Annotated in this window: 36 protein-coding genes and 1 tRNA gene; 19 read left to right on the top strand and 18 right to left on the bottom strand. The window is 59.5% G+C overall.

All coding sequences use genetic code 11. The features are described from left to right. Positions 1–156 precede the first annotated feature (156 nt). Positions 157–1,662: a PAS domain S-box protein gene (locus AAF555_07990; GenBank protein MEM6911511.1), complete on the bottom strand. Its 1,506-nt coding sequence runs from the start codon at positions 1,660–1,662 to the stop codon at positions 157–159. Between the two features lie 66 nt (positions 1,663–1,728). After that, positions 1,729–3,576: a response regulator gene (locus AAF555_07985; protein MEM6911510.1), complete on the bottom strand. Its 1,848-nt coding sequence runs from the start codon at positions 3,574–3,576 to the stop codon at positions 1,729–1,731. 111 nt (positions 3,577–3,687) lie between these two features. Between AAF555_07985 and AAF555_07980 the strand changes: the two genes are divergently transcribed. From AAF555_07980 to AAF555_07950, 7 genes are all read left to right on the top strand, one after another. Continuing rightward, positions 3,688–4,716, top strand: coding sequence for a dTDP-glucose 4,6-dehydratase (locus tag AAF555_07980; GenBank protein MEM6911509.1), 1,029 nt, complete (start codon positions 3,688–3,690; stop codon positions 4,714–4,716). Positions 4,717–4,768: 52 nt separating this feature from the next. Then, positions 4,769–5,926, top strand: coding sequence for an aminotransferase class V-fold PLP-dependent enzyme (locus AAF555_07975; protein ID MEM6911508.1), 1,158 nt, complete (start codon positions 4,769–4,771; stop codon positions 5,924–5,926). A gap of 78 nt (positions 5,927–6,004) precedes the next feature. Next, positions 6,005–6,454 carry an acetyl-CoA carboxylase biotin carboxyl carrier protein gene (gene accB / locus AAF555_07970; GenBank protein ID MEM6911507.1) on the top strand — a complete coding sequence of 150 codons (450 nt, stop codon included), beginning with the start codon at positions 6,005–6,007 and terminating at the stop codon, positions 6,452–6,454. A gap of 20 nt (positions 6,455–6,474) precedes the next feature. Further along, complete coding sequence (gene accC / locus AAF555_07965; GenBank protein MEM6911506.1) at positions 6,475–7,857, top strand: acetyl-CoA carboxylase biotin carboxylase subunit; 1,383 nt, start codon at positions 6,475–6,477, stop codon at positions 7,855–7,857. After that, positions 7,854–8,474, top strand: a complete 621-nt coding sequence (thiE, locus tag AAF555_07960) for a thiamine phosphate synthase (GenBank protein MEM6911505.1) — start codon at positions 7,854–7,856, stop codon at positions 8,472–8,474. The genes accC and thiE overlap by 4 nt, the downstream gene beginning before the upstream one ends. A gap of 32 nt (positions 8,475–8,506) precedes the next feature. Further along, positions 8,507–9,421 (top strand): PfkB family carbohydrate kinase, encoded by a 915-nt coding sequence (locus AAF555_07955; GenBank protein ID MEM6911504.1) that lies wholly within the window; start codon positions 8,507–8,509, stop codon positions 9,419–9,421. A gap of 79 nt (positions 9,422–9,500) precedes the next feature. Beyond that, the gene (locus AAF555_07950; GenBank protein ID MEM6911503.1) at positions 9,501–11,510 is read left to right on the top strand and encodes a helicase C-terminal domain-containing protein; all 2,010 of its coding nucleotides are present in this window, start codon (positions 9,501–9,503) and stop codon (positions 11,508–11,510) included. Positions 11,511–11,733: 223 nt separating this feature from the next. Here the strand turns inward: AAF555_07950 and AAF555_07945 are convergent, their stop codons facing one another. Continuing rightward, positions 11,734–12,378 carry a type I 3-dehydroquinate dehydratase gene (locus tag AAF555_07945; protein MEM6911502.1) on the bottom strand — a complete coding sequence of 215 codons (645 nt, stop codon included), beginning with the start codon at positions 12,376–12,378 and terminating at the stop codon, positions 11,734–11,736. 113 nt (positions 12,379–12,491) lie between these two features. On the opposite strand from AAF555_07945, the gene AAF555_07940 reads away from it, so the two are divergent. The 12 genes from AAF555_07940 to AAF555_07885 all read left to right on the top strand — a co-directional run bounded on the left by AAF555_07940 (position 12,492) and on the right by AAF555_07885 (position 26,585). Continuing rightward, on the top strand, positions 12,492–13,898 hold the full coding sequence (locus AAF555_07940) for a sugar transferase (GenBank protein MEM6911501.1): 1,407 nt from the start codon (positions 12,492–12,494) through the stop codon (positions 13,896–13,898). A 79-nt stretch (positions 13,899–13,977) separates the two neighbouring features. Continuing rightward, positions 13,978–14,667 carry an Amuc_1102 family pilus-like protein gene (locus AAF555_07935; protein ID MEM6911500.1) on the top strand — a complete coding sequence of 230 codons (690 nt, stop codon included), beginning with the start codon at positions 13,978–13,980 and terminating at the stop codon, positions 14,665–14,667. 58 nt (positions 14,668–14,725) lie between these two features. Continuing rightward, positions 14,726–16,492, top strand: coding sequence for a pilus assembly protein PilM (gene pilM / locus AAF555_07930; protein ID MEM6911499.1), 1,767 nt, complete (start codon positions 14,726–14,728; stop codon positions 16,490–16,492). 33 nt (positions 16,493–16,525) lie between these two features. Further along, positions 16,526–17,401, top strand: coding sequence for a hypothetical protein (locus AAF555_07925; protein ID MEM6911498.1), 876 nt, complete (start codon positions 16,526–16,528; stop codon positions 17,399–17,401). A 12-nt stretch (positions 17,402–17,413) separates the two neighbouring features. Continuing rightward, positions 17,414–18,430, top strand: a complete 1,017-nt coding sequence (locus tag AAF555_07920) for an Amuc_1099 family pilus-like system protein (protein MEM6911497.1) — start codon at positions 17,414–17,416, stop codon at positions 18,428–18,430. A gap of 167 nt (positions 18,431–18,597) precedes the next feature. Next, positions 18,598–21,303: an Amuc_1098 family type IV pilus outer membrane protein gene (locus tag AAF555_07915; GenBank protein ID MEM6911496.1), complete on the top strand. Its 2,706-nt coding sequence runs from the start codon at positions 18,598–18,600 to the stop codon at positions 21,301–21,303. A gap of 74 nt (positions 21,304–21,377) precedes the next feature. Further along, positions 21,378–21,989, top strand: coding sequence for a dephospho-CoA kinase (gene coaE, locus AAF555_07910; protein MEM6911495.1), 612 nt, complete (start codon positions 21,378–21,380; stop codon positions 21,987–21,989). Next, positions 21,986–23,350 (top strand): transcription termination factor Rho, encoded by a 1,365-nt coding sequence (gene rho / locus AAF555_07905; GenBank protein ID MEM6911494.1) that lies wholly within the window; start codon positions 21,986–21,988, stop codon positions 23,348–23,350. The genes coaE and rho overlap by 4 nt, the downstream gene beginning before the upstream one ends. Before the next feature lie 11 nt (positions 23,351–23,361). Further along, positions 23,362–24,468, top strand: a complete 1,107-nt coding sequence (locus tag AAF555_07900; GenBank protein ID MEM6911493.1) for a ribonuclease D — start codon at positions 23,362–23,364, stop codon at positions 24,466–24,468. Between the two features lie 164 nt (positions 24,469–24,632). Next, complete coding sequence (locus AAF555_07895; protein MEM6911492.1) at positions 24,633–24,878, top strand: type II toxin-antitoxin system prevent-host-death family antitoxin; 246 nt, start codon at positions 24,633–24,635, stop codon at positions 24,876–24,878. Further along, positions 24,875–25,294 (top strand): type II toxin-antitoxin system VapC family toxin, encoded by a 420-nt coding sequence (locus AAF555_07890; protein ID MEM6911491.1) that lies wholly within the window; start codon positions 24,875–24,877, stop codon positions 25,292–25,294. Before AAF555_07895 ends, AAF555_07890 begins: the two co-directional genes overlap by 4 nt. A gap of 4 nt (positions 25,295–25,298) precedes the next feature. Further along, positions 25,299–26,585, top strand: coding sequence for a site-specific integrase (locus AAF555_07885; protein MEM6911490.1), 1,287 nt, complete (start codon positions 25,299–25,301; stop codon positions 26,583–26,585). On the opposite strand, the gene AAF555_07880 is transcribed toward AAF555_07885, so the two are convergent. From AAF555_07880 to AAF555_07810, 15 genes are all read right to left on the bottom strand, one after another. Beyond that, positions 26,551–26,626 (bottom strand) — tRNA-Thr (locus AAF555_07880). The two genes, AAF555_07885 and AAF555_07880, sit on opposite strands and share 35 nt — an antisense overlap. A gap of 485 nt (positions 26,627–27,111) precedes the next feature. Then, complete coding sequence (gene trxB / locus AAF555_07875; GenBank protein MEM6911489.1) at positions 27,112–28,041, bottom strand: thioredoxin-disulfide reductase; 930 nt, start codon at positions 28,039–28,041, stop codon at positions 27,112–27,114. Between the two features lie 97 nt (positions 28,042–28,138). Then, positions 28,139–28,756: a protein-tyrosine-phosphatase gene (locus AAF555_07870; protein ID MEM6911488.1), complete on the bottom strand. Its 618-nt coding sequence runs from the start codon at positions 28,754–28,756 to the stop codon at positions 28,139–28,141. Between the two features lie 18 nt (positions 28,757–28,774). Continuing rightward, positions 28,775–29,725: a metal ABC transporter permease gene (locus AAF555_07865; protein ID MEM6911487.1), complete on the bottom strand. Its 951-nt coding sequence runs from the start codon at positions 29,723–29,725 to the stop codon at positions 28,775–28,777. Positions 29,726–29,755: 30 nt separating this feature from the next. Next, positions 29,756–31,144 (bottom strand): iron chelate uptake ABC transporter family permease subunit, encoded by a 1,389-nt coding sequence (locus AAF555_07860; protein MEM6911486.1) that lies wholly within the window; start codon positions 31,142–31,144, stop codon positions 29,756–29,758. Continuing rightward, entirely contained in the window at positions 31,131–31,937 is an 807-nt protein-coding gene (locus AAF555_07855) for a metal ABC transporter ATP-binding protein (GenBank protein ID MEM6911485.1), read from the bottom strand. Before AAF555_07855 ends, AAF555_07860 begins: the two co-directional genes overlap by 14 nt. Before the next feature lie 139 nt (positions 31,938–32,076). After that, positions 32,077–34,332, bottom strand: a complete 2,256-nt coding sequence (locus tag AAF555_07850) for a hypothetical protein (GenBank protein ID MEM6911484.1) — start codon at positions 34,330–34,332, stop codon at positions 32,077–32,079. Positions 34,333–34,394: 62 nt separating this feature from the next. Further along, positions 34,395–35,588, bottom strand: a complete 1,194-nt coding sequence (locus AAF555_07845) for a type II secretion system F family protein (protein MEM6911483.1) — start codon at positions 35,586–35,588, stop codon at positions 34,395–34,397. A gap of 20 nt (positions 35,589–35,608) precedes the next feature. Continuing rightward, positions 35,609–37,246 carry a GspE/PulE family protein gene (locus tag AAF555_07840; protein MEM6911482.1) on the bottom strand — a complete coding sequence of 546 codons (1,638 nt, stop codon included), beginning with the start codon at positions 37,244–37,246 and terminating at the stop codon, positions 35,609–35,611. 24 nt (positions 37,247–37,270) lie between these two features. Next, positions 37,271–38,491: a PilT/PilU family type 4a pilus ATPase gene (locus AAF555_07835; protein MEM6911481.1), complete on the bottom strand. Its 1,221-nt coding sequence runs from the start codon at positions 38,489–38,491 to the stop codon at positions 37,271–37,273. Beyond that, positions 38,488–39,069 (bottom strand): hypothetical protein, encoded by a 582-nt coding sequence (locus tag AAF555_07830; GenBank protein MEM6911480.1) that lies wholly within the window; start codon positions 39,067–39,069, stop codon positions 38,488–38,490. Before AAF555_07830 ends, AAF555_07835 begins: the two co-directional genes overlap by 4 nt. A gap of 27 nt (positions 39,070–39,096) precedes the next feature. Continuing rightward, on the bottom strand, positions 39,097–40,491 hold the full coding sequence (locus AAF555_07825) for a hypothetical protein (protein ID MEM6911479.1): 1,395 nt from the start codon (positions 40,489–40,491) through the stop codon (positions 39,097–39,099). A gap of 32 nt (positions 40,492–40,523) precedes the next feature. Continuing rightward, positions 40,524–41,549, bottom strand: a complete 1,026-nt coding sequence (locus tag AAF555_07820; protein MEM6911478.1) for a prepilin-type N-terminal cleavage/methylation domain-containing protein — start codon at positions 41,547–41,549, stop codon at positions 40,524–40,526. Beyond that, positions 41,546–42,214 carry a prepilin-type N-terminal cleavage/methylation domain-containing protein gene (locus tag AAF555_07815; protein ID MEM6911477.1) on the bottom strand — a complete coding sequence of 223 codons (669 nt, stop codon included), beginning with the start codon at positions 42,212–42,214 and terminating at the stop codon, positions 41,546–41,548. Before AAF555_07815 ends, AAF555_07820 begins: the two co-directional genes overlap by 4 nt. 143 nt (positions 42,215–42,357) lie before the next feature. Next, positions 42,358–43,317 (bottom strand): type II secretion system protein, encoded by a 960-nt coding sequence (locus AAF555_07810; GenBank protein ID MEM6911476.1) that lies wholly within the window; start codon positions 43,315–43,317, stop codon positions 42,358–42,360. Positions 43,318–43,566 lie beyond the last annotated feature (249 nt).

Genomic DNA, 43,566 nt, shown 5'->3' with positions numbered 1-43,566 from the left:
CGCCGAAGCTGTTGGAATGGTGTGCCTGCGTCTTTCGAGCCACCCACGCTTTGCTGCTCGGTTACGGTGCCTGCACCGCGCCCTCGTCGCGCCTTGGTCTGGCCCGAAATCCACTCGGCCATTCTACCAGACAATTCTGCAGCTTGGTATAAGCCATCAAACCGATCTGAAAGAAGGCGACTTCGGAAGGGTGAACCAGAAAGTGGAGCCTTGGCCGGGCTCGGATCGGACTCCAATCTTGCCTCCTAGGCTGCGAGCAATTTTTTCACAGAGCGCCAATCCGATGCCGGTGCCCGGGTAGGCGTCCCGACTGTGAAGCCGTTGAAAAATCTGGAAGATCTTGTCCTGCTGGGCTGGGGGGATTCCGATGCCGTTGTCCTTGACCCGGAATTCGTAGCTTTCTGGAAGCTCGGTGCAGCTTATTTCAACCAACGGATCCTGAGCGCCTACGAATTTGAGCGCATTAGAAAGGAGGTTTTGGAGGAGTTGGGTCAGGCGGGATTCATTCGAGATGATGGTTTCTGGGAGATCTTTGACCACGATTTTGGCCTTTTTCTCGGTGAGGGCGGCTTGCATGCTACGCAGGAGATGTTCCACGATGTCAGCGGTGCGCAGCGAGGTGGGCTCGGCTTCGGAACCTACCACCCGAGAGTAAGCCAGGAGATCGTTGATGAGCTGCCTCATGCGGAGGGTCGCATCGATGCTGAATTGGATGTATTCCCGGCCCTCTTCATCCAAGAGGTCTCGGTAGTCTTCGGCAAGGAGGGCAACGTAGTTGGTCACCGTCCGGAGTGGCTCCTGCAGGTCGTGAGAGGCGATGTAGGCGAATTGCTCCAGCTCGGCGTTTGAGCGCTCGAGTTCCTCCTTGTCCTGCCGCAAGCGTTCGGCCGCTACGCGCCTCTCGTGGATGCTTTCGACGACGCCGACGTAGCGAAGTGGGGTCCCGCTGTCATCAAGGAGGGGGATGGCGCGGGACCTGATCCAGATGGGTCGGCCGGTGGAGTCGAGCAAGCGGTAGTCCTGTTGGCAAGGCTCGCTGTGCTGGACGTGGTCGGCAAAGCTGGCCCCGGCTCGGGCCGCGTCAGCCGGGTGCAGGTGGTCGAACCATTTCTGACCTCGGTCGAGCGCAGAGCGGGGATGGCCAAAGATGGTTTCATGATCCCAGGAGATTTGGTCGGTGGCGGGGTCGAAGTCGAAGACGAATTGCCCGGTGGTCTCGAGGATGGTGGTGAGTTTTTTCAGGAGCGCGTTCTGCTCGCTCTGGAGTGTCTTCAGGGGGGTGATGTCGACGGTTTGCCCGAGGAGCTGTTCGGGGGTGCCTTGGTCATCGCGCAGCACGGAGCCGTGCAATCTGACCCAGACCACCTGTCCTTCTTTGTGGAGGTAGCGTTTTTCGAAGTGGTATTCTTGGATGTCGCCTGCGACCAAGTCCCTCAAGTGCTTGAGGTTGACGTCGATGTCCTCGGGGTGAGTGATCTCACGAAAGGACCGCCCGAGAAGCTCCTCTTTTCGGTAGCCCACCATCCGGCAGAGGGCGGGGTTGAGGTAGCGAAAGCGGCCTTCGAGATCGGTCAACGACATCCCGACGGGTGACTTTTCCAGGACCACTTGGAGAGTGCTGGTATCGGCCTCCAGGGAGTGGGAAGGGTCTTTTTCAGCCATGGGTTCCTTTGGAGAAGGACGAAAAGCGGGGCCCTGGAGCCGGCCCGTTCGAGCAGCGAGCAGCCTTCAATAAACCGCTGGGTGCAGGAGGGATTCGACGAGGTTGACGAATTCCCTCATTTCAAAGGGTTTCAGGATGAAATTGAATTCCTCGGGGACCTGATGGTCTGTCCGCAGGAGACGCTCTTCGTAGGCGCTCATGACGATGACCGGTGAGCCTGGGTGGCCTTCGACCAAGGCTTTGGCGAGCGCCAGCCCATTCATGTCCGGCATGACGTAGTCGGTCACCAAGAGGTCGGGCGGGGTGGCCAGGCCCTTCAGGACGGAGAGGGCCTCGGCTCCGTTGCCCGCCGAATGGATGAGGTAGCCTCTCATTTCCAACATTTTGCAAACCAGCTTGCGGACGAGGGGGTCGTCCTCGCAGACCAGGATGGAGGCCTTTTCCCCATCCGGCAGAGGGCACATCCGCGGTTCGGGAGTTTGCTTTCCAAGAAAGGGGCTTTGGATCCGGGGAAGCCAGACCCGGAAGGTCGCGCCCCGGCCTTCCTGGCTTTCGACTTCGATGAAGCCTTGGTGATCGCGCACGATGTTGTAGACCGCCGAGAGCCCCAAGCCGTGGCCGCCGGTTTTGATTTTGGTCGTGAAAAAGGCTTCAAAGACCCGAGAGCGAACTTCCTCTGCCATGCCGATCCCGGTGTCGCGATAGCTCATGCAGGTCCAGTCAGAGCGAGCGGGCACGAAGTCGGGGGCAGAGTCGGGGGGATCGAGCTGGGTGGTGAGGGTCACCGTGAGTTCCCCTTCTTGGGGCATGGCGTCGCGGGCATTGATGCAGAGATTGGCGAAGATTTGGTTGAGCGCTCCGCGGTCGATCTCGACGGAGACCGGCTCCTCGGGCCGCTCAATGCGAAAGAGGACCGAGGCTCCCAAGAGCTTGGAGTAGAGTTTGTGGTTTTGATCGAGAAACTGACAGAGGTCCACCGGCTCCTTGCGGAAGGATTGCTTAGGATTGAAGGTCATCAATTGCCGCACGAGGTTCTTCCCTCGTTCGCAGGTCTGGATGAAGTTGGAGGTGGTTTCTCTCAGGACCTCCTGGTTTTGAGGGTCCATGCGGAGAATCTCGGAACCGAGTTGGATGACCGCGAGGAGGTTGTTGAACTCGTGCGCGACGCCGGCGGAGAGCTGCCCGACGGCCTCCATTTTTTGCTTCTCGTTGATGCGGCGTTGGAGAGTTTCGCGCTCGGTGTTGTCCCGCAAGGTGACCAGCTGATGGGTTTCCTGCTGCCATTCGACCTGATCGAGGCAGTATTCGAGATGCATTTCCCGGCCGCTTTCGGAGCTGAGGTGCTGCAATCGCTTGAATTGCCGAGGGTTCTCGTCCTCAAACGGCCAGTCCCGGGTGTCTTGGGGAAGGCCGATTTTTTCGAGAAGCTGGTCGGCCGCTCGATTCGAGAAGACCAGTTGACCCTCATGATTGATGAGAAGAAGCCCTTCTCCCACGCTTTCGAGAATGGTCCCGAGGTGCCGCTTCTCGTTTTCAATGCTTTGCTTGAGTTCGTGCCGATTGACGGCGTAACGGACTGATTTTTCGAGCGAGCGAGGGGTGTAACTCCCCTTCATGATGAAGTCTTGCACCCCGCCCAAGAGGCTTTCCTGCGCCAGCTCATCGTCTGAAATCCCGGTCAGAATGATGATGGGGCTGGCAGGGAACAGCTCGAGCCCCTGGGTGACGGTCTCCTTGCCACGACTGCCGGGCAAATTGATGTCGAGAAAGACCAAGCCTGGCTGGGGCGCGGTCGGGTCCTGGTTCAAGGAGTCGGCCAACTGGATCTCCATGGCGATCCCAGTGGCCTTGAGCATCCGCTCCAAATATCTTGCATCCGCAAGATTGTCTTCAATGATCAAGACTGGGAGCATGGTGGAAGCCCCACGGGGGGACCTTCATCCTAGCAAGGCAGAGAAACTTTCGCAATAGCTGGTTGCAGAAAAGAGTGTGGAGAAAGGCAGTCGATTCATGCGGGCCAAAGAATGAGAATCTTGCTGACAGGGGGGGCTGGGTTCATCGGGAGCCATTTGCTGCAAAGGCTTTTGCGAGAGCGCGTGGCAGAGCAGGTGGTGACCCTCGATTCGCTGACTTATGCGGGAAATCGCTCACGGATCGCCTTCGCTCAGGGGGATCCGAGCCATCGATTTGTGCACGGCGATCTCACCGACGAAGCGCTCTTGGAGGAGCTTTTTGCCACCTACGATTTTGACCTCGTGCTGCATTTGGCCGCGGAGACCCACGTCGACCGCTCCTTGGAAGACCCGCGCCCTTTTTTGCGAAGCAATGTCTTGGGAGTGAGCGCGCTCCTGGAGTCAGCCCGCCGAGCGTGGCAGGGAGCGAGTCCGGCGCGCAGGTTTCTCCATGTCTCGACCGATGAGGTGTATGGAGAAGTTCCCGCGGGTCGCCCTCCAGTCGCAGAAGGCGCTCCCTACGCGCCCCGAAATCCCTACGCCGCCAGCAAAGCGGCCGGGGATCACCTGGTCCGGGCCGCCATGGAGAGCCACGGTTTCCCCGCGATCCTTACGCACGCGACCAACAATTACGGCTCGGGGCAACATGCCGAGAAGTTTCTCCCTCGTCTGATGCGGAAAGCGGCTCGGGGAGAAAATCTGCCGGTTTACGGGGAGGGGCGGGAGAGGCGTTGCTGGTTGGCGGTCGAGGATCACTGCGAGGCTTTGCTGACGATTGCCCAGGGGGGGCGGGTGGGGAGCGCCTATCACATCGCGGGAGACGACGAATGGAGCAACCGCGAGTTGGCATCAGAGGTCTTGCGGATGATGCGAGCCTTGGTTCCAGAGGCGGAGGGGGCCGAGTTGGAATTTGTGGAAAATCGGCCGGGGCATGATGCCCGCTATGCTTTGGATGATTCTCGGCTTCGCAAGGAGCTGGGCTGGAGACCGAAAGTGAAATTCGAGGATGGCTTGCGCCGGATGGCGCGGGCGGTCTTGAGGGGGCGGGCCGACTGGATTCGGGAGGACGAGAAGCGCCGGGGAGGGCCTCCGGCTAAGTAGGGTTGAGGAAGCCTTCATTGCGCCCTCCGAAGACCCGGCGGAGAGTTGGGGAATGTTGGATGCCATTCTCTCGGAGGAAGGACGCCGCTTGGAGGAATTTCCGGTGGCTCGAAAGAAGATTTTCATGGCCCACGCCGCCGTGACCATTCTGCCGCAGCGGGTGGCACGGGCCATGGCGGAGTATGCCATCGATTCGGCGGAGGATCACCAGGAGTTCGAGGGCTTCCTGCAGACGATGCAGGAGACCCGGCGGGCGGCGGCCCAGCTGATCGGCGCACAAAAAGAGGAAATCGCTCTTTTGGGGCCGACCTCCCTGGGACTGAACATTTTTTCTCAGGGGCTGGATTGGGAAGAGGGCGATGAGGTGGTCTGCTACTTCGATGACTACCCCGCGAACGTGTATCCCTGGATGGCCTTGGGGGAGCGAGGGGTGAAGGTTCGTTTTCTGGAGCCGGAAAATCCTGGGGAGATCACGCCGGAGTTGGTGGCGGCTTCCTTGACCGAGAAAACGAAATTGGTGGCGCTGGCTTCCTGCCATTTCTCGACTGGGACGCTCATCGACGTCGATGCCATCGGCCAGCTACTGCATGCGCGGGGGGTGCTTTTCTCGCTCGATGCCATTCAAACGGTGGGCGCCTTTCCCTCGAGTGTGGAGCACGTGGATTTTCTGAGCGCGGACGCTCACAAATGGATGCTGGGTCCGATGGCCATGGGAATCGTTTATGTGGCCAAGGAACACTTCGAAAAGCTGCGACCCCTCATGCTGGGGGCTTGGAATGTGAAGAGCCCGGATTTCATTGCGCAGGATCGGATCGAGTTGGTGGAGACGGCCCAGCGCTACGAGAGCGGGGTGCTGAATGCTTCGGGAATTGTGGGCATGAAGGCTGCGATCGACCTCCTAATGGAGGTGGGCATCGAGGTGATTGCCGAGCGACTGCTGCGGCTCAAGCGCTCGCTCTTGCACCACTTGGAACCGCTTGGGTTCGAGCCCTTGGGATTCCGCGATGGCGCGAGTGCGAGTGGGATCACCAGCCTCGTCCATCCCAGCGTCGATCTGCCGGCGCTTTTTCAGAAATTGGCGGCCAAGAACGTGGTGGTGTCCCAGCGGCACTTGCGGGGCGGGAAAGCCTTTTTGCGCTTCAGCCCCCATTTTTACAACACGGAGGAGGAGATCGCTCGGGCGGTGGAAGTGGTCCGCAAGTCGATCTGAACAAAGCTCTTGACGCTCGTGCCGGGGCCTCCCACTCTCCCGATGCGCGCAAGCGCGCCAACCCAATCGCGCAAAACCTTGGACCAAAAAGAACTCAAGAAGATCCTGGAGCTGATGAAGGAGTATGAGTTGACGCTCTTTCATCTCGAACAAGAGGGCGTCAATTTGAAGTTGGAAAAAGGAGGCGCGGCTCCCGTCATGATGGCCCCGCCCGCGCCGATCGCCCCCGTCGCGGCGGTGGCCGCAGCCGGCCCCGCGGCCCCTGCGGGAGAGGCAGCCCCGAGCGAACCAAGCGGCAACGACATCCCCTCTCCCATGGTGGGCACTTTCTATCGCTCGCCTTCTCCCGACGCCAAGTCTTTCGTGAAGGTCGGCGACTCCATCAGCGAGGGGCAGGTCATCTGCATCATCGAGGCCATGAAAGTCATGAATGAGATCAAGGCAGAAACCTCGGGAACCATCACCGACATCTTGGTGGAAGATGCCACGCCAGTGCAATACGGCCAGCCGCTCTTCCGCATTTCCTGACTCCTGTGCCGCGGTCGAAAATGTTCAAAAAGGTTCTCGTCGCCAATCGAGGAGAGATCGCTCTCCGCGTGATCCGGGCCTGCAAGGAATTAGGGGTCAAATCGGTGGCCGTCTATTCCGAGGCAGACGTCGATTCCATGCATGTGCAGCTGGCTGACGAAGCCATCTGCATCGGCCCCGGGCCCAGCAAGGACAGCTACTTGAAGCCCAACCGGATCATTGCCGCGGCCGAGATCGCGGACGCGGATGCCATCCACCCGGGGTATGGGTTCCTTTCGGAAAACCCGCAGTTCGCTGCCATCTGCGAGAGCTGCAAAATCAAGTTCATCGGCCCGAGTGCGGAAGTCATTACCCGCATGGGCGACAAAAACCAGGCGCGTGCCACCGCTCGTCAATTCGGCGTGCCCATCACCCCGGGCAGCGATGGCGTTCTCGGCGAGGAGGACGAGGCCTTGGCCATCGCCAAGAAAATCGGTTTCCCGATCATGATCAAGGCTTCGGCGGGCGGCGGAGGACGCGGGATGCGTCCCTGCTTCAAGGAGAGCGAGTTCATCGATCTCTTCCGGGCGGCCAGCCGAGAGGCCGCTGCTTGTTTTGGCAATGGGGACTGCTACCTCGAGAAGCTGGTGGTCAATCCCCACCACATCGAGTTCCAATTGATCGCCGATACGCATGGCAATGTCATTCAGTTAGGCGAACGCGATTGCTCTCTCCAGCGGCGGAACCAGAAAATCATCGAGGAGTGCCCCTCGCCCTTCCTCAAGCCCGAGACGCGCGAGGCCATGGCGGAGGCCACGGTCACTCTGGCCCGCAATATTGGCTATGAGAACGCGGGCACCATCGAGTATCTCGTTGATGACAAGGGCAATTTCTACTTCATGGAGATGAACACCCGCATCCAAGTGGAGCATCCCATCACCGAAGAGGTTTTCGGCTGCGATCTCATCAAGGAACAAATCCGAATCGCCGCGGGTGAGCGGGCGTCCGAGCACGTTCTCAATTCCCAACCTCGGCACCACAGCATCGAGTGCCGAATCAATGCGGAAGACCCCTACAACAATTTCGCGCCCAGCCCGGGCCACATCGGGCTCTGGTATGCGCCGGGGGGACGGGGTGTCCGGGTCGACACCCACGTTTACTCCGGCTACAACGTGCCGCCCTACTACGATTCGATGATTGCCAAGCTCATCGTGACGGGAGCGACGCGCGAGATCGCCACCTCCCGCATGTTGCGAGCGCTGGATGAATTCTACATTCACGGCATCAAGACCACCATCCCCTTTCAGGCGGCCATCCTGAAAACGTCCGATTTCGAGAAGGGGAAATACCACATCAAGTGGGTGGAGAGCTTTCTCGAAAAACACCTCAAGGAGGTGGAGAAGGAGAAGGCCAAGTCGGCATGACCGAGGCCCGCTTTTACGGCATTCTCGATCTGGGCTACGTCGAACTCTCCCAAGCCAGCCAGACCGCGCGGAGGCTTTTGGCGGCTGGCGTGGACGTGCTCCAGCTGCGAGCCAAGGCCCACCAGGCGAGCGATCTCCTGGTTCTCGCGGGTGAGCTGGGGACGGCTTGCCGCGAAGCGGGGGTGCCGTTCATCGTGAATGATTTTCCGGAGCTGGCTGCTGAGGTGGGGGCGAGCGGGGTCCATCTGGGGCAGGAGGATGGGTCTCTCGCTGAGGTCCGAGAGCGGTTCCCCGCACTCGCGATTCTCGGACGCTCCACCCACAGTTTGGAGCAGGCCTGCGCCGCCGAGAGGGAAGGAGCGGACTACATTGGCTTTGGCCCCTTGCATGCCACGCCCACCAAACCGGGCCGCGCTCCCATCGGCTTGGGAGACTTGGCAACCGTTCACCAACGGGTGCGCCTTCCCATCTTCGCGATCGGCGGGATCAAGCTGGACAATCTCTCCCAGGTAGCCGCGGCGGGAGCGAAACGAGTCGTGATTGTCTCCGAGCTCTTGCAAAGTGGCGACCCTGCCGCTTACATCGCCCAGGCCAGGGCCCGTCTCGGCCGGTCCTAAGTCCTCAACCAACCGTCATCCCACTCTGCACCATGTCTTTGCTCGTCGCCGGAACCATCGCCATCGATAACATCAAAACTCCGGTCGCGGATGAGAAGGGCTTGCTGGGCGGGTCCGCAGCCTACGCCGCCTTGAGCGCCTCCTTCTTCCACCAGCCGGTCCACTTGGTGGGGATCGTCGGGCAGGATTTTCCGGAAGCGCATCTAGAGATGCTGCAGGGGAAAGGCGTCGACCTCGGCGGCTTGGAGCGATCCTCCGGCGAGTCCTTTTTCTGGGCCGGCGAATACTTCGATAATATGAACCAGCGCAAGACCTTGGAGGTCTCGGTCAATGTCCTGGAAAGCTGGCAGCCGAAAATCCCGCCCGCTCTCCAAGCCAGCAGCCATGTGGTGCTGGCCAACATGAGTCCGGAGAATCAGATGCAAGTGCTCGACCAGTTGACCGGCGAACCCTTTGTGGTGGCCGACACCATGGACCTCTGGATGGAGATCGCCAAGGATCGCCTGCTGGATGTGCTCCAGCGGATTGATTTGCTGGTGCTCAATGACAGCGAGGCCCGCCTGCTGGCCGGCACCAACAATCTCATCGTGGCCGGCGCGCGCTTGCAAGGGATGGGTCCCGCGAAGGTCATCATCAAGTTAGGAGAACATGGCTGCTTTCTTTTCGGCGAGGGTGAGCACGAGTTCTTCTCTTGTGCCGCTTACCCGCTGAAGGGCGTGGAAGACCCGACCGGCGCGGGCGACACGTTCCTGGGTGGCCTCATCGGGCATTTGGCGGCTCAGGGCAGCCATCAGCCCAGCTTCACCGAATTGAAGCAGGCCTGCGTTCACGGGACGATCATGGCGTCCTTCACGTGCGAGGAGTTTTCGACTCGCAAGTTGGAAGAGATCGCCCTCGGCCAGGTGCAAGCTCGCCTGAATCGCTTCCGGGAATACACCGCTTTCTGAGCGGGCGGAGGAGGGGCTCGCTCCCGTCGGAAGTCCGGGCGTCTTGACGGCTGGGGCGGAGGATTTTATCGAGGAAGCCATGATTCGGGTCGAGGATGGTGGAGGCGGCGGAGCTTCGTTGATCGAGGGGGTGCGGGATTTCTTCGGGCCGGCGGGTCGCTTGGCTTCGTGGTCGGGGTATGAGCATCGCTCTCAGCAGCTCCAGCTCTCGGAGGCCATCGCGAGTGCGCTCTCCAGCGGGAGGCCACTCCTGGCCGAGGCGGGGACGGGCGTGGGAAAGTCGCTCGCTTACCTCCATCCGGCGACCCAGTTGGCGCTCGAGGGGGAGCGCAAGGCCATCGTGTCGACCCACACCATTCACTTGCAGGAGCAGCTTTTGCACAAGGATTTGCCACTCTTGGAAGAGGTCACTGGAGAGTCGGTTCGGGCGGTCTTGCTGAAGGGCAGGAGGAATTTCCTTTGTCCCAATCGTCTCAAGAATGCCGTGCGTTTGGCGGCCAGTCTCTTCACCTCTAGTGAGCAATCGGAGCTGTCTCGCATTCTCAAGTGGAGCCGTGAGACGGAGGACGGCTCCCTGAGTGATCTCCCGTTTGTGCCCTCGCCCAAGGTCTGGGGACAGGTCTGCAGCGAGGCGCATCTCTGCACCATGCGGTCCTGTGGCTATGGGGGGCGATGCTGGTTTCAGGAGATGAGGAAGCAGGTGGCGGAAGCCCAGTTGGTCATCCTCAATCACGCGCTTTTCTTCTCGCTCGTGACGGGGGGCGATGACTTGGAGCAGCCCCTTAGTGGCTACCTTTTCCCCGAGGACTTCGTGGTCTTCGATGAGGCCCACACCTTGGAGAATGTGGCGGCTTCCGCCCTGGGATTGAATCTTTCGTCCGGAGGCTTGCTGGGCGAGCTGCAGCGCCTGTTTCATCCCCGCTCTCACAAGGGGCTCTTCAAAGTGGTGGCGGATGAGGAGGGAACCGGCTTGGTGGCGACCGCCTTGCAGGCGGCTTCGGACTTCTTCGACGAGGTCACGGAGAAAGCCCGCTTGGGCGAGGGGAACGGAGGGCGGGAGCGACGGGTGCGGGAGGTCGATTGGGTCGAGAACTCCCTGGCACCACCGCTCCATGCCATTGAGGAGCGCTTGAAAGGGCACTATGAGGAGCGGACGGAAAGGGGCCTCGAGGAGAGTGGGCTGACCGCCGAGTTGGCCGAGATGGGGCGTCGCTTGCGAGAAGCCCGCTTGGGATTGGCCCATTTCTTGGACCAAGCCAGAGAGGAAGAGGTCTATTGGGTGGAGCGCTCCGGGCGGGGCGTCGCCCTCCGCTCGGCTCCGGTCAAGGTGGCCGATTCGCTGCGGCGGATGTTTTTCGCCGAAGATCGACCAGCCTGCGTCTTCACGAGCGCCACCCTCTCGGCCGGGGAGGCGGGGCTGGGCTACTTTCGCCGACGGGTGGGTGGCGAGCAGGCGGATGCGCTTCGGGTCGAGAGTCCCTTCGATTACGCCAAGCAGATGCGACTTTCGGTGGTCAAGTCGATGCCCCCTCCGGACGAGCCCAGCTACGAAGCCAAGCTCCGGGAGTGGATCCAACACTTCCTGAAAGAGTCCCGGGGGCGTGCCTTCGTGCTGTTTACAAGCTACCGGCAGTTGGAGAAAACGGCCGCTTCGCTCGAGGCCTGGATCGAGAGCCAAGGCTGGATTCCCCTGCGGCAAGGGGCCTCGGGTTCACGCCGACAGTTGCTCGAACGTTTCCGGAAAGAGGAGAGCTGCGTGCTTTTTGGGACGGATAGTTTCTGGACCGGGGTGGATATCCCGGGCGAGAAACTCTCCAATGTGATGGTGGTCCGGCTGCCGTTCGCCGTTCCGGACCACCCGCTGGTCGAGTCACGCATCGAAGCGATCGAGGCCGAGGGCGGCAATGGCTTTCGCGACTACTCGCTCCCGGAAGCGGTCTTGAAATTGCGCCAAGGAGTGGGTCGCTTGATTCGCTCGACCTCGGACACCGGGATGGTGGCCATTTTGGACTCTCGCGTGGTGAGCAAGTTTTATGGGAAACGCTTTTTGGAGGCCTTGCCGAAGACGAAGGTCCATCTGGTGGGGTAATACCAACCTCCAGAATTCACTGGCAGAATGGAGGGGAGGTGTTGAGGGGAAGAGGCGCTGAAGCGCGTGGAAGGGAGGGCCGGAGTCTTTCGAGCCAGCCCTGCGTTTCTCCTCGGTTACGGTGCCTGCACCGCGCCCTCGTCGCGCCTTGGTCTGGCTCGAAATCCACTCGGCCATTCTACCAGCCAATTCTGCAGCTTGGTATAAGGGGACGGCCCGGGCTTCAGGTTTCGCGTTTCAGGGTGGCGAGGAGGCGGTGGAGTTCGGCAGCTGGGAGCTGGCCGGGGGCGTTCGGTCGGTTGAGGTAGCCGTAGTTGAGAACACTTCCGGCCTGGCCCAGGACGACCCGGGAAATCGGCCCGAGGGGTCCCATGCCCATGAGGGCTAGGGGGAGGGGGCTAGTTTGGAGGAGTTCGACGAGATCGGCGAGCTGGTAGTGGTTTTTTGGCGTGACCGCGAACTTGGCCAGGTCGAAGCCCCGTTCCCTCGCTTGCTCGATTTTTTCTTGTAGCTGATCGATGGCTGGCATGCCTTCGAAGTCGTGAAAGGAGGCGATGGCGATGAAGTCAGCCCGTCTCGGATGCTGGAGGACTTCCGGATGCCGCTCCCCTCGCGCGAGCTCGACGTCGAAGAGATCGGCCAGGCGGAGGCAGCCTTGGACCCTTTCCCGACGATCCTGATCGGTGAGGGCCGGGTTGCCGCCTTCACTGGGATGGCGAACGGTCGCCAAAAGCGGTCTCGGTGCGCTGGGAATAGGGGAGGGCAGGAAATCGGCGCGAAGCTCGAGAAAGTCGAAAGGCACGCTTTCTTTGGCCGAGGACAACTCTTTCAGCCGGGCCAGGCAGGCGGCGCTGTGAGCGGTGGCCACCACAGAGCCTTGCGAGGGGATCTTCTGAGACGAATTTTCTGGCTTCCTGCTCATCTCTGGAAAAGAGTGCGCCTCCCTGTTCCTAAGAGGATGGGGCATTTGAGGCAGCGACCATGCTCGGACGGCAACAAGAGATCAATCTCCAAATCAATCAGCTGATGGATGGCGCCCTTATCGCGCTGGCATTCTTCACCTGCTACTTCCTGCGCGCGGCCTTGCCTGAATGGTTTGATTCCATCCTTTCTTTCAATGTCCGACCGGTGCCTCCGCTGCGGGAATTGATGTGGATTCCGGCCATCACCGTGCCCTTCACGCCCCTCGTTTTGGAGCTGTATGGCTACTACCGAGACCCTCTCCAGAAGGATTCCGTCCGCTCCTTGCGGCAGATGACCCAGGCGCTGCTGGTGATGTCCGCCATTGTGGGCGCTTGTGTCATTTTTTTGAAGTGGGCTCCCGAAAGTCGCTCCGTGCTGCTGCTGTTCATTCCCACGGCCGGTCTGCTGCTTTTGGCCAAGGAAGAACTGGTGAAGCGTTCGGTGATTCGGCGGCTGCGAGATTCGAATCAAAAGGAGCGGCTGCTCCTGGTGGGCACGGAGGACGATGTCGCTCGCTTGGAGAAGAAGCTCGATGCAGTTCAGATGCAGATCGCGGAGGTGGTAGAGCGCTTCGATATTTCTGAGCGACCCCTGGAGGAGTTTTTGAAGCTGCTCCACGAGCACTCGGTCCAGCGAGTGGTCTTCGCACCCGCCCATTTGAACTTCGCCCAGATCGAGCAAGCCATTTTGGCTTGCGAGGACGAGGGCGTGGAGTCCTGGGTCTCGGCGGATTTCATCAATACCAGCCTGGCCGAGGCGCGGTTTGATACCTTTGGCGGTCGGCCCATGATTGTCTTCCGCACCACGCCCGAGACCTCTTGGGCCCTCCTGCTGAAGGAATTTCTGGATCGATCCGGGGCGGCCCTCGTCCTCCTTCTGAGCTTCCCCCTTTGGGCGCTTGCAATCGTCGGGATCAAACTGTCTTCACCCGGTCCGGTTTTTTTTCACCAAATGCGGGGGGGGCGACACGGAAAACCGTTCACCATTCTTAAATTCCGGACCATGAGTGTGGACGCCGAGGAGAAGAAGCGGGAGCTTTTGCAGGCCAATGAGATGTCGGGCCCCGTTTTCAAGCTCGAGAAGGACCCGCGGGTTTTTCCGTTTGGCGCCTTTCTTCGTCGGTTCAGCATCGACGAGCTGCCGCAGCTCCTGAACGTGGTCCGCGGAGAGATGAGTCTGGTGGGGCCGCGCCCGCTGCCCGTCTACGAAGTCGAGCAAATCGAAAATTCCTCCCATCGCCGAAGACTGAGCATGAAACCTGGCATCACTTGCATTTGGCAGGTCAGCGGGCGCAATCAGATTAGCGACTTTGAGGACTGGGTCCGGCTCGACCTCCAATACATCGACAACTGGTCGATCTGGCTCGATCTCAAGATCCTCCTGCAAACTCTGCCCGTGGTCCTCTTTGGCTCAGGCGCGAGGTAGCCTCCGGCTCCGCGGAAGAAATTTACGCAAAGAGCAGTTTGACGATTGTCAGGGACGCTGTTTGACTCCCTACCCGATCATGACCCCCTCAGTTCGTTTTCCCTTTTCTGGAAGGGGCCGCTTGGCCGCGGCCTGTGTCGCCTGGGCATTTTGCCAAGCCGGGCCTCTCGCCGCACAGGAGGCAAACGCGGCCATCGCCGCGAAAATCGATAGCGTCGAGATTCTGGAAGCGCGCACGCCTGAGTATGAAGGCGGGACCATCACCCGGCGGGATTCGGGAACACGGGAGTGGGTTTTGATTGAGTCCGAATTGGAAATTCGCTCGGCCGACCGGGAAAACCGCTCGCCCTTTCATCCGAGTTTGCAGGTCAACTTCCACGTGGCTCTCGAAAAAAATTCGGAGACTGGAAAAATCGCGGTCCTTTCCGGGGAGGTCGATTATGTCAATGTGCGCTTTGGCGAAACCATCCGAGTGGGGGCCTTCATTTCGCCCAACGACCTTGAATTGATGTCGGGCGACCGGGATCCCGGGAAGAAGGTGGTCAATTGGTATGCGATCGAAGTGGTCTCGGAGGGGACCATCTTGGACATGGCGGGCGAGGGCGGTCCCAAGCGCCTGCGCAAAGAAGATCCTGAGAGCCACTGGTGGAAGGTGGACAGTCCGCTCATTGAGAAGTTCACGGTCATTCGAGCGAGAAAAGACACGCCCTTCGCCCCCATGTGGTGGGATTACTACGCAGAGGAAGCTGGCTCGGGAGGAGCCGAGTAAATTGTCAAAAAGGGCCCCGGATCCTCAAACACTGGTCACAAAATCTAGGTAAGAACACATGGCATCGAAGAAAGCGGTCTACACCCTCAGCTTGGGCTCCCAGGTGGTCAGCATGGCCAAATTCCTGCCCGCGAAGAAAGGGCTCATCCTGGCGGGCTACCAAGAATCGGAATTGGCTCCCGACCCCGCTTCCGAGGCCGCCCGCATGGCTCAGACCCGATTGGCCGTGCAAGAGCTGACCGAAGGCCTGAAAGCCAAAGGGCAAGAGGTCTATCTCGTGATTGGTGGGCAGATCCCGCTCATCAAATTCGTCAAGCTGCCTCCGATCGGCGACGATCAAGCGGAGGAGATTGTCGAATTTGAAGCCCAACAGAACATTCCCTTCCCCTTGGAAGAAGTGGCTTGGGGTTATCATATCTTGGAGCGCTCCGCCGGTGGGCAGCAGGAAGCCATGCTGGTCGCGATCAAGCACGATCAGCTGAGCGAACTCAATGAAGCGGTGGAAGACGCAGGCCTCGTCACGGAGATGGCGCAGTCCTCCGCCCAAGCTCTCTACAACGCCTACCGTTTCAGCCATCCCGCCGAGCAAGAGCCGGTGTTGTTGGTGGAGATCGGCGCGCGTGCCACCAACTTGATCTATGCCCAAGGGGACTCCGTCTTCGCCCGCACGACGACCTTTTCTGGAGGGAGTGTCACGGCGGCCATTGCCAAGGAGCTCGATCTCTCCGTGGCCGAGGCCGAGGCTCTCAAGGTCTCTCAAGGAATGGTTTCTCTAGGAGGGGCCTATGAAGAACCAAATGATCCACAGGTGGCCGCCATGGCCAAGATCATCCGCAATGCGATGGGTCGTCTCCAAGCAGAAATCACGCGAACCAATAATCACTACCGCGGCCAACAAGGCGGGGCGCTGCCCGCCAAGATCATTCTCTGTGGTGGGGGCGTGGCCTTGCCCTACACGGCGGAGTTCCTGCAGGAAAAGTCTGGCCTGCCGGTGGAGTTCTCGAACTCCCTCCAAGCGGTCAGTTTAGGCAAGGGAGTCCAGGCCGACCTCATTAGCTCCAAAGCCCACTTGCTGGGAGATCACGTGGGCTTGGCTCTGGCCGCTCAGGGCAAGGGCTCCATCAAGATCGCTCTTCTTCCCCAGAAAGTGGAGGCCAGGAAAGACTTGGCCAAGCGCAAACCGAACCTCATCGCAGCTCTTGTTTGCTTGGTCGTGCTCTTTGGGTCTGTGGCAGCCTACCACTTGAATGCCGCCCGCATTTATAAAGAGGCGACCGCTGAAATGGACGCGCCCTTGTCCGAGCTGCGGCGCTATGACCGCAGCATCAATCAGGTGGAGAGAAGGATCGATGATCTCTCCAAGGTTCAGGGGGAATACACCTCGCTCACCAACGCCCGCACCCAGTGGATCGAAATCCTGAGCGCCTTGCAAGATCTCTTCGCCGATCCTTCTCAATGGACGGTTGATTTCGCTCCCGTAATCGATGGAAGCCCCGTCTTGGATGCGCTCGGAGATGGGGTCGAGTTCGCCGAAGCCGCGCAGCCGGAAGGAGGACCGCCCCCGGGTCAATTTGGGCCCCCAGCCGAACCCCAGATTGCCAGCATCCGGATCGTGGGCCTGTACCGCGAAAACGAGCAGTCCCAAGCGCTTATCGATTCCCTGGTGGAAAAACTCCAAGGGTCCGAGGTTTTCGCCATTTCTGAATTCACTCCAGAGGATTTGAGAAACCGAGTCATTCTGCGGCTTGATGTTCCATCGGACGAAGCCTTTGCCTCGATGTTCCAACTAGACCTGCCTCTGGCCAAGCCGATTTCTCTCAACTGAAGCCTACCCACCGATTTGAAAGAGAACAAATTTTTGACTGTCTACCTGATCCTTCTGGGATTGGTCCTAGCCGGTGGGGTCTATGGATGGCTCCAAACCAGCAGCCAACACAAGGAAGCGCAGGAGCTCTATGAAAGAGAGCTTTCCAGCAAAACCCGCTTAGAACGTGGCAAGCCTTTTCCGAATCAGGAAAACCTGGATGAGATGGAAGAGAGCGCCCAGGAATACGCCAAGGTAGTAGAAGAACTCAAGGCGGTGGTTTCAGACTACCAGCCCCCGGTCTACGATGTCTTGCTGTCCCAATTTCAGAGCCGATTGAGAGGCTTGGTCGAAGGAAGCGTCGCGGAGCTGGAAGCAGCCGGAGTGTCGCTCGAAGAGGTCGAGTCTTTCTACTACGGGATGGACAAATACCAAAGCGTGGCGCCGACCCAAGAGGCGGTTCCCTTCTTGCTCTACCAAGCAGAGGCCATTCAGGAAGTGCTCGCCACTTTGGCGGGCAACCAAATCTCCGAGCTCCTCTCATTTAGCCGAGAAGAGATCCCTCCCGAAAAGGGGCGCGGTTTCGGTGAAGCCCCCCAGTATGGCGATGAGGATTTCGATGAACGAGCCCTCCCATCAGAAGACACGATTTCGCAATCCATGCCCTTTCAGATGGCCTTCCAAGGGTCGGAGGCAGCGCTTCAGGGGGTGCTGAACGATCTCGCGAGTTCGCCGAATTACTTTTTTGTGGTCCGGGCGCTCCGCATTGAGAATGCCGAGAAGGAAGGGCCCAAGACAGAGGATGCGAAACTGAGCACCCGGGAAGGGGAGGATCGTCGCGGCAAGATTCTGCTCGGCAACGAAGAGGTGATTGCCTCGCTCCTGATTGATCTCGTGTTCTTCCCCGAAGAAGAAACCAGCGAAAACTGATTGGCAACTGCGATGGATCTCAAGAAAACTTACGACAAGCTCTCCTTAGGCATCGCGCTCGTGGCGCTTTTGGTGGTGGGAGGACTGCTGGCCAAAAATACCCTCGCCTTTGGGGAGCGTTTGGGAGGCCGTGCGGTCTCGCCCAGCGATGAAATGCCGCCCATCCCCATCCAAGAGACCAAAGACACCATCCAGAGCGTGCAGGCCCCCTCACAATGGTCGTGGTCGGAGCAGGATGAGATGGAGCTCTATCTGTTCAGCTCTCAGCGGGTCATGGTGGATGCGGGAGGTTCTCTCAAGGTCCTTGTGCCCAGTTCTTTCCCGATTGCCGGCGAGTCGATTCCCCTGAGCTGGTTTGAGGCAAATCAGCTCGATTTTCTCGAGGGGTCCATCCTGCAAGAAGACTTGGATGGGGATGGGTTCACCAACCAGGAAGAGTTCCTCGGTCAGACGGACCCTCGTGACGAGACCAGCCATCCACCGAACTGGGAAAAGCTGGTTTTGGAAAAGGTCGTCCGTCCGAATCTTTCCTTGGAGCTGGCCTCCATTGCCGGGAGCATCTTCCAATTCAAAGCGGAGGTCTGGTTCCAGCGGAATCCCGTTACCGGATTTTTAAAGCCGGGAGATACCTTTCCGCGACGCGGTCAACAGGCTGCTTGGAAGTTTGTTCCCGAGTGGACTTTCGTGAAGGTCGAGAAGGAGATCTTTGACGGCCAGGAGCAAGACGTCGCGACTCTTGAGCGAATCTTTCCGGCCGATTACCCGGAAGGGGCCTTTCCTCGGCACGCAGAGCTCAAGCTGCCCAAGGGCCAAAAAGTGGCCGCTTCTCCCGAATTTGCCGTCTTTCAGTATCTCATTGATGGCCAGGAAATCGGACCCATTGCCGAAGGGCAGACTTTCACCATCCCGATGGAAAACAGCCCCACCTTCCTCCTGAAAAAAATCACTCCCGAAGGGGCTGAGCTGGCCTTCGACAACCCAGAAACGGGAGAGTCGGCTGAGTTCGTGGTGCTCCCCGCCCAGGGCTGACCCGAAGCGCACTCCACGTTTTCTCCTTTTCCTTTCCCCAGAACCCCAGCATTCTAAGCCGCCCGTCCTTCCTCGAAATTTCTCCGCCCCTTCTCTATTTTTTGTTGCCTCGCCATTCCTGAGGCTCTACCCAAACCGACTTCACATCAACCGCATACCACCTCGGCATGACCAAATCCCTCCCCCCCACTGCTTTCAAAGTCATTCGTTTCGGGTCGCTCACCTCTCTCGCCATGGCGCTCTTCGCAGGATCGCTTGCGAGTGCTGGAGAGAGTGACTACTCCGGAAAGTCCGGTTACTCTGGAAAAAATGGCTCGCCTGGCAGCGCCATTGCGGAGCGAGCCCGGGCCCAGAAGCAGGCTCGTCTTCGGGAGGCAGAAGAGCTCCGCGCCGAAGGGATCCGAGCCTACAATGACGGCAATTGTGAGCTGGCTTTTGCCAAGCTGGGAGAGGCCTTGGAAGTCCTTCCTCAAGCCCCCGCTACCGACAAATTGCGCAGCAAGATCGTCGATGAATACAGCAAGGCTGGAATTTGTTATGCCCAAGAGCTGGCAGACGCCTATCGTTACGCTGAGGCCAAGTCCGTTTTGAACGATGTCTTGGCAGCCGACCCGGACAACGAGAAAGCCAAGAAGCTCTTATCGGATTTAGACGACCCCGAAAGATACCCCGTGGCGGCTACCCCGCAGCTGGGAGAGGACATCGCAGAGGTGAACCGCCTCCTCAACCTGGCCTACAGTCACTATGAACTAGGGGAGTATGACAAAGCGGAGGACGTTTACAACTCGGTGCTCCGGATCGATCCTTACAACAAAGCGGCCCGCAACGGCCTGGAGCGAGTCGAAACCATCCGCTCAGATTACTACCAATCTGCCTACGACCATACCCGGGCTCGCATGCTGCGAATGGTCGACGAGGGATGGGAGACGAGTGTTCCCCTGGCTACCGATTTGGGCTTGGGAGTGGACCCAGGACTTGACCCTGCCTCGGATGGACGGGCTTACATCGAGACCAAGCTCAAAGAAATCAATCTGCCCGTCGTTTCCTTCATCGATACCCCAGTGGATGAGGCGCTTGAATTTCTGAGGCTCCAAAGCATCGAGAATGACACTTTGGAAAGTGATCCCACCAAGAAAGGGGTCAATTTCATTCTCCAGTTGCCCAGCGGCGGAGGGGCGGCAGCCGCCCCCAGTGGCGGTGGGGACGACCTGGGCTTGGGCGGCCTGGGTGGAGATTTCGGCGGCTTGGGCGGCGGCGGCAACGTTGGCAACTCCATTCCGACCGTCAGCATCAATCAACTTCGGAATGTGCCGCTCATTGAAGCCCTCCGCTATGTCTGCGAAGGGGCTGGCTTGAAATACAAGATCGAGCCCTTCGCCGTGGTGGTGGTGCCCCAGAGCGATACCAGTGGGGACATGTATCAAAAGGTCTTCCGCGTTCCACCTGACTTTTTGGAATCAATCGCGGCCTCCGGCGGAGGTGGTTCGAGTGGGGGAGCTTTTGACCCCTTTGCCGCTGGCGGCGGCGACTCTGGCGGAGGAATCGAAGCTCGGCCGAACGCGAGGGAGGCACTCAGTCAAGCCGGTGTTCCCTTTGGGGATGGGTCCAGTGCTGTCTTCAATCCAGGCAACTCCACTTTAACGGTTCGTAATACCCAAGCCGCCATGGAGTTAATCGAAATCTTGGTGGACAGTGTCCGGCTGAAAGCACCCAACCAAGTGGCCATCTCCTCCAAGTTCATCGAGGTCCAACAGGAAGATGAAAACGAGCTGGGGTTCAACTGGCTTCTGGGAAGCTTTGGAGTCGGTCCATTTGGAGTGGCCGAAGACGGCATTCAGATCAGCGGGGGCACGGAAGGAACGGGCGTGCCGCTCCTCAACGGTGATCAAAGTAGTAATTTCCCGACGGTCACAGGACTTGGCCAGACCAATCCAGTGACCTCAGGACTTCGGTCTGGCGACTTTGGCATTTCGCGAGGAGCGCTCGATGCCGTCCTGGGAGGTTCTGCTTCCGCCGCAGCCATCCAAACAGCCGCTCCAGGCTTGCTCTCTCTCACGGGGATCTTCACGGATCCTCAATTCCAACTGGTCATCCGCGCCCTCGACCAGAAGAAAGGAACCGATTTCATGTCGGCACCCAGCGTCACGACCAAGAGTGGCCAACGAGCTAAAATCGAGGTCATTCGGGAATTCTGGTATCCTTCGGAATATGACCCACCTGAACTTCCCGACCGAGTTGGTTTGACTGGAACGGAGACGTTGGTGACAGATCCCATCACGGGGCTCGTTACTGGCAACGCCTCGAGCTCTGGATTCCCGGTGACACCGGCTAACCCCACTGCCTTTGTGAACAAGAACATCGGAGTGACCCTGGAAGTGGATCCGGTGGTGGGAGGCAATGGCTACACCATCGATCTCAACCTCGCTCCTGAAGTGATTGAATTCGATGGCTTCATTAACTACGGCACCCCCATTTCTGCTCCCGGAACGGACGTTTTTGGAAACTCGACCTCCACCATCATCACCGAAAACCGCATTCTTCAACCTGTCTTCGGGACTCGTAGAGTGCAGACTTCAGTGACCGTTTGGGACGGCCAGACGGTCGGGATCGGGGGCTTAATCCGTGAAGACGTCCAAAAAGTGGAGGACAAGGTGCCGGTGCTGGGAGATGTCCCGATTCTGGGTCGCCTCTTCCGCAGCCGGGTCGAAAACAAACTCCGCCGAAACCTCATGATCTTCGTGACGGCCGAGTTGATTGATCCCTCTGGCAGACCTGTCAATGAAACGAGTGCGGCCGTCGATAGCGGCCTCAATGGTCTGGGCGGTCCAGCGGCCAGTGCACTTCTACCATCTGTTCCCACAAGCGGCTTTTGATAGTAGATTAAGAGGAAGGACTCGATCATTTTGACGGGCGGGGCAGATTGCCCCGCCCGTTTGTTTTCAAGTAAATGCCTGAAGGAAACGAGGTTTGGGTTTTGACCGGAGGAGTGGCCTCCGGGAAGTCTTCTTTCCTGGAGCGATTGAAAAGGCGCAGGCCTGAACTAGGGGTCTTTCTAGCGGACGAGAACGCCCGCCAGTGGCTTGAGTCGCCTTCCCTGCGGAAAGAGATTGAGGCGGTTTTTGAGGGAGAAGAGGTCTTTGAGAGTGGGGTTCCCAAGCGAGAACGGATCCGTGAACTCATCTTTGGCGATCCCAAGCGGCGAGGCCGCCTAGAAGCGATTTTGCATCCCCGCGTAATTGAGGATTGCAAAAAAGCCATCGAAGGCTACTTAGCCTCCCAAGCTAGCTCGCCGTTTCTGGCGGATATCCCGCTTTACTATGAGGCGGCTATTCACCTCCCCGGCGTCAAAGTGGTCGTGGTCGCCGCATCGCCCTCCACCCAGATTCTCCGTCTCCAGGGCCGGGGAATCCCGGAAGACATCGCTGGCTTGATCTTGGACTCCCAGTTTCCTTTTACAAAAAAGGTCAAGGCCGCCCACCGGGTGATTTGGAACGACGGGACGACGAGGCAACTTGACCGACAAGCGGAGCTATTTTTCAGAAACGATCCTTCATCATGAGCGAGCCAAAAGATCCTGCGCCGAGCAGCCCTCTTCCATCGGAAGAAGGCACCCAAGCGGTGGCGGTGGAGAGCAAAGAGCCAGAGAACGACCGGCCACCTCTTCCCGAGCTGGTCAGTATCAATGAGCTGCACGCGCGTCCGGCCGCAGAGCTCCTCCAGCTAGCCGTCGAGCTCAATCTCCGACTCAATGGGAGAGGCAAGCACCAACTGATCCATCAGTTAGCCAGCTTTTACGTCCGGAATGATGTCCGGGTGGAAGCCGAAGGCTTGCTCGATCTTCAAAAGGAGAACTTTGGTTACCTCCGTTATCCCGAGTTCAGTCTCAAGCCGCTTCCGGACGACATTTACGTCCATACTAGCTTGGTGCGCGAATTTGGACTGCGCTATGGCAGTCGCCTCAAGGTGGTGCTTCGTAAGCCACGCAATCGTGATAAATTCATACCAGCTGAGACCGTCCTCGAAATCGAGGGCAGCGCCGTGGAGGGCCATGCTCCCAGCAGACCTTTCGAAAAGCTGACCGCCCTGTTTCCTGATCAGCGACTGATATTGGAAAATCGCGCCGTGCCCACCATTGCTCCTCGTTTGGTCGATTTGGTCGCTCCGCTCGGCATGGGACAGCGCGGCTTGATTGCTGCGCCACCTCGGGGAGGCAAGACGATCCTGCTGAAGGAGATCGCTCGGTCTCTTCACGAGAATTACCCGGAAGTGGAACTGATAGTTCTTTTGTTGGACGAACGTCCTGAGGAGGTGACCGATTTTCAAGAAGCGGTCGATGCTCAGGTCTTCAGCTCCACCTTTGATGAATCTCCCAAGCGCCACATCCAGTTAGCTGAGTTGGTGAGCGAACGGGCCAAGCGATTGGTCGAGCAGAAAAAGGATGTGGTTCTCCTGCTGGACAGTCTGACCCGTCTGGCGCGTGGGTTCAATGCTCTCCAAGGCGGCAAAGGTGGCACCATGTCAGGTGGCATCCATCGCAAAGCCCTGGAGAAGCCGAGGCGATTCTTTGGGTCGGCTCGCAATGTGGAAGAAGGCGGCAGCCTCACGATTCTGGCCACGGCCCTCATCGAGACCGAGTCCAAGATGGATCAGGTCATCTTCGAGGAGTTCAAAGGCACGGGGAATATGGAGCTGCATTTGGATCGGGAGTTCGCCGAGCAGCGGATGTTCCCGGCCATCCATCTCCCGAAGTCGGGGACGCGGAACGACGACCGTCTTTATCACCCGGACGAGTTCCAGCGCATCACCCTCCTGCGAAAGCAGCTCGCGCAACTGCCCCCCATCGAAGCTTTGGAGAAAATCAGCCACAAGATCGCCAACACCACTTCCAACGCGGAAATCCTCATGGGTGGGACCCGCTGAATCTGGTTTTCATGCGTCCTCCCGTTCCTTCGTATCGACTGCTCGAGAGCCAGGAGGACCTCATGGAATGGCTGGATCGGCATGCCAATGCCTCGCGTTGTGCCGTCGATTTGGAAGCGGACAACATGCACAGCTACGAGGAGAAGCTCTGCCTGATCCAGATGAAGGCGGGCGGGGAGATCGTTTTGATCGACCCCTTCTCCATAGAGAATGTGGAAGCACTCAAGTCGTTTCTCGACTCGCGGGAGGTTTGGATGCACGGGGCTGACTATGACTTCAGTCTCTTTCTCCGAGCCTTCTCTTGGGTGCCGCGGCAAGTGTTTGACACCCAAGTGGCGGCCAGGCTCGTGGGGTATCGCCGTTTTGGGCTGGCCTCGCTCATGGAAGAGTGCTTCGATCTGGAGTTTTGCAAGAAGTCCCAACGGGAGGATTGGAGCCAGCGTCCTCTTCCGCAGGAGATGTGCGATTACGCGGCTCTCGATGTCGAGCATCTCCTGGAACTAGCGGATCTTCTTCTCTGCAAGCTCGAGGACACCGGAAGAACCAAGTGGTTCCAGGAATCCTGTGAGGCGGCTCGGACGCAAGCCATGGAACGACCGATGCAGGAAGGGCGGGAGCCCTGGCGGATCAATGGGTCGGGCAAGCTTTCTCGAAGAGGGCTGGGGTATCTGGAAGCGCTCTGGAACTGGAGGGATGGAAAGGCACGGACCAGGGACGTGCCAGCCTTCAAAGTCTTGCAGAACCAGTGGCTGATCGATTGGTGCTTGGCGCTGGAAGAGGGGCGCCCCATGCCGTGGCCTCGTCGATTCAATGAGCAAAGAAAGAAGCAAATCCAAGCCTTGGTCAATCCGGTCAAAGGTCTTCCGAAGGAGGAATTGCCGGAAAAGCTCCGCGGCAAGCGTCTCGCGAAAGACAAGGGCTGGGATGGCCGAGTGGCGGGGATGCGAAAGGTGCGGGATGCCGCCGCCCAAGAGCTGGATGTGGAGTCCAGTCTGATTGCGCCCCGCTGGGTCATCGAGCGCTTGGCCTCTCAACCAGAAGAAGCGGAGCAGCTGCTTCTGCAGTGGCAGCGGCAGCTCATGCGATTGGATGAGAACCTCCTCTCCCCCGAAACCTAGCGCGCGGCTCTCGGAAGAGGGTGGAAGAAAAGGAAGGCGAAACACCGGACGGCTGAAAAGGCCCGGGTTTTTGCTTTTGGAAGCGGGCGAGATGACCGCGCTGGCGGGACTCGATTGACCAAGCAGCAACTCTCAAGTATGCTAGCCAATCTAGCTAACTTGTTATGAGTACGCCTTGGAAATTAGCCGACGCCAAAAACCGATTCAGCGAACTAGTCAACAATGCCTTGTCCGAAGGCCCGCAAGTGGTCGAGCGGAGGGGGGATCGGGTCGTTGTGATCTCGAATGACGAGTATGAGAAGCTCACCGGGAAGAAGCCCGACTTCATTGAGTTCCTCATGAATGGGCCAAGCCTCGAAGGCGTTGACCTCGAACGCTCCAAAGATCCCATGAGAGAGGTGAAGCTATGAGAGTCTTGCTCGATACCTGTGTCATTTCGGAGATCAGGCACCCGAAGGGCAATCCCAAGGTCAAGGCGGCAGCCAGGGCATTCCAAGGCAAGGAGTCGTTTCTGAGTGCCATCACGATTGGCGAGCTTACCAAAGGAATTTTCGCCTTGCGGACCTCCCGGAAGAAATTGGAGCTGAGTGATTGGCTGCAGAATATCGAAGCTATGTTCGCGGATCGAGTCCTGCCAGTGACCCGTGAAACCGCCACAATCTGGGGGGAATTGACAGTTCGAGCACGGCGGCAAGGCCACACGATTGATACTAGCGACGGACTCATTGCCGCAACCGCCTTACAGATTGGGCTCCACGTAATGACCCGCAATGTCAGCGACTTTGCTCCTACTGGGGTCATGATCCTCAACCCTTGGAAGGAGTGAACTCATGGCATTCGTCTTCCGTCCCCGCCGAAAGAAGAACGGCAAGTCTGTCCCTTCTGAGTTCTACTCGGGGAGATACCGGCTGGAAGGCGACCTCACCACTACGACGGTGTCGCTTGGGGTTCGCAGCAAGGAAGTCGCTGAAAAGAAGTTGAGAGATCTCATCCGGCAGAAAGAGCGAGAAAGGGTCGGTCTGGAGTTGCCAGAGATCTGCCGTGAAACCCTCGACGGCCCCATCGCCAAGCCGCTGCAAAGTTGGCTGGATGATCTGCAAACGAAGGGAAGATCCGATCACTACATCTACGTCTCTGAAAAGAGCGTTCTGGCCGTGTGCAGAGAGACCGGATGGAAAACCGTCGGAAGCATTCGTGCGAACGAATTCATCGAATGGCGCAACGCCCACCGGGACAAGGCGGCCAAGACTCTCGCGGAATATCTCAATACCTTCAACGCGTTCCTGAATTGGTTGGTCAAGACAGGACGAATTGAAAGCAATCCCCTTGCGAGGGTCGAGCAGGTGGAAACACGAGGCAAAGAGCGGCGCGTTCGCCGGGTCTTAACCGAAGATGAGTTTCACCGTTTGCTCGAAGTATCTCCACCGGAAAGAAGGCTCACCTACGTCATGGGAGCCTTCACCGGCCTCCGCAAAGGAGAGCTGCGTCAAATGGAGTGGAGGGATCTGAGTCTCGATGGCGACCTGCCGTTTGTGAGGGCTCGCGCCGCGACGACGAAGAACAAGAAAACGGAACCGATTCCGCTCCACCACGACTTGGTGGAGGTTCTCCGGGACGAACGGCGGAAGCGAGTCCACGAAGGCATGGGGGAAAATATCCTCCAGATCGAGCCGCGAACTCGATACTGGAAGAGGGACCTGGCTGCGGCCGGAGTTCCCTACAAGGACGACTGCGGAGAGGTCTTCGATTTCCACTCGCTCCGTCATACCTTTGGAACGGGTCTCGCAAAGGCCAATACTTCTGTGCCCACCTCGATGCGGGCAATGCGTCAAAGCGACCCCAAGTTGACGCTCGATCGCTACGTCTACGCGAATGCTCTGCCCTTGGCGGAATCCATCAACAAGATCCCCGGATTCCTAAAGAAAAACGCACCGGAGAACTCACCTCTTGACGCACTCGAATCCGGCCAAAGCGGTCATTCTCCGTCTTTGGCTGTCAGCGACTGTCAAAAATCTTCGTCTGGGACTGCCTCAGAATCAGGGAGTTTGCACCCAAATCCCCAAAACTACGGGGAACGCCAAATGGAGCCGGCTGTCGGACTCGAACCGACGACCTGATGATTACAAATCAACTGCTCTACCAACTGAGCTAAGCCGGCCAAAGGATTCGCGGATGGGTAGACGTTCTGGCGGACTTTCGCAAGGAGCTTTGCGATGGGTCCCTCGGTGCGAAAGTGGATCTTCCGGGTCGGGTCCACCTTCTCCCTAGGAGGTCCGAGGATCTTTTCCGGCACCTGGCCGAAAGCCGTTCGCCTTATACCAAGCTCCAGAATTCACTGGTAGAATGGAGGGGAGGTGGTGTGGGGAAGAGGCGTTGAAGCGCGGGGAAGGGAGAGCCGGAGTCTTTTGAGCCAGCCCTGCGTTGCTCCTCGGTTACGGTGCCTGCACCGCGCCCTCGTCGCGCCTTGGTCTGGCCCGAAATCCACTCGGCCATTCTACCAGCCAATGCTGCAGCTTGGTATGAGGGTGACGACTTGGGAAACGGTCCGGGAAGGTGGCACGGCGTGCCCCGCGGCCTTTCGGGCGAGCGTGGCCCCTACGGAGGTGGAGCCCTTCAAAAAGCTTTTTGAGGAGCAAAGACAGATCAGTCTTCTAACTCGGCCAAATAGCGCTCGGCATCCAGGGCGGCTCGGCAGCCTTCGCCCGCTGCGGTGATGGCTTGGCGGTAGACTTTGTCTGCGCAATCCCCCGCTACGAAGAGCCCGACTACGTTTGTCTTGGAGGAGTGCTCTTCTTGTAGAACGTAGCCCTCCTCATCGAGTGAGACGAAGCCATCCAGAAAGCCGGTATTCGGAATGTGGCCAATGGCGACGAAGACGCATTTCACGTCCAGATGGCTCTCTTCTCCCGTGACGGTATTCAACGTTTTCACCCTGGTGACCTCTCCTTCGCTGTCGGTGATGTACTCGCTGAGCGTGGTGTTCCAGACGGGTTCGACCTTGTCATGGGCGAGGGCCCGGTCGGCCATGATTTGACTGGCTCGCAGGGTATCGCGTCGATGGATGAGGTAGACCTTACTGGCGAACTTGGTCAGAAAGGACGCTTCCTCGCAGGCGGAATCGCCCCCGCCCACCACGGCTACGGGGACGTCTCGATAAAAGGCGCCATCGCAGGTCGCGCAGGTGGTGAGGCCATGCCCTACGAGCGCTTGCTCGCCTTCCAAGCCAAGATGCCGGGGGGCGGCCCCGGTCGCCACGATGACGGCTTTGGCCGCAAGCGGTTCGCTCCCGCAATGCACCAGAAAGGTGCCGTCAGCCTGTTTTTCGACCCGATCGACCTGCTTGTATTCTACCCGTGAGCCAAAGTGGGTGGCCTGGGTTTGCATGTTCATCATGAGCTCGGGGCCCATGATTCCCTGGGGAAAGCCGGGGAAGTTTTCCACTTCGGTGGTGGTGGTGAGTTGGCCTCCGGGCTGGGCTCCAGCCAAGACCAAGGGATGGAGGTCGGCCCGGGCGGCGTAGATGGCAGCGGTCCAACCGGCGCAGCCGGTTCCGATGATGATGAGGTTCTCCATGAGGGAAAGGTGGTCGAGGTTCGGAATTCGGGGTTCAGGGTTCGGGTTGCTCGGGCTGGAGGGTAGGGGGAGGGATACGAGGGTCAACTGGCTACCGTTATTTCCTTTTCACGAGGGAGAACAAGAAGAGCATTTCGCGGGCGATTTGGGCTTGGCGCTCGTCGTAGGTGGTTTCCTCGGAGGCTGTGTCATCGGCCACTTTGGGGTCGAGGTAGGGGAGCGAGAAACGTTGGTTGGCCCCGGTCACGACCGGGCAAGTCTGGGCGGCGTGGTCACAGGTCAGAACCGCCGCAAAGCCTTCCCGAGGATTGCTGGGATCAGAGTAGGGTTTCGACCACAAGCTGAGGGGAGGAAGGGCTTCCGAGAATTGCGCGAGGTAGTGGGGGTTGTCGCCGCCGGTGGAATCGACGACCGAAAAGCCCGCCCGGCGAAAGCTGCGAATCGTTCGCTGGTTGCAGGCCGTGGCTTCGGTTCCGCCTGAGAAGGCTTGGATGCCGGCCAGGTCATGAAAGGCGGCCGCCGTTTGAGCCCAGAGTTGGCTCAGATGGCTTCGACGGCTGTTGTGCGTGCAGATGAAAAGGAGGCGACTTGGTGAAGTGGAGGCGGTCCAGGCGGCTAGTTGGCCGAGCCGCTCCATTCGCTGGGAGTCCATGCCATCCGCTTCAGCCAGACGGGCCTCGGCGTAGCTTTGAAGGGGTGGGAAGAGCACGGGCATGGTGTTTCGGAAGAGGGTTTAGGAGAGACGGTCCTTGGACGAAGGGGTTACCTCGGGCGTTGGGGGGAAGCGGCGCTCGTTCCGCTCCCTAGCCCACCGCGGCAGAAGCCCACTTGGGGGAGCAAAGAGCCAAGCGAGGACAAAGAGCAGTCCGCTGGCCAAGGCCATCATGCCCGAGGTGCTGGCGCCGGGGAAGCCGAGGGCAGGGGGAAGGGTGATGGCTCCCCAGTGCCCCAAAAAAGCGGCCGCCACTCCCAAGCCCAAGCTGAGGACCAAGAGCAAGCCCAGGCGATGGGTCAAGAGGAAGGCGGTGGCCGCCGGCACGATCAACATGGCGATCACGATGATGCTGCCGACCGTTTCGAAGGCGGCCACGGTGGTGAGGGCGACCAGCGTCATGAGCAGATAGTGCAGGAAGCTGGGATGGAGGCCCAAAGTCTGGGCCAGCGCGGGATCGAAAGCGCTTAGACGAAACTCCTTGAAGAGCAGGAGGATGACGATGGTGTTCAACAGGAGGACCCCGCCGAGGGTGAGGACGGCTCTCGGGATGGGAAAGTCACCCAAAGATACGGTGTCGAGCGGAGCGAGTTCGATGGATCCATAGAGGACACAATCCGGGTGGAGATCGACGTGATCGGCCGCCCGCACAATGAGCAAGAGCCCCAGGGCGAAGAGGGTGGTGAAGACAATCCCCATGGCGGCTCCTCGATCCACCTTGCCAAAGTTGGTGATCCATTGGGTGAAGAGCGCGGTTAAGATTCCGATGAGGGCCGCGCCCAAGAACATGGCGAAGCTGGCGCGGGCTCCGGTCAGGAAGAAAGCGATGGCCAGTCCGGGGAGCACGGCGTGGCTGATGGCATCCCCCATCATGCTCATCTTACGAAGAAGGAGGAGGCAACCTGGGAGGGCGCAGGCCATGGCGCAGAGGGCTCCGATGAGGACGGTCCAGGTGTCGAGAGAGGTCCACATTTTTTCCGGTTTGGAGGTGGGTGAGGTGGGTTATTGACCGCTGAGGAGGTGGGGGCTGGGGATCCAGGCTCCGCGACTTCGGAGTTCGGTTTCGAGACGTTGCACGAGGTCGGCGTCGAGGACGTGCTCGATCATGTCGGCATCTCGATCGACGTGACTGGGGGCGATGTCCGCGTGGTGGATGAGGTAGGTTTCCCAGAGACGGTGATTGCGAGTGATGCGGGCGGCTTCGCCGAAGCCGCTCTCCGAGAGTCGCAGCCAGTCGCGATCCTGGCTCTCTTCGAGATGGTCTTCCTGCTGGGCCTGGCGAAGCAGCCGCTGGAGCTGGCGAGGGGGCCAGCTTCGATGGCCTTGAAGATCACGGAGTCGGATGGCCTCATTGGGTTGCAGCGATTGAGCGGCGGGGTGGCGGCGTTCGAGGATTTCGTAGAAGGCGCGCAGCAGGTGCTGTCGACCGACTTTGCGGTTGAGGCGGAGGGATTGAACCCGTCGCGGCAAGACTCCGCGGGCGGTTCCGAAGAAGAGGCTTAAGAGAAAGAGAAAGGCCGCCGCCAGGACGATGACCGCCCCGGCTGGCAGCCCGGGCAGAAGAGCGCTCAAGGTAGCCCCCAACCAACCGCTGGCCGCGCCCAAGAGGCCGCTCAGCCAAAGCATTTTTGGGAGAGAGTGGGTCCAAAAACGGGCGGCGGTCGCTGGCGTGATGAGAAAGGCAATGACCAGAATGAGGCCGACCGCTTGCAGTCCCACGACGGTCACGGCCGTGACGAGCAGCAACAAGAGAACGTCGAGCCTTCGCGTGGGCCAGCCTTGCGCCGAGGCGAACGGCTCATCGAAACAAAGAAGAGTAAACTCCTTTTGCAGCAGAAAGGCGGCCGCGGCGGCCGCTACGGTGAAGCTGGCGATGAGGAAGAAATCACTTGGCACCATGGAGGCGGCCTTTCCGTAAATGAACGACTCGAGCCCGGCTGCCTGGGGCAGGGTTTGGGCCATGGAGAGGAGGACAATGCCCCCTCCGAAAAAGACGCTCAAGACCAGGCCCATGGCAGCGTCGTCTTTCAGGCGAGTGGTGTTTCGGATGGCCAGAACGATCAAAAATCCGACGATCCCCGTGAGGGCGGCGCCCGTCAGGAGCACCGGCAGGGCTTTGGCTTCCCAGCCCAGGCTGGTGGCGAGGAGAAAGGCCAGCCCAATCCCTGGCAAGGTGGCGTGGGACAGGGCATCGCCCACGAGAGAACGCTTCCGCAGCAAGAGAAAGGTCCCCACCAAACCCGAGGCCAGCCCGAGAAGAGCGGCGCTTACCACCACGAGGCGCGTGTTGTAGGTTTGCAGCGAGAATACTTCCCAGAAGAGGGGCCAAGAGAGCGCCTCATTTTGGCTCGCGAGGGCGAGGACGGGAAAGCCGGCTTCAGCGTGTGGCATGAATGAGCGCTTGGGCGGCTGAATCCAGGAGATTCAGTTTTCCGCCGTAGGTTTTCTGCAAGTTTTCCTTGGTGAAGATCTCTGGGGTGGGGCCGGAGGCGACGATCCGCATGTTGAGCAGCACCAACCAATCGAAGTATTGACTGACGGTCGCGAGATCGTGGTGGACGACGAGGCAAGTCTTGCCCTGCTGATTGAGCTCTTGCAGCAGTTTCACAATGGCTTGTTCGGTGGCGGCGTCGACCGCGCTGAAGGGCTCATCCATGAGGTAGAGATCGGCCTCTTGGGCTAGGGCCCGGGCCAGGAAGATGCGCTGTTGTTGGCCTCCGGAGAGTTGGCTGATTTGGCGGTCGGCCAAGTCGGCGATTCCTAGCCGGTCGAGGCAGGCCAGCGCCTTCTCTTTCTCGCGCTTGCCCACCCGGCGGAACCAGCCGATTTCTCGGTAGGTGCCCATGGCTACGACATCGAGGGCGCTGACCGGGAAGTCCCAGTCCACGCTTTCCCGCTGGGGGACGTAGCCCAGGCGATGGCGCTGAGTCTTGTAGGATTTGCCGTAGACGAGCACCTCGCCACTGGTTTTGGGGAGGAGGTCAAGGCAGGCCTTGAGAAGGGTGCTTTTGCCCGCTCCGTTGGGACCGACCAAGCCGACCAGTTTGCCTTCCGGGATGTCGAGGTCGATGTCCCAGAGGACAGGGCGTTGGTGGTAGGCGACCGTCAGGTCATGCACCGCTAGGGGCACATCCGCCGGGTGGGAGGAGGGCCCCTCCCCGCTGGCATCGCCAGGCGGGGACATGGATTGGAGAGCGGCTTTCATCGACGACGGAGCGAGGCAGAAATCGCACCGAAGCGAGGCTTTCTCAATTGATTAGGAGGGCAGCTTTTTGATTCTTGATTTTCGATTTCGAGCGCGGGGAGGACGGAGGCGGTGGCTTTTAGCGCTTTTTGAAGACTTGCACGGCCTTTTTGGGTTCGGAGGTGGCGGTGTTTTCGGGTGGGCGGTTCCAGGAGGGCCGGAGGCTGTCCAACTGCTGTTGGAGCCGTTGCACGCGACGCAGTGGGATGAACTCTTCACTTCCCGTGTCGAGCACCTCTTGTTCGATGAAGGCCCCCAGCGTGCCTTCGCCGGTCGGGGCGTTGGGGTGGAGCGAGTTCTTCTGGACCACTCGCTGGCTGATGGCCTCGCCCTCGCCTGGGGTTTGAATAATGTGAGGGGTCAGGAGAAGGACGATTTCCCGGCGCTCTCTTCCCACGATCTGATTTCGGGCGAGGCGACCCACGATCGGGATGTCACCCAGGATGGGGATTTGCGAACGCCGCGATTCCAGACGTTCGGTGATCATGCCGCCGACGGCGATGGTTTGCTTATCGCGCGCGACAAAGGTGCCACTGGCGGTTTGAGAAGCGACCGTGTCGATGGTTTGGCTGACAAAGCCGCCCCCTTGGTCAGGCACCAGGACATCGGCCCCCCCTTCCACGACTCGGGATTCCTCTTGGAGGACTCGGAGGGAGACGGTGCGGTCTGCGTTGATGTTGGGGGTGATCAGAAGAGTGGAGCCGACGGGGCGGAATTCGATATCCGTGTTGCTGGCCGCCACAATGGGGGTGCCATCGGTCACGATGGTCTGCCCGCCGTCAAAGTTGCGATTGAGCGGCACTTCCTCCCCGATGAAAAGGCGGCTGACTTCGTTGTTGGCGGTCAACAACATGGGTTTCCCCAAAATGGTGAGCTTGTTGGCTTGTTGGAGAAGCCGGACTTGTGCTTGGAAGGTGCTGTCGAGATAGCTGAAGATGAGGTCTCCCGCGTTGAAAGGACTGACCGGAGCGAAGCTGCCGGCGAACTCACCGGAGTTGAAGCTCCAATCGAAGGCGGTGTCGAGGCCTCGGGCGAGGTCCACCTCCATGATCTTGACTTCCAAGAGGACCAGGGGAGTGGGGACGTCGAGAGACTGCACCAAGTCGCCGATTTCCTGCATGGTTTTGTCGTCCCGGGTCCGGACCATGACTTTGTTCAGTCGGTCGATGACGGTGACAAAGATATCGGCGCGTTGCTGGAGGATCTGCTCGATGACGCGAGGATCCCCCGAGGCTAAGGCAGCGATTTGCTCGGGCGAAAGTTCATCATCGGCTTCGGTGAAGCGATCATCTTGGCTGAGAGCCTGATCGTCTCCGAAGAGGCGGTTGGCAGAGTTGAGGAAGTTGTTGTTGTTATTGTTTCGGTTGTTGAAGCGGTTGGAGAGCGCTTGAAGGCCCCGCCCTCCTTGATTGCCCCCACTATCCACTCCAAATCCCTGGCCCCGGGCATCGATGATATCGAAGCGTTCCAAGCGCTGCTGGAGATCTTCGGAGAGGTATTCGCCCGGTTCGTCTTCGTCTTCGAATCGTTGGGCCAACTGAACCCGATCGCCATAAAGATCCCGGATAGAAAGGGCGACGTCCCGCGCATTGGGATACTTGAGGGTGAAGACGCGCGTCCGCTCATCCCGAAAGGCGCTCGCGTCTTCGGCATACTCCGCGGTGGTGTGAAGTCGGACGATATCGGCTTCCGGAATATCACTTTGATAAAGCCGGTGAGTGAGCACGAGGGAGTCGAGCGCATCGGCGATGTCCACACCTCGGAGATAGAGGCTGATGGGGGTCTGACGGGCTTGGCTGGAGACGACAATCCGCAGCCCCGTCTCGTCCGAAAGCGCCCTTGCGGCCAAGTGAAGAGGGACTTCTTGGAATTCGACGAGAGCGAGATCTTGCTCGCCTCCCTGAGCGTCCCTTGCGTTTTGGGCCCGGAGAACCAACTGCTCGCCGCCCGATTCCTCCAGCAGGACCAAGGACTCGCTGGCGGATTGGACGAGGTAGCTTTTGCTTCCGTTGGTTACGGTCTGCCCTTTGCGAGCGAGAACAAAGAGGTTGCCGACCCGCAGCAGGGCGGAGCCTTCGGCGATCCCTGCTTGGCCGCTGCTTGCCACCACCAAACCGGCGAGCGAGACCCGCCCGATGGCGTTGGCGCTTTGGGAGGCCGCATCGTCCTCCTCACTGGCACGAAGGGCGCGGAGGACTTCCTCCATCTCGGCATCAGTGCGCGTGGGGTCGCCCGCGCCCTGCTGGGCGGAAAGAGGGAAGGGAAAGAGAGCCGAGAGGCCAAGGGCCAAGCTCAGGAGCAAGGAAAGAGAGCGGAGGACCGCAGGTAGTTTCATGGAATCGGTTGGTTGAGGATCGAGGTTGAAAAGTTCGTGGAGCAAGAAAGGCGTGAAGCGGGTTAGGCAGCCCCATAAAGGCCGATGAAAAAGGCGATATAGACATAGCCGACCAGCAAGCCGACTAGAAGAATCACGGCTGGTTCGAGGAGAGCGCTTAAGCGTTTGATGAGGGATTGAAGTTGGTCGTCGTGGAAATCAGCCACGTGATCGAGGGTCTCTTCCAAATTACCGGAAGCCTCCCCTACGCCGATCATTTTGAGCATCATGGGGGTGTAGGCATGCGGGCGGGTCAGGCTTTCCGCTAGGGAGCTGCCTTCAAGGATGCGCCGGCGAGCCGACTCCACGACCGCCGTGAGGTAGCGATTCCGATGAATCGTCCCGATGATGCGCAGGTTCTCCACCAACGGAATCCCGCTCCCTAAGAGCGTGCCCATGGAACGAGAGAAAAGGGCCGTGTCGCCCGTCCGGATGATGGTCCCGACTAAGGGGAGCCGAAGAGCAGTGCGATCCAGGGCCAGTCTGCCGGGTGGCCAAAGCCAGATCAAGATGTAGACGACGATCAAGATCACCATGATCAGGATCATCATCACTCCCCATTTTTCGAAAAACTCGCCAATGTCGAGAAGGGATTGGGTCATCGCCGGCATGGGGCGGCCGAGCGCTTCTAAGGCCCTTTTCATGGGCGGAATGACGGCCACGATCATGTAGACGCAGATGCCGATGGCGAAGAGAAAAGTGAAAGAGGGGTAGAAGAGAGCCGTCAGGGTGGCGTTGGTGTTGCGGCGCTTGGTTTCCATAGCGATGGCAGCCCGATCCATCACGCCGTCCAAGTTTCCGCTTTCTTCTCCCATGCCAATAAGAGCAACGACCCCAGGAGGGAAGCACTTGTGCTGAGTGAGCGCTTCGGCCAAGGGTTCTCCATTCTCCAGGCTACGCCGGATCTTTTCATAGACCCGCCGAGTGGGTCTCGACGGGGGCTGGTCGATGACGGTCTCGATGGCGGCCAAGAGAGTCATGCCACTGCGAAGCATGACTGCAATCTGACGAAGAGTGAGTTCAATGTGAACGGGGCGAACGCTGAGCCAATTGACCGGAGAAAAACCGATCTCTTCGGCAGAGGTTTCCCGAACCGATTCCGGCTGGAGGCCCTTCTCCAAAAGAGACCACCTCAGGTCCTCGGCGGATTCGGCCTTGAGTCGCCCGACTACCGATTCGCCAGAGGCATTGACCGCAGTGTATTCAAATAAGCTCATCGCGAACGGGGTAAAAGAGATCAGGCGAAGTCGAGGGTGGCGTTGAGGACTTCGTCGACCGTCGTCTCGCCTGCCTCGACCTTGGCAATGCCGTTTTCCAAGAGGGAGGCATGCCCAGCGGCCCGGACTCGCTTGTTGAGTTCCGCTTCCACGGAGTCGCTGACCGAAACCGATCCGATGAGTTCGGATTCTTCGGGGCCGATCGGGACGACTTCGAAGAGCGCGGTGCGTCCGGTGAAGCCGGTTCCGGCGCAGCTGAGACAGCCGGCCGACCGGCGGCAAGGGCGCCCCGCCAGGCTGGGATTGCGCAAGGCATGCGCCTCCGATTCGGTGATGGTGTCCTGGCGGCTGCACTCATCGCAGAGCCGGCGGACGAGCCGTTGGGCAGCCACCAAACGAAGGACGGAGGCCACCAGGAAGCGATCGACCCCCAAGTCCAGCAGACGGGTGACCGCCCCCATGGCGGTGTTGGTGTGGAGGGTGCTGAACACGAGGTGACCGGTGAGGGCGGCTCGCACGGAGAGTTCGGAGGTTTCCTGGTCGCGAATCTCTCCCAACATGACGACATCCGGATCGTGCCGGAGGATGCTGCGCAGGGAGGTGGCGAACGAAACCTTCTGCCGCTTGGCATCGACCTCGGTCTGGGTCACGCCATCGATTTCATATTCGATGGGGTCTTCCACCGTCATGGCGTTGACCGGTTTGTTAGCCAGGAGGTATTTCAGCGAGGCGTAGAGGGTGGTGCTCTTGCCGCTTCCGGTGGGCCCGGTCAGCAAGACCATCCCGTGAGAGAGACGAATGGCTTTTTCGAAGAGCGTCCGGTGACGGTCCTCAAAGCCCAAGCCACTCAGGGTGACGAGATTGCTTTCCCGAGTGAGGAGTCGGAGGGTGACCCGTTCTCCGTGACGGGCGGGAATGGTGGCCACCCGAACTTCGATCTGGGGGAGGACTCCGCCCGGCTCAAAGCGGAAGGAGCCATCCTGCGAGGCTCGTTTTTCCGCGATGTCGAGACCACCTAGCACCTTGATCCGGTTGAAAACCGCCAGGCGCAGGGAGGCAGGCAGGGTGGTGTCCTCCATGAGCACGCCATCGATCCGCAGTTTGACTTGGACGTCTCCATTGCGGGTGACGTTGAAATGGATGTCAGAGGCCTGGCGCACGATGCCGCTTTTGAGGAGCTGCTCGCAAATGCGAACGGCTTCTTCGGGAGAAGGTTCCACGTTTTCGGCTCGGGCGGCGGCCGCGGGGTCGACCGCCGGGCGATCCATGCTGACGGCTTCCCGCAAATCCCCGAAGAGGCGGGTTTGCAGGAGGCGGATGGAGCCCCCGGTGGCCACGATCGGTTCGGCCGGACAACCCGCCAAACGCTCGAGAACGCGTCGCGATCCCGAGTCGAGGGAGCGCTCGACCGCGACATAGAGGACGCCCTCGAAAGCCAGCAAGGGCAGGAAGCGCCGCCGGATCATGAGGCTGGGTGCCACTTGGAGGGCCCAGCGTGGGTCGAATTTGATGGTCTCGAGATTGAGAGGACCCTCCGAGTCGCGGCCCCTTCCCCCGATGGCTTCCGAAGGGCCGGGCCGATCTGGAACGACCGACGGGGAGACCGAAGAGGGGGGAGAACCAGCGGTAGTTTGGGTGTTGGGTTCCGGGGCGGACATGGCGGGGCGGCAGGGAAGAAGGGGCTAGCGACGGGAGGCAGGACGGGAAACCCGTTTTCCGGGGCTGCCTTTCATCTCTCGGGACAGCCGTTGTTCCAAGACTTTAGGGTTGCGGGTGTTGGAGAGAGCGGTGGCCCGCAAGAGATAGCCCGAAAGCACCCAGCTGAGGAGGTTCTGTTCCAGGGTCTGCATGCCCTGACGAGCCCCGGTCTCCATGGTGGAGGCGAGGTGGACGAATTGGGCCTTGGCAATGAGGTTGGCGGCGGCGGGGGTCACTTGCAGAATCTCACTCAAAAGCACCCGAGTGCGGGAACCGGATCGGAAATCCTGTTTCTCTGCGCAGGCCGGGCCGTCGGCCGGCACCAGGTGCTGCGCGAGGACACCGCGGAGGTTCATGCTGAGCTGGCGGAGAACGCCGGGCTGCTCGTCCGAGGGGAAGACGGAGACGATCCGCTGGATGGCTCCCGCGCAATCGGGAGCGTGGACGGTCGCAAAGACCAGGTGGCCGGTCTCGGCCGCGGTGATGGCCGTTCGGATGGTGTCCCGCTCTCGAATTTCTCCCACCAGAATGACGTCCGGGTCTTGCCGCAACGAAGACACCAGCGCCGTTTGGAAGTCGGGCGCGTGGGTGCCGATTTGCCGCTGGTCCACGAGAGCCCGATCCGAGACATGAAGATACTCGACCGGGTCTTCAATGGTGATGACGTGAACCGGGCGGGTCCGATTGATGTGATCCACGAGCGTCGCGAGGGTGGTGCTCTTGCCGGAGCCGGTCGGTCCGGCCACCAAGATGAGACCATCCGGGAGACTGCACCAATCCAGAAGCGATTCGGGGAGGCCTAGCTGGGGGAGAGAGCGGAATTCATTTTCGAGCCGCCGGAGGGCGATGGCATAGCCGGGCAAGCGACGGTAGATATTGAAACGAAAGCGCCCCTCATTGTTCTCCCCGGCCGTCAGGGCTCCATCGAGGGAACCGGAGGCGGGGACGGCCGAGAGGGCCGGGCCTCCCGCCAACTCCTCCACGAGGAGGCGCATTTCTTCCTCTTTGAGCGCTTGGGGGAACTCATCGACCTCTCGCAGGGTGCCGTGGAGGCGGAAAAGGGGGCGATTGCGAGGGGCGAGGTGGAGATCGGAGGCCTCCATCTCGATGAGGGTCTGGAGAAAGCGGTCGAGGAGAGTGCGCGCCGAAAAGGTAGGCTTTTCTTCGAGCGGGGCAAATTCCTCGGCTGTGCTGAACTCCGTCATCGGCAGATCCAAAGATTCCAGAGGTGAATGCTCTGATTGCCCTCGACCTTGGGCTCCATTTCGATCCCGGCCGGGACCAGAGGCAGCTCCGTCTTTCCGATGGCGGCCATGCTTTTGCGAATGGCCTCGTAGCTCCCGGCCACTCGCAGCCGCCAGAGTTGGGCGGAGGGGAGGGGTTGCAAAAGGGAAGTGAAAGTCTGCTGGTCTTCTGAGGAGGCGACGGCTTCCTCCACCAAGACCGCGCCATTCTCCGCCAAAAGATTGCCGATGAAGGCACCCCCTTCGGCTTTGGCGTCAGGATCGTCCCAGAAGGCTCGGATGGATTCATTCCGTTCTTTTCGCTCTTGGGCGGCCGCCTGCTCCTTTTTGACGTCCGCTTCGAGCCGACGCAATTCTGCGAGAACGGTGGCCTGCTCACGATTGCTGGGAAGCCGATCTTCCCAGATTCCAATCTGCCGACGAAGCTCGTCTGACTCCTGGGAGGCGGGGCGGGCGAAGAAGATGAAGTAGACGATCATGAGGATGCCCGCCGGGAGGAGGGTCACCATGACGCGTTCGCGAGAGGAGAGAGATTTCATGGCAGGCGTGGAGAAAGGGGCAGTCGATCAGAAAGGGCTCTCACCAGGGTCCACACGGACGGGTCGAGTGGGAGTGAGGCGGATTTCGTAGCTCCAGGGTCCTCCGTCAGGCCGCAGGAGCTTAGCGGTCCTTCGAACCAAGCTGGCCCGCCATCCGTTGCCCGCGAGCGCTTCATCGATTTCAGTGGCCAGGGTCTGTGGGGCATTGAAAGTGGTGGCAGCCCCGGTCAAAACGGTGTTCAAGCTTTCCGGCCGAAAGTCGACCACCACCGCCTCGCGCACCTTGGAAGCGGCGGCGATCCCGTCTAAAAGAGAGCCGATCCGCCGACGGTGAGCATAGACATTAACGCCCGAGGCCCCGGCCGATCTGGCCGTCGCCTGAAGCGTCCGCAGCTCCCGCTTCAATTCGGCGATTTGACTTCTGGCAGTGGAGACCCTTTCGGCCGGGGTCTTCACTTCGCGGAGGTTCTCTTCCAAGTTTTCATGGTTGGACCTCTCCAACAAGAAGTGCCCTCCGAGCAAGACTGCCATGGCCAAGCCGATGGCACCGGAAGTTTTGGCGACGGCGGCCGCGCTGGGAGGTGGCTTGGGCACCGAAACCAGAGGGAGCCCGAGAATCTGTCCGGTCAGGGGATCACAGGCTTTCGCAAGCGCTTGGCTCCAACTCTCAATCCAAAATGGATCAGAAAAATCGGCAATCGTCCCCGAGTAGGCTTCAGCGGGAGCGGAGGCTGCCAGGAGGATTTGGGCGGTTTGTCCGGCCTGGGCCAGCGCGGCAGCCACTTCCCCATCTTCCTTGGCTTCTGCCAGGGAGTCGGGGCCATTCCAACCGCGGAGGTCGATGCGCTCTCCCCCGGCGGCGTGGAAAAGAGTGAAGTCGGTCCAGTTTTCAAGCTGCGGGGCGGTCGGATCGAGCCGGATGCCGGCCGGGTGTCCCAGCGAAACCAAGCGACTCCCCGAAGCGCCCGAGACCGCATTCCGCATGGCGGCCACGTCCCGGATGGCCGCTTGCACGATCCAGGAGCGGATCATACCAGAGTTGGCTGGCAGGCGAGTGGTGGCGGCCACCGCCTCCGAAGAGGCCAGCCCGCTGATGGTCTGGGCCTCCATTTCGGCCGCGCCCCGCCAATCCTCCCCTGGTCCGCCGGGCGACTCGCTGACCACGCTGGTGATGCGGTCACTGAGAATGGTGATTTCGGGAGCGGGTTTGGGCCGCTGCCTGACCAGAGGGACGATCCACTCGGTCTCGAGGACTCCACTCCCGGCAGGGTCAAAGAGTTCCAAGCCCTCCTCCTCAGGGCCTTCCCCTCCTCCCTCGCGGAGCACTTGGGCCACGGCGTAGCCCTGAGCCGTTTTCCGGAGGTCCACTCTGAAATGACGAGGACAGGCTTGGATGAGGAAAGTTTTGCTGGGGCGAGACATGGAAGCAGGCTGTCAGGGACTCAAGAAGCCATTTAGTCAATGAAGAGCGTTTCGCTCGTGTTGAACTGACTCAGGTTGAAGTAAGTGATGGGAGATTTGCTTTGGAGCTCGCTGTCTGCAATTGCATCTTGTTTGTCGGCGGGAACGCTCTCGACCCGATAGATGCGCAGGGCTTTCGGCCCGATGGGAAGTCCGGGACCAGGATTCAGGTCCGGATCATTGGTGGGATCATCATCGCCATCTAGGAGGAAAGAGAAACTGCTGTCACCAGTATTGGAGATCTCTTCTTCGACTTGCTCGATGGTGTGCAGCTTTTGAGAAGTGGGGTCAGAGGGATCAAAATCTGGGTTGGCTCCATAAATCCGGACCACAATGCTCTCGGTCGTAGCCGGGTTGTCTCTCTCAATCAGCGTTTCGCCCTCTGGGGGCGAGACATTCACAGTGAGGATGGTCCTCCAGAAATTTTGACCAGTAGTGGTGTCTTCGAAGACGATCTCCACGTCCTCGGAAAAAATCGTCCCTCCATCAGCACCGTCAGCCCCAAAGCTTTCGATGATTGCGATGTCATTTTCATCATCGTCTGAGGCGTCGATGGGGGAGCGGTCAGCTTGGAGTAACTGATAGGGATTCGCAAAAGCGTCATCGAGTTCATCCTGATTGATTCCCAAATCGATGTAAGGTCCGCGCCAGCCTGTGGCCAGCTGGACGTCGGGGTCTCCATCAGGGCTGGACACTCCAAAAAGCTCATCCGCATCCCAGATCGTGGGGTCGAGCAACTCTTCGAGTTGATCTTCGACGGGAGATCCATCGCGGACCTCAGGAAGCCGTCCCAGATCAGATAGGAAGCCGGCCGTGTCGCCGTCCCCCAAAATGGCTTTTTCAATTTCCTCGAGCTGTTCGACGTTGGTGTCGTAGTTCTGTTGGTCAACTGTCCCGACGACACTTCGGAGGGCGGCCGTGGAGAGAACCGCGATCACGCTCAGGACCACGAGGAGTTCGATTAGGGTGAGGCCGCCCTTGCGTGCGTCCCGAGCAAGCCATGAGGAGGAGGTGGTCATTGGAGGTTGGGATCGGTGGTCAGAAGAAAGAGCACCAGGTCATCATCTCGATCACTATCGAGGGCGGTGTCGAGATCGGTGTCGAGTTCGCGGTCCGGCCCTGCCGAAATCAACCAGGCGAAATCACTGCCACTTTCTTGTCCCAGCAGGAGGGGTTTTCCCCAGGAGTCCAAGATAACTGGATCATCCTCGATGCCGCTGATCTCGCTGTTGTCGGGAAACTGGTCGGATGCGTCGAGGAAGTTTCCGTAGCGGCCGCCCCCCGTGGCCAAGTAAGGACCCCGCCAGCCTCGTTTGGTGGCGGGATTGTAAATGGGTTCGTTATCGATATTGGTCAGAAGAGCCCCCAAGCTTTCGGGAAACTGGCCAAGGTGCTGGTAATAGCCAAGATCGCTAGAAGAGGTGCCGATCAAGACGTCTCTCACGGTTTGGAGGGTCTCTTCGGTCACGATTTGATTGTCAGTCCGAGTGACGCCGTCTGCCCCGGTCAAGGTGGCCCCATTGTTAATCAAGGCCAGCGTGAGACCTCCCAGACCCACTAGGATGACGAGGACCACGAGCAGCTCAATCAAGGTTAGCCCGGCCTGGCGCTCTGGACGGCCGCCGGCGGGCTGCCAAGTTTGCGGACGAGAAGGCGACCAAGCGTTTTCTGTTTCGGGCACCATGTTCCAATCCATGAGAAATTTGCTCGGGGAGAGAGAAGAATGAGCCTGAGAGTTTCTGAGGGAAAAAGTCCCAGAGCCAAGCAAAGCGGGGGCGCTCGCCATTCGAACGCCCCCGCTACTTGATAGCTTTGAAGAGCTAAAAGTTAGCTGCCTTCTACGACTTCATTCCAATAGACGGCGGTGTGTTCGTCACGGGTTTCGAGCCCTTCGCCATCCAGGGTGTAAGCGACAGTGATGAACTGAGCGGTTTCGACTCCGCCTGCTCCGAGAGTATCGTCTCCCGTCCCGGCTACGCCGTCATCACCAAGGTCTGTGATCGATCCATCTGCATCACTCGAGACTTGGAAAACCAGGCCAAAACGTGAGTGCACTTTGTTTGGGGTCGCATTGGGATCATCACCGAAGTGAACCGGTGGTTCAGCGGCCACGTCGCCCAAACCAGTCCAATCACGACCGATCATCAACACAACGTAGGCGTCATCTGCTGTGGCACCAGGCAAGTAAAGGCCGAGCGTGTCAGCCCCAGTGAAGCGAAGAACCTCCGTTGCAGTATCAAGAGTTTCTGCCACACCTCCGATTTCGAAAGTAGGATCATAGCCCGCAGCGGTAGGATCACCATGGTTGATAACTGTAGTGAGTCCAATGTTGTTCAGGGCAGTGACTTCGGCTTGAGTGAGCGTGCCAACAAAGCTCGCCCCATTCACGGACTCGCCGGAAGTGTTAAAGACGCCAGTTTCAAGATTGTTGCCAATCCCGCCGCCGTCGAAGAGGGCGCGCTGGGCCATGGTGTGAACATCTTGGAAGCTAGCCGAGCAGGTGGCCAGGTGAGTGCGGGTCAGCGCATCGTTGATGGTCGGAAGCAGCAGGGAGCCAAGTCCGGTCAGGATGACGAGCACCACAAGGAGCTCAATGAGGGTCAAACCCGCTTTGCTGGCTCGACGGTAAGTTGTTTTGTTCGTTGTTTTCATTTTTTGGTTTGGTTTCGACGGTGAATCGATTTCCGAGGTTTTTGTTCGCTTTTGAGAGTGATTCCCAAGAGCGAGGGCCGTCTCGGTGGCGGTTTTTACGAGCGACTGCAATTCAGCACTGCAACTTTTTTGCAATTAGTGCGCCACTTTGCAATGAAGCGCGATTGGGGGGCAAGCTGGGGCTAATGATTTTCGATTTCGAGGGCTGGGGGGGTCTTATACCAACCTCCAGAATTCACTGGAAGAATGGAGGGGAGGTGATGTGGGGAAGAGGCGCTGAAGCGCGGGGAAGGGAGAGCCGGTGTCTTTCGAGCCAGCCCTGCGTTGCTCCTCGGTTACGGTGCCTGCACCGCGCCCTCGTCGCGCCTTGGTCTGGCCCGAAAT

Source organism: Verrucomicrobiota bacterium (genome assembly GCA_039027815.1).
Taxonomy (GTDB): Bacteria; Verrucomicrobiota; Verrucomicrobiia; order Verrucomicrobiales; family JBCCJK01; genus JBCCJK01.
This window is presented reverse-complemented; position numbering and strand designations above follow the sequence as displayed.

Excerpts from the sequence above, each read along its gene's own strand:
- AAF555_07990 (MEM6911511.1), bottom strand. The coding sequence starts at position 1,662 with ATGGCTGAAAAAGACCCTTCCCACTCCCTGGAGGCCGATACCAGCACT.
- AAF555_07985 (MEM6911510.1), bottom strand. The coding sequence starts at position 3,576 with ATGCTCCCAGTCTTGATCATTGAAGACAATCTTGCGGATGCAAGATAT.
- AAF555_07980 (MEM6911509.1), top strand. The coding sequence starts at position 3,688 with ATGAGAATCTTGCTGACAGGGGGGGCTGGGTTCATCGGGAGCCATTTG.
- AAF555_07975 (MEM6911508.1), top strand. The coding sequence starts at position 4,769 with ATGTTGGATGCCATTCTCTCGGAGGAAGGACGCCGCTTGGAGGAATTT.
- accC (MEM6911506.1), top strand. The coding sequence starts at position 6,475 with ATGTTCAAAAAGGTTCTCGTCGCCAATCGAGGAGAGATCGCTCTCCGC.
- thiE (MEM6911505.1), top strand. The coding sequence starts at position 7,854 with ATGACCGAGGCCCGCTTTTACGGCATTCTCGATCTGGGCTACGTCGAA.
- AAF555_07955 (MEM6911504.1), top strand. The coding sequence starts at position 8,507 with ATGTCTTTGCTCGTCGCCGGAACCATCGCCATCGATAACATCAAAACT.
- AAF555_07950 (MEM6911503.1), top strand. The coding sequence starts at position 9,501 with ATGATTCGGGTCGAGGATGGTGGAGGCGGCGGAGCTTCGTTGATCGAG.
- AAF555_07940 (MEM6911501.1), top strand. The coding sequence starts at position 12,492 with ATGCTCGGACGGCAACAAGAGATCAATCTCCAAATCAATCAGCTGATG.
- AAF555_07935 (MEM6911500.1), top strand. The coding sequence starts at position 13,978 with ATGACCCCCTCAGTTCGTTTTCCCTTTTCTGGAAGGGGCCGCTTGGCC.
- pilM (MEM6911499.1), top strand. The coding sequence starts at position 14,726 with ATGGCATCGAAGAAAGCGGTCTACACCCTCAGCTTGGGCTCCCAGGTG.
- AAF555_07920 (MEM6911497.1), top strand. The coding sequence starts at position 17,414 with ATGGATCTCAAGAAAACTTACGACAAGCTCTCCTTAGGCATCGCGCTC.
- AAF555_07915 (MEM6911496.1), top strand. The coding sequence starts at position 18,598 with ATGACCAAATCCCTCCCCCCCACTGCTTTCAAAGTCATTCGTTTCGGG.
- coaE (MEM6911495.1), top strand. The coding sequence starts at position 21,378 with ATGCCTGAAGGAAACGAGGTTTGGGTTTTGACCGGAGGAGTGGCCTCC.
- rho (MEM6911494.1), top strand. The coding sequence starts at position 21,986 with ATGAGCGAGCCAAAAGATCCTGCGCCGAGCAGCCCTCTTCCATCGGAA.
- AAF555_07900 (MEM6911493.1), top strand. The coding sequence starts at position 23,362 with ATGCGTCCTCCCGTTCCTTCGTATCGACTGCTCGAGAGCCAGGAGGAC.
- AAF555_07895 (MEM6911492.1), top strand. The coding sequence starts at position 24,633 with ATGAGTACGCCTTGGAAATTAGCCGACGCCAAAAACCGATTCAGCGAA.
- AAF555_07890 (MEM6911491.1), top strand. The coding sequence starts at position 24,875 with ATGAGAGTCTTGCTCGATACCTGTGTCATTTCGGAGATCAGGCACCCG.
- AAF555_07885 (MEM6911490.1), top strand. The coding sequence starts at position 25,299 with ATGGCATTCGTCTTCCGTCCCCGCCGAAAGAAGAACGGCAAGTCTGTC.
- trxB (MEM6911489.1), bottom strand. The coding sequence starts at position 28,041 with ATGGAGAACCTCATCATCATCGGAACCGGCTGCGCCGGTTGGACCGCT.
- AAF555_07870 (MEM6911488.1), bottom strand. The coding sequence starts at position 28,756 with ATGCCCGTGCTCTTCCCACCCCTTCAAAGCTACGCCGAGGCCCGTCTG.
- AAF555_07865 (MEM6911487.1), bottom strand. The coding sequence starts at position 29,725 with ATGTGGACCTCTCTCGACACCTGGACCGTCCTCATCGGAGCCCTCTGC.
- AAF555_07860 (MEM6911486.1), bottom strand. The coding sequence starts at position 31,144 with ATGCCACACGCTGAAGCCGGCTTTCCCGTCCTCGCCCTCGCGAGCCAA.
- AAF555_07855 (MEM6911485.1), bottom strand. The coding sequence starts at position 31,937 with ATGTCCCCGCCTGGCGATGCCAGCGGGGAGGGGCCCTCCTCCCACCCG.
- AAF555_07850 (MEM6911484.1), bottom strand. The coding sequence starts at position 34,332 with ATGAAACTACCTGCGGTCCTCCGCTCTCTTTCCTTGCTCCTGAGCTTG.
- AAF555_07845 (MEM6911483.1), bottom strand. The coding sequence starts at position 35,588 with ATGAGCTTATTTGAATACACTGCGGTCAATGCCTCTGGCGAATCGGTA.
- AAF555_07840 (MEM6911482.1), bottom strand. The coding sequence starts at position 37,246 with ATGTCCGCCCCGGAACCCAACACCCAAACTACCGCTGGTTCTCCCCCC.
- AAF555_07835 (MEM6911481.1), bottom strand. The coding sequence starts at position 38,491 with ATGACGGAGTTCAGCACAGCCGAGGAATTTGCCCCGCTCGAAGAAAAG.
- AAF555_07830 (MEM6911480.1), bottom strand. The coding sequence starts at position 39,069 with ATGAAATCTCTCTCCTCTCGCGAACGCGTCATGGTGACCCTCCTCCCG.
- AAF555_07825 (MEM6911479.1), bottom strand. The coding sequence starts at position 40,491 with ATGTCTCGCCCCAGCAAAACTTTCCTCATCCAAGCCTGTCCTCGTCAT.
- AAF555_07820 (MEM6911478.1), bottom strand. The coding sequence starts at position 41,549 with ATGACCACCTCCTCCTCATGGCTTGCTCGGGACGCACGCAAGGGCGGC.
- AAF555_07815 (MEM6911477.1), bottom strand. The coding sequence starts at position 42,214 with ATGGTGCCCGAAACAGAAAACGCTTGGTCGCCTTCTCGTCCGCAAACT.